This window comes from Demequina aurantiaca (assembly GCF_000975135.1).
Classification (GTDB): domain Bacteria; phylum Actinomycetota; class Actinomycetes; order Actinomycetales; family Demequinaceae; genus Demequina; species Demequina aurantiaca.
This window is the reverse complement of the sequence record NZ_BBRF01000001.1, coordinates 372,721-428,845: the sequence shown is the minus strand read 5'-3', so window position 1 is coordinate 428,845 and position 56,125 is coordinate 372,721. Positions and strand designations below refer to the sequence as shown.

General features: G+C 65.5%; 60 protein-coding genes and 2 tRNA genes (2 of these 62 running past the window's edge). 52 read left to right on the top strand and 10 right to left on the bottom strand.

Annotated features, from left to right (window positions below):
* From tilS to AOP73_RS01810, 19 genes are all read left to right on the top strand, one after another.
* On the top strand, positions 1-79 hold the 3' portion of the coding sequence (gene tilS / locus AOP73_RS01900; protein WP_061962951.1) for a tRNA lysidine(34) synthetase TilS. Its footprint begins 929 nt before the window's first position; 79 of the gene's 1,008 nt are visible here — the last part of the coding sequence; its start codon lies off the left edge, out of view; it ends in the stop codon at positions 77-79.
* 14 nt (positions 80-93) lie between these two features.
* Positions 94-633 carry a hypoxanthine phosphoribosyltransferase gene (gene hpt / locus AOP73_RS01895; RefSeq protein WP_061964748.1) on the top strand — a complete coding sequence of 180 codons (540 nt, stop codon included), beginning with the start codon at positions 94-96 and terminating at the stop codon, positions 631-633.
* A gap of 92 nt (positions 634-725) precedes the next feature.
* On the top strand, positions 726-2,822 hold the full coding sequence (gene ftsH / locus AOP73_RS01890) for an ATP-dependent zinc metalloprotease FtsH (protein WP_084626701.1): 2,097 nt from the start codon (positions 726-728) through the stop codon (positions 2,820-2,822).
* Positions 2,823-2,831: 9 nt separating this feature from the next.
* Positions 2,832-3,452, top strand: a complete 621-nt coding sequence (gene folE / locus AOP73_RS01885; RefSeq protein WP_061962950.1) for a GTP cyclohydrolase I FolE — start codon at positions 2,832-2,834, stop codon at positions 3,450-3,452.
* A 4-nt stretch (positions 3,453-3,456) separates the two neighbouring features.
* On the top strand, positions 3,457-4,296 hold the full coding sequence (gene folP, locus AOP73_RS01880; protein ID WP_201774484.1) for a dihydropteroate synthase: 840 nt from the start codon (positions 3,457-3,459) through the stop codon (positions 4,294-4,296).
* 4 nt (positions 4,297-4,300) lie between these two features.
* Positions 4,301-5,344 carry a 2-amino-4-hydroxy-6-hydroxymethyldihydropteridine diphosphokinase gene (gene folK, locus AOP73_RS01875; RefSeq protein WP_061962949.1) on the top strand — a complete coding sequence of 348 codons (1,044 nt, stop codon included), beginning with the start codon at positions 4,301-4,303 and terminating at the stop codon, positions 5,342-5,344.
* A gap of 3 nt (positions 5,345-5,347) precedes the next feature.
* Positions 5,348-5,854 carry a DUF3180 family protein gene (locus AOP73_RS01870; protein ID WP_061962948.1) on the top strand — a complete coding sequence of 169 codons (507 nt, stop codon included), beginning with the start codon at positions 5,348-5,350 and terminating at the stop codon, positions 5,852-5,854.
* A gap of 39 nt (positions 5,855-5,893) precedes the next feature.
* Positions 5,894-6,373 (top strand): PH domain-containing protein, encoded by a 480-nt coding sequence (locus tag AOP73_RS01865; protein WP_061962947.1) that lies wholly within the window; start codon positions 5,894-5,896, stop codon positions 6,371-6,373.
* Positions 6,374-6,450: 77 nt separating this feature from the next.
* Positions 6,451-8,040 carry a PH domain-containing protein gene (locus AOP73_RS01860; protein WP_061962946.1) on the top strand — a complete coding sequence of 530 codons (1,590 nt, stop codon included), beginning with the start codon at positions 6,451-6,453 and terminating at the stop codon, positions 8,038-8,040.
* Positions 8,030-8,992 (top strand): Rossmann-like and DUF2520 domain-containing protein, encoded by a 963-nt coding sequence (locus AOP73_RS01855; protein ID WP_061962945.1) that lies wholly within the window; start codon positions 8,030-8,032, stop codon positions 8,990-8,992. Before AOP73_RS01860 ends, AOP73_RS01855 begins: the two co-directional genes overlap by 11 nt.
* Positions 8,989-9,834 (top strand): pantoate--beta-alanine ligase, encoded by an 846-nt coding sequence (gene panC, locus AOP73_RS01850; RefSeq protein ID WP_061962944.1) that lies wholly within the window; start codon positions 8,989-8,991, stop codon positions 9,832-9,834. Before AOP73_RS01855 ends, panC begins: the two co-directional genes overlap by 4 nt.
* Before the next feature lie 84 nt (positions 9,835-9,918).
* A complete protein-coding gene (panD, locus tag AOP73_RS01845) occupies positions 9,919-10,407 on the top strand; it encodes an aspartate 1-decarboxylase (RefSeq protein WP_084626484.1) in 489 nt (162 codons plus the stop codon).
* A 113-nt stretch (positions 10,408-10,520) separates the two neighbouring features.
* Entirely contained in the window at positions 10,521-12,221 is a 1,701-nt protein-coding gene (locus AOP73_RS01840) for an L-aspartate oxidase (RefSeq protein WP_061962942.1), read from the top strand.
* Between the two features lie 163 nt (positions 12,222-12,384).
* Positions 12,385-13,284, top strand: a complete 900-nt coding sequence (nadC, locus tag AOP73_RS01835) for a carboxylating nicotinate-nucleotide diphosphorylase (RefSeq protein ID WP_061962941.1) — start codon at positions 12,385-12,387, stop codon at positions 13,282-13,284.
* A 49-nt stretch (positions 13,285-13,333) separates the two neighbouring features.
* Positions 13,334-14,797 carry a lysine--tRNA ligase gene (gene lysS, locus AOP73_RS01830; RefSeq protein ID WP_084626699.1) on the top strand — a complete coding sequence of 488 codons (1,464 nt, stop codon included), beginning with the start codon at positions 13,334-13,336 and terminating at the stop codon, positions 14,795-14,797.
* Complete coding sequence (locus tag AOP73_RS01825) at positions 14,797-15,021, top strand: hypothetical protein (RefSeq protein ID WP_061962939.1); 225 nt, start codon at positions 14,797-14,799, stop codon at positions 15,019-15,021. The genes lysS and AOP73_RS01825 overlap by 1 nt, the downstream gene beginning before the upstream one ends.
* Positions 15,022-15,154: 133 nt before the next feature.
* Positions 15,155-15,469: a histone-like nucleoid-structuring protein Lsr2 gene (locus AOP73_RS01820; protein ID WP_061962938.1), complete on the top strand. Its 315-nt coding sequence runs from the start codon at positions 15,155-15,157 to the stop codon at positions 15,467-15,469.
* Positions 15,470-15,484: 15 nt separating this feature from the next.
* Positions 15,485-16,576, top strand: coding sequence for a lactonase family protein (locus AOP73_RS01815; RefSeq protein ID WP_061962937.1), 1,092 nt, complete (start codon positions 15,485-15,487; stop codon positions 16,574-16,576).
* Positions 16,577-16,649: 73 nt separating this feature from the next.
* Complete coding sequence (locus AOP73_RS01810; RefSeq protein ID WP_061962936.1) at positions 16,650-17,390, top strand: phosphoglyceromutase; 741 nt, start codon at positions 16,650-16,652, stop codon at positions 17,388-17,390.
* A 160-nt stretch (positions 17,391-17,550) separates the two neighbouring features.
* On the opposite strand, the gene phoU is transcribed toward AOP73_RS01810, so the two are convergent.
* Complete coding sequence (gene phoU, locus AOP73_RS01805; RefSeq protein ID WP_061962935.1) at positions 17,551-18,210, bottom strand: phosphate signaling complex protein PhoU; 660 nt, start codon at positions 18,208-18,210, stop codon at positions 17,551-17,553.
* A 142-nt stretch (positions 18,211-18,352) separates the two neighbouring features.
* Here phoU and AOP73_RS01800 point away from each other — a divergent pair, with 142 nt between their 5' ends.
* From AOP73_RS01800 to pstB, 6 genes are all read left to right on the top strand, one after another.
* Complete coding sequence (locus tag AOP73_RS01800; protein ID WP_061962934.1) at positions 18,353-19,483, top strand: sensor histidine kinase; 1,131 nt, start codon at positions 18,353-18,355, stop codon at positions 19,481-19,483.
* Positions 19,480-20,175, top strand: coding sequence for a response regulator transcription factor (locus AOP73_RS01795; protein WP_061962933.1), 696 nt, complete (start codon positions 19,480-19,482; stop codon positions 20,173-20,175). The genes AOP73_RS01800 and AOP73_RS01795 overlap by 4 nt, the downstream gene beginning before the upstream one ends.
* Before the next feature lie 135 nt (positions 20,176-20,310).
* Entirely contained in the window at positions 20,311-21,456 is a 1,146-nt protein-coding gene (locus tag AOP73_RS01790; protein ID WP_061962932.1) for a phosphate ABC transporter substrate-binding protein PstS, read from the top strand.
* An 83-nt stretch (positions 21,457-21,539) separates the two neighbouring features.
* Positions 21,540-22,547 (top strand): phosphate ABC transporter permease subunit PstC, encoded by a 1,008-nt coding sequence (gene pstC, locus AOP73_RS01785; protein WP_201774483.1) that lies wholly within the window; start codon positions 21,540-21,542, stop codon positions 22,545-22,547.
* Positions 22,547-23,512 carry a phosphate ABC transporter permease PstA gene (gene pstA, locus AOP73_RS01780; RefSeq protein WP_061962931.1) on the top strand — a complete coding sequence of 322 codons (966 nt, stop codon included), beginning with the start codon at positions 22,547-22,549 and terminating at the stop codon, positions 23,510-23,512. The genes pstC and pstA overlap by 1 nt, the downstream gene beginning before the upstream one ends.
* An 18-nt stretch (positions 23,513-23,530) precedes the next feature.
* Complete coding sequence (gene pstB, locus AOP73_RS01775; protein WP_061962930.1) at positions 23,531-24,310, top strand: phosphate ABC transporter ATP-binding protein PstB; 780 nt, start codon at positions 23,531-23,533, stop codon at positions 24,308-24,310.
* Between the two features lie 138 nt (positions 24,311-24,448).
* On the opposite strand, the gene AOP73_RS01770 is transcribed toward pstB, so the two are convergent.
* On the bottom strand, positions 24,449-24,946 hold the full coding sequence (locus tag AOP73_RS01770; protein ID WP_061962929.1) for a hypothetical protein: 498 nt from the start codon (positions 24,944-24,946) through the stop codon (positions 24,449-24,451).
* 161 nt (positions 24,947-25,107) lie between these two features.
* On the opposite strand from AOP73_RS01770, the gene AOP73_RS01765 reads away from it, so the two are divergent.
* From AOP73_RS01765 to rlmB, 5 genes are all read left to right on the top strand, one after another.
* Positions 25,108-25,590: a CarD family transcriptional regulator gene (locus AOP73_RS01765; protein ID WP_061962928.1), complete on the top strand. Its 483-nt coding sequence runs from the start codon at positions 25,108-25,110 to the stop codon at positions 25,588-25,590.
* Complete coding sequence (gene ispD, locus AOP73_RS01760) at positions 25,587-26,330, top strand: 2-C-methyl-D-erythritol 4-phosphate cytidylyltransferase (protein ID WP_061962927.1); 744 nt, start codon at positions 25,587-25,589, stop codon at positions 26,328-26,330. Before AOP73_RS01765 ends, ispD begins: the two co-directional genes overlap by 4 nt.
* A complete protein-coding gene (gene ispF, locus AOP73_RS01755) occupies positions 26,327-26,800 on the top strand; it encodes a 2-C-methyl-D-erythritol 2,4-cyclodiphosphate synthase (RefSeq protein ID WP_061962926.1) in 474 nt (157 codons plus the stop codon). The genes ispD and ispF overlap by 4 nt, the downstream gene beginning before the upstream one ends.
* An 80-nt stretch (positions 26,801-26,880) precedes the next feature.
* Positions 26,881-28,299, top strand: coding sequence for a cysteine--tRNA ligase (gene cysS / locus AOP73_RS01750; protein ID WP_061964742.1), 1,419 nt, complete (start codon positions 26,881-26,883; stop codon positions 28,297-28,299).
* A 26-nt stretch (positions 28,300-28,325) separates the two neighbouring features.
* Positions 28,326-29,294, top strand: coding sequence for a 23S rRNA (guanosine(2251)-2'-O)-methyltransferase RlmB (rlmB, locus tag AOP73_RS01745; protein ID WP_061962925.1), 969 nt, complete (start codon positions 28,326-28,328; stop codon positions 29,292-29,294).
* Here rlmB and AOP73_RS01740 read toward each other — a convergent pair.
* On the bottom strand, positions 29,291-30,742 hold the full coding sequence (locus AOP73_RS01740) for a DUF4032 domain-containing protein (RefSeq protein ID WP_084626482.1): 1,452 nt from the start codon (positions 30,740-30,742) through the stop codon (positions 29,291-29,293). The two genes, rlmB and AOP73_RS01740, sit on opposite strands and share 4 nt — an antisense overlap.
* 211 nt (positions 30,743-30,953) lie before the next feature.
* The gene (locus AOP73_RS01735; protein ID WP_061962924.1) at positions 30,954-32,111 is read right to left on the bottom strand and encodes an ABC transporter ATP-binding protein; all 1,158 of its coding nucleotides are present in this window, start codon (positions 32,109-32,111) and stop codon (positions 30,954-30,956) included.
* Positions 32,112-32,278: 167 nt separating this feature from the next.
* Between AOP73_RS01735 and AOP73_RS01730 the strand changes: the two genes are divergently transcribed.
* The 7 genes from AOP73_RS01730 to AOP73_RS01700 all read left to right on the top strand — a co-directional run bounded on the left by AOP73_RS01730 (position 32,279) and on the right by AOP73_RS01700 (position 37,760).
* Positions 32,279-33,889 (top strand): serine/threonine-protein kinase, encoded by a 1,611-nt coding sequence (locus AOP73_RS01730; protein ID WP_084626481.1) that lies wholly within the window; start codon positions 32,279-32,281, stop codon positions 33,887-33,889.
* 144 nt (positions 33,890-34,033) lie between these two features.
* Positions 34,034-34,591: a DoxX family protein gene (locus AOP73_RS01725; protein WP_201774482.1), complete on the top strand. Its 558-nt coding sequence runs from the start codon at positions 34,034-34,036 to the stop codon at positions 34,589-34,591.
* Between the two features lie 3 nt (positions 34,592-34,594).
* Positions 34,595-35,371: a DsbA family protein gene (locus AOP73_RS01720; RefSeq protein WP_061962922.1), complete on the top strand. Its 777-nt coding sequence runs from the start codon at positions 34,595-34,597 to the stop codon at positions 35,369-35,371.
* A gap of 163 nt (positions 35,372-35,534) precedes the next feature.
* Positions 35,535-35,607 (top strand) — tRNA-Thr (locus AOP73_RS01715).
* Positions 35,608-35,912: 305 nt separating this feature from the next.
* Complete coding sequence (locus AOP73_RS01710) at positions 35,913-36,323, top strand: hypothetical protein (RefSeq protein WP_061962921.1); 411 nt, start codon at positions 35,913-35,915, stop codon at positions 36,321-36,323.
* A gap of 28 nt (positions 36,324-36,351) precedes the next feature.
* Positions 36,352-36,978: a signal peptidase I gene (locus AOP73_RS01705; RefSeq protein WP_061962920.1), complete on the top strand. Its 627-nt coding sequence runs from the start codon at positions 36,352-36,354 to the stop codon at positions 36,976-36,978.
* On the top strand, positions 36,975-37,760 hold the full coding sequence (locus tag AOP73_RS01700; RefSeq protein ID WP_061962919.1) for a hypothetical protein: 786 nt from the start codon (positions 36,975-36,977) through the stop codon (positions 37,758-37,760). The genes AOP73_RS01705 and AOP73_RS01700 overlap by 4 nt, the downstream gene beginning before the upstream one ends.
* A gap of 16 nt (positions 37,761-37,776) precedes the next feature.
* On the opposite strand, the gene AOP73_RS01695 is transcribed toward AOP73_RS01700, so the two are convergent.
* A complete protein-coding gene (locus tag AOP73_RS01695) occupies positions 37,777-38,442 on the bottom strand; it encodes a uracil-DNA glycosylase (protein ID WP_061962918.1) in 666 nt (221 codons plus the stop codon).
* A gap of 238 nt (positions 38,443-38,680) precedes the next feature.
* On the opposite strand from AOP73_RS01695, the gene AOP73_RS01690 reads away from it, so the two are divergent.
* The 3 genes from AOP73_RS01690 to groL all read left to right on the top strand — a co-directional run bounded on the left by AOP73_RS01690 (position 38,681) and on the right by groL (position 41,485).
* The gene (locus tag AOP73_RS01690) at positions 38,681-38,986 is read left to right on the top strand and encodes a DUF3263 domain-containing protein (protein ID WP_061962917.1); all 306 of its coding nucleotides are present in this window, start codon (positions 38,681-38,683) and stop codon (positions 38,984-38,986) included.
* A 9-nt stretch (positions 38,987-38,995) separates the two neighbouring features.
* Positions 38,996-39,613 (top strand): LytR C-terminal domain-containing protein, encoded by a 618-nt coding sequence (locus AOP73_RS01685; RefSeq protein WP_061962916.1) that lies wholly within the window; start codon positions 38,996-38,998, stop codon positions 39,611-39,613.
* Positions 39,614-39,856: 243 nt separating this feature from the next.
* Positions 39,857-41,485, top strand: coding sequence for a chaperonin GroEL (gene groL, locus AOP73_RS01680; RefSeq protein WP_061962915.1), 1,629 nt, complete (start codon positions 39,857-39,859; stop codon positions 41,483-41,485).
* A 111-nt stretch (positions 41,486-41,596) separates the two neighbouring features.
* Here groL and AOP73_RS01675 read toward each other — a convergent pair whose 3' ends face one another.
* The 3 genes from AOP73_RS01675 to AOP73_RS01665 form a co-directional block, all read right to left on the bottom strand.
* Positions 41,597-41,872 (bottom strand): DUF4031 domain-containing protein, encoded by a 276-nt coding sequence (locus AOP73_RS01675; protein WP_061962914.1) that lies wholly within the window; start codon positions 41,870-41,872, stop codon positions 41,597-41,599.
* A gap of 34 nt (positions 41,873-41,906) precedes the next feature.
* Complete coding sequence (locus tag AOP73_RS01670) at positions 41,907-42,197, bottom strand: WXG100 family type VII secretion target (protein WP_061962913.1); 291 nt, start codon at positions 42,195-42,197, stop codon at positions 41,907-41,909.
* 124 nt (positions 42,198-42,321) lie between these two features.
* Positions 42,322-43,029: an HD domain-containing protein gene (locus AOP73_RS01665; RefSeq protein WP_061964740.1), complete on the bottom strand. Its 708-nt coding sequence runs from the start codon at positions 43,027-43,029 to the stop codon at positions 42,322-42,324.
* A 195-nt stretch (positions 43,030-43,224) separates the two neighbouring features.
* Between AOP73_RS01665 and AOP73_RS01660 the strand changes: the two genes are divergently transcribed.
* From AOP73_RS01660 to AOP73_RS01650, 3 genes are read left to right on the top strand one after another with little or no spacing between them, the layout of a single operon-like run.
* Positions 43,225-43,608 (top strand): cold-shock protein, encoded by a 384-nt coding sequence (locus tag AOP73_RS01660; protein WP_061962912.1) that lies wholly within the window; start codon positions 43,225-43,227, stop codon positions 43,606-43,608.
* A gap of 6 nt (positions 43,609-43,614) precedes the next feature.
* Positions 43,615-44,589 carry a DUF3027 domain-containing protein gene (locus AOP73_RS01655; protein ID WP_084626479.1) on the top strand — a complete coding sequence of 325 codons (975 nt, stop codon included), beginning with the start codon at positions 43,615-43,617 and terminating at the stop codon, positions 44,587-44,589.
* An 8-nt stretch (positions 44,590-44,597) separates the two neighbouring features.
* Entirely contained in the window at positions 44,598-45,815 is a 1,218-nt protein-coding gene (locus AOP73_RS01650; RefSeq protein WP_061962911.1) for an MFS transporter, read from the top strand.
* Here the strand turns inward: AOP73_RS01650 and AOP73_RS01645 are convergent.
* Both AOP73_RS01645 and serC read right to left on the bottom strand, forming a co-directional pair.
* On the bottom strand, positions 45,812-46,645 hold the full coding sequence (locus AOP73_RS01645; protein WP_061962910.1) for a CAP domain-containing protein: 834 nt from the start codon (positions 46,643-46,645) through the stop codon (positions 45,812-45,814). The genes AOP73_RS01650 and AOP73_RS01645 overlap by 4 nt on opposite strands.
* Positions 46,642-47,766, bottom strand: coding sequence for a phosphoserine transaminase (gene serC, locus AOP73_RS01640; protein ID WP_061962909.1), 1,125 nt, complete (start codon positions 47,764-47,766; stop codon positions 46,642-46,644). The genes AOP73_RS01645 and serC overlap by 4 nt, the downstream gene beginning before the upstream one ends.
* Between serC and manA the strand changes: the two genes are divergently transcribed.
* The 9 genes from manA to AOP73_RS01595 all read left to right on the top strand — a co-directional run.
* A complete protein-coding gene (gene manA, locus AOP73_RS01635) occupies positions 47,765-49,006 on the top strand; it encodes a mannose-6-phosphate isomerase, class I (protein ID WP_084626478.1) in 1,242 nt (413 codons plus the stop codon). The genes serC and manA overlap by 2 nt on opposite strands.
* A 10-nt stretch (positions 49,007-49,016) precedes the next feature.
* The gene (locus tag AOP73_RS01630; protein ID WP_061962907.1) at positions 49,017-50,351 is read left to right on the top strand and encodes a UDP-glucose dehydrogenase family protein; all 1,335 of its coding nucleotides are present in this window, start codon (positions 49,017-49,019) and stop codon (positions 50,349-50,351) included.
* Positions 50,348-51,031, top strand: a complete 684-nt coding sequence (locus AOP73_RS01625; RefSeq protein WP_061962906.1) for a metal-dependent transcriptional regulator — start codon at positions 50,348-50,350, stop codon at positions 51,029-51,031. Before AOP73_RS01630 ends, AOP73_RS01625 begins: the two co-directional genes overlap by 4 nt.
* Before the next feature lie 166 nt (positions 51,032-51,197).
* Positions 51,198-51,941, top strand: a complete 744-nt coding sequence (locus tag AOP73_RS12245) for a C40 family peptidase (protein WP_061962905.1) — start codon at positions 51,198-51,200, stop codon at positions 51,939-51,941.
* Positions 51,942-52,064: 123 nt separating this feature from the next.
* Positions 52,065-53,051, top strand: a complete 987-nt coding sequence (locus AOP73_RS01615; protein WP_061962904.1) for an aldo/keto reductase — start codon at positions 52,065-52,067, stop codon at positions 53,049-53,051.
* A gap of 25 nt (positions 53,052-53,076) precedes the next feature.
* Positions 53,077-53,149: transfer RNA gene (locus AOP73_RS01610), tRNA-Arg, on the top strand.
* 63 nt (positions 53,150-53,212) lie between these two features.
* Positions 53,213-54,526: an MFS transporter gene (locus tag AOP73_RS01605; protein ID WP_061964738.1), complete on the top strand. Its 1,314-nt coding sequence runs from the start codon at positions 53,213-53,215 to the stop codon at positions 54,524-54,526.
* A 95-nt stretch (positions 54,527-54,621) separates the two neighbouring features.
* The gene (arsB, locus tag AOP73_RS01600; protein ID WP_061962903.1) at positions 54,622-55,740 is read left to right on the top strand and encodes an ACR3 family arsenite efflux transporter; all 1,119 of its coding nucleotides are present in this window, start codon (positions 54,622-54,624) and stop codon (positions 55,738-55,740) included.
* On the top strand, positions 55,737-56,125 hold the 5' portion of the coding sequence (locus AOP73_RS01595) for an ArsR/SmtB family transcription factor (RefSeq protein WP_084626477.1). The gene runs 52 nt beyond the window's last position; the window shows 389 of its 441 coding nt (coding positions 1-389); its start codon is at positions 55,737-55,739; its stop codon lies beyond the right edge, outside the window. Before arsB ends, AOP73_RS01595 begins: the two co-directional genes overlap by 4 nt.

Here is a 56,125-nt window from a genome sequence, read left to right as displayed (position 1 = left end):
GCCAGGTGGCTACGAGGCGCGGCGCGAGTATGGCAGGCTAATCATTTCCGGCACCGTCGACCTTGGGAGCAACGAGTGAACGCGCAATACAACATGGACGACTTCACCCGCATTGCGGTCAGTGAGAACCAGATTTCCACCAAGCTCGACGAGATCGCCGCGCAGATTCGCGAGGACTACGCGGGCAAGGACCTGCTCCTCGTGGGTGTGCTCAAGGGTGCGGTGATGGTGATGGCCGACCTGGCACGCCGCCTGCCCCCGCATGTTCAGATGGACTGGATGGCGGTGTCGTCCTACGGGTCGGGCACCAAGAGCTCCGGCGTGGTGCGCATCCTCAAGGATCTCGACGCTGACCTCGACGGCCGCCACGTGCTGATTGTGGAAGACATCATCGACTCCGGCGTGACGTTGTCATGGTTGCTGGGCAACCTGCGTTCGCGTGGCGCCGAGTCCGTCGAGGTCGCGGCATTGCTTCGCAAGCCCGATGCCGCCACCGTCGACATTGACGTGAAGTACTCGGGCTTCGATATCCCCAACGACTTCGTGGTGGGCTACGGCCTGGACTTCGCTGAGAAGTACCGCACGCTTCCGTTCGTGGCCGTCCTCAGCCCCAGCGTCTACGGCGAGGCATAGCCACCCGTTGCGCGGCGCCTCGCGGACTCGTTTCCCGCTGATGGCGAAACCTGTACACGGCGTCAGCGGGCTCGCGTAGAGTGCTGTTCACCATGAAGAAAGTCTTTAGCCTGCGCCGTCTCATTCCGCTGATCCTCATCGCCGTCATCATCGGCTGGCTGGTATCCGGTCTGTTCGCCCCCAAGGTCGACTCGATCGACACCTCTGAGGGGCTCGCTCTCCTGTCCGCGGGAGCGGTGGAGCAGGTCAAGATCGTGGACGGTGACCAGCGCGTCGAGATGACGCTACTCGAGGACCTCCCAGCGGACTCACCGGAGGAGTGGGCGGACCTCTCCGACAAGGTGCAGTTCTTCTATGTCGCTCCTCAGGGCGACACCGTGGTCACGGACGTCGCGCAGGCGGACCCGCCCATGGGTTACAACTCCGAGGTCCCGAAGACCAGCTTCCTGTCGTCTTTACTGTTCACACTGCTCCCGATTCTGCTACTGGTCGGACTGTTCTGGTTCATCATGAGCGCGATGCAGGGCGGTGGCGGCGGCCAGGTCATGAAGTTCGGCAAGTCCAAGGCCAAGATGGTCACTCCTGACACCCCCACCGTGAAGTTCGAAGACGTCGCTGGTGTGGACGAAGCCGTCGAGGAGTTGCGCGAGATCGAGGAGTTCCTCGAGACGCCCGACAAGTTCATGGCCGTGGGCGCCAAGATCCCCAAGGGAGTGCTGCTGTACGGCCCTCCCGGAACTGGTAAGACGCTGCTGGCGCGCGCCGTCGCTGGCGAGGCCGGCGTGCCGTTCTTCCACATCTCCGGATCCGATTTTGTCGAGATGTTCGTGGGTGTGGGAGCGAGCCGCGTGCGCGACCTCTTCGAGCAGGCAAAGAAGAACTCTCCGGCCATCATCTTCATCGACGAGATCGACGCTGTTGGACGCCACCGCGGCGCCGGTATGGGTGGCGGTCACGACGAGCGTGAGCAGACCCTCAACCAGATGCTGGTCGAGATGGACGGCTTTGGCGCGACCACCAACGTCATCATGATTGCGGCGACCAACCGTCCCGACATTCTCGACCCCGCGCTGCTGCGACCCGGTCGATTCGACCGTCAGGTGGGCGTGGACGCTCCGGACCTGAAGGGCCGCCAGAAGGTCCTTGAGGTGCACGGCAAGGGCAAGCCGCTCGGACCCGACGTCAACCTCGACCTCATCGCTCGCCGCACCCCCGGATTCACCGGTGCGGACCTCGCAAACGTCCTGAACGAAGCGGCACTGCTGACTGCCCGCAGCGACCTCACGATTATCGGTGCGGAGCAGCTCGACGAGGCGATTGACCGCGTCATTGCCGGACCGCAGAAGCGTACGCGCATCATGAACGACCACGACAAGCGAGTGACCGCGTACCACGAGGGTGGACACGCGCTCGTGGCGGCTGCCATGAACGACACGGATCCAGTCACCAAGGTGACCATCCTGCCGCGCGGCCGCGCCCTCGGCTACACGATGGTCATGCCCCAGGAGGATCGCTACTCCAAGACCCGCAATCAGTTGCTCGACAACCTTGCGTACGCCATGGGTGGACGTATTGCTGAGGAACTCGTGTTCGGCGACCCGTCCACGGGTGCGTCCAACGACATTCAGCAGGCCACCGACATCGCTCGCAAAATGGTCACCGAGTACGGGCTCAGTTCCAAGGTGGGCTCCGTTCGCCTCGCGGGCAGCTCCGGCGAAGTGTTCATGGGGCGCGATATGGGCCACGGCCGCGACTACTCGGAGCAACTTGCCTCGGTGGTCGACAGCGAGGTGCGCGACCTACTCGACAACGCGATGGCCGAGGCTGTCCTGGCGCTTAGCACCAACCGCAAGTTGCTCGACACGCTTGCCGAGGAGCTCCTCGAGAAGGAAACGCTCACCGAGGATGCCCTCGCGGAAATCTTCGCGAAGGTGAAGCGCATTCCCGTGCGCGACGAATGGGTCAGCGGCGACTGGTCGCCCGCGGTCTCTCCCGCGCTCAAGCGGGCCCGCGCCACCAGCGCCAAGGCCGGTACGGCCGATGCCAAGAAGGCTCCCGCCAAGAAGGCGCCAGCAAAGAAGGCCGCACCCAAGAAGCCGGTGGAGAAGCCCGCCAAGAAGCCGGTCGAGCCCAAGTCAGAGCCGACGGATGCGGACACCCCACCGCCGCCCGCAACCGACGCCGACTAGGGTCGAATCATGACGACATCCTCCGATCCCAGCGTGACCGAGCCTCGCGGAACGGCGCCCACGAGCGGCGTTGACCGCCCGCGAGTCGAGGCCGCCGTGCGTGAGATCCTCGCGGCGGTGGGGGAGGACCCGGATCGGGATGGATTGCTGGACACCCCAGCGCGCGTGGCCCGCGCCTACGAGGAGTTCTTTGCTGGGCTGAGCCAGGACCCCGCGGATGTGCTGAGCGCCGTCTTCGAACTCGGTCACGAGGAAATGATCCTGGTCAAGGACATCGAGCTGTACTCGATGTGTGAACACCACCTGGTGCCCTTCCACGGAGTCGCGCACGTTGCGTACATCCCTGGCGAGGACGGCCGCATCACGGGGCTGTCCAAGCTGGCCCGTTTGGTCGACGTCTACGCGCGTCGCCCACAAGTGCAGGAGCGGCTCACCACGCAAATCGCCGACGCGCTGGTCGAGCATCTGGGGGCACGCGGAGTGCTCGTCGTGGTCGAGGCCGAGCACCTGTGCATGTCGATGCGTGGCATCCGCAAGGCCGGTGCACGTACCGTGACCTCCGCCGTGCGTGGCGTCATGCGGGACGGCGCCACGCGCGCCGAGGCCATGAGCCTAATCGCCGGGCACTAACGCCATGGGCACCCCGGGTTCCCCCGCCACCCTGGTCATGGGTGTGCTGAACGTCACCCCGGATTCTTTCTCCGACGGCGGCCGATTCGAGGCGACGGACGCCGCAATCTCGCACGCGCATCGGCTGGTGTCGAGAGGCGCCGACATCGTCGACATCGGCGGCGAATCCACCCGGCCCGGCGCCGAACGTGTGGATCCCGCGGAGGAGATGGAGCGCGTGCTCCCCGTGATCCGGGCGCTGGCCCAGGAGGGCGTCGTGGTGAGCATCGACACGATGCGGGCTGCGACGGCCGAGGCGAGCGTGGCCGCAGGCGCGAGCATCGTCAACGACGTATCCGGTGGGCTCGCGGATCCCCGAATGGCGGCCGTGGTGGCGGCGGCGGACGTCGACTTTGTGGTGATGCACTGGCGTGCGCACTCGGCCACCATGGACGCGCACGACCAGTATGTCGATGTGGTGCGGGAGGTGCGCGACGAGCTCGCCGCTCGCGTGGACGCGCTGACTGCCGCGGGTGTGCGCGACGAGCGCATCATTCTCGATCCGGGTCTCGGGTTCGCCAAGGTCGCGGACACCAACTGGCCGCTGCTGGCCACCATGGCCGAGTGGAGCGGAGGCAGGCGCGTCCTGATCGGCGCCTCGCGCAAGCGTTTCCTGGGCACGGTGATTGCGCGCCCCGGCGTGGATGCAGGTGATCCCGCGCGCCGCGATCACGCGACCACTGCGGTCACGGCGCTGGCGGCGCAGGCCGGGGCATGGGCGGTGCGTGTTCACGACGCGCGGGCATCAAGTGACGCGGTTCGGGTCGTGTCCGCTTGGCAGAATGCCCTGGACACGACACGATGAACCCATGACGCTCTCAGTGACGCCCTATGTCAAAGACGGAATTGAACTTGACCAGATCATGGTCGAGGGAATTCGGGTCACCGGCTACCACGGCGTGCTCGCCACCGAGCGCGAGACGGGCCAGGTATTCATGGCCGACGTCGTGGCTCACGTCAGCACGCGCGCGGCCGCCGGCAACGACATCCTTGCGTACACCGTGAATTACTCAGACATCGCTGATCGCGTGGCGGAGGTGCTCGCCGGCGACCCGGCGGACCTCCTTGAGACCGTGGCTGCGTCCGTGGCCCGCGTGGTGTTGGAGATGGAGGGCGTGCAGTGCGTCGACGTCGCCATTCACAAGCCGCAGGCGCCACTGCATGTCGAGTTCAGGGACGTGGTGCTGCGCATCCGCCGCGACCTGCGCAACGGCGACTTGTACGCCGACCGCCGCATCGGCTCGTCCGCGAACATTCCCAACGACCCTTTGGGCGTCCCGCTACTTGCGGACCCCGCCGATCAGCAGCCCGAGTCTGCCACCGTCGCGTACCTTGCGCTCGGCGGCAACGTGGGTGACGTTGAGCCCACTCTGCGCGCGGCAGTGAATGACCTGAACCGCATCGCCGACATCGACGTGGTTGGCACGTCGCCGCTGGTGCGTACCGACCCCGTGGGTGGTCCCGAGCAGCCCGACTTCCTCAACGCGGTCATCGAGGTGAGCACCACGCTCTCCCCGCGCGGACTGCTCGCCGCGTGCCAGGGAATCGAGATGGTGCACGGGCGGGAGCGCGGCGTTGCCAACGGCCCGCGGACGCTCGACATCGACGTGATCTCCTACGGTGACGAATTCTTCGAGGCGGACGATCTTACGGTGCCGCACCCCCGCGCTCATGAGCGCGGCTTTGTATTGATTCCGTGGGCCTACCTCGCCCCGGACGCGACTCTGGCCGGTCCCCACGGCGGCCGCATCGGCGACCTGGCGAACGCCGTCGGTCATGATGGCGTGGACGTCGTCACGAACCCGTGGCCCGCCGCGGACGCCGCCTCGTCAGACACCCCTGCGGGTCCCTGACCCGTGACCCACCTCACCTGGCGGCGCCTCGTCCTGGTCCTGCTGGTGGCCGGCGCCGCGGGCTGGATCGTAACGCGCGTCGCGTTGTCGCGCGGCTCGACCCCGTTGTCGGTCCCCTGGACCGTCGCGGTGGTGTGTGTCGTGGTGGCCGGGACCGCGCTCGCGCTCGCGTGGGCCGTGCGGCAGTACAAGCGGGGCAACAAACCGGACCTGAGTGGGATTCGCGCGGCCAGGACGGTGGCGTTCGCGCAGGCCAGCGCGTATGCGGGTGCGGCCGTTGCCGGTGTGTATGGCGGCTACGCCATCGCGCTGCTCGACTTCTGGGAGCACGCCCCTAGGCGAGAGACGGCCATCTCGGCAATGATTGCCGTGCTCGGCGGGTTGATCCTGCTGGGCGCAGGCGTCGTCTCCGAGCACTGGTGCAAGACCGACAGGCACGACGACGAATCGGGGCGCGGCGAGCCCAGACGCGGAGATCCGAGCCGCGGCACGGCCGCCGGAGCGAACTAGCCGCGCCTGGCGTGCGCGTGTGGGTGGCAGACTAGCCACATGAGTTGGTTGAACCCGGACGATGCCCAGTGGACATACGTTTCGCGGCGCCTGATCCCCGCCCGCCTGATCTCCGTGTGGCTTGCGGTGCTGATCTTCGCCGTGGTGTTGCTGGCGCTGCAGGCGTACGCAGGCGGCTGGTGGTACATCGGCGCTGCCGTGGTGCTCGTGGCGGGGCTATGGTCCACCTGGGTGGCTGTGCGCCAAGTCACCGCACATGCGTGGGCCGAGCGCGATGACGACCTCGTCGTCAAGAGCGGGCGTATGTTCCGCCGCGTCGTCGTAGTTCCCTACGGTCGCATGCAGTACGTCGAGGTTCAGGCGGGGCCCATGGCACGCATGTTCGGCATCGCACGCGTGCAACTGCACACCGCCTCGCCGGGCACCGACGCTCACATCTCAGGAGTCCCCGTGGCTCAGGCGGCGCGGCTGCGCGACCGGCTGACCACCCGTGGCGAGGCACAGCTGGCGGGCCTGTGAGTCAACTGCCCCCGCCTGGGCCGGCCGAATCCCCGCGTCCCGGCCACCTTTACCGCGCCCCGCGCGAGTGGACGCGCGTGCATCCCGTGTCACCGTTCCTGGGCATCTGGCCCCTGCTGGGCGCAATCCTGTTCTACATGGTGGTCTCCCGGGCGCCGGACTGGGTGGGCGGCGGAAGCGACGACGGTGTCACCGACGCCATCAACGCGACGCACTTGTCGTACTTCGTCATCGGCGCGATTCTGTTGGGCATCATCGCGCTCGTCGCCCTCTTCGGCTACCTGGGCTGGCGCTTCAACCAATACAGAATCGGCGACGACGCGGTTTACCAACGCAAGGGCGTGCTTTTCCGTCAGCAGCGCCAGGCCCGCCTGGACCGCCTCCAGGCCGTGGACGTGGTGCAGCCGTTCCTCGCACGGCTGGTGGGCTTCGGGGTGATTCGTATCGAGGTCGCCGGGGGCGAGAACTCGGGCATTGCGCTCGAATACCTGCGCATCGGTGACGCGGAGGCACTGCGCAACGAGATTTTGGAACTCGCCGCGGGGTACAAGCGGCGACGTGACCCCTCGCAGGGCACCGACGCTGCCGATGGTCCACGTGCGGCCGATGCCGTGGCGAGTGACGCGGGCTCGTCCACCTCGGCGCATGGCTCGCTAGGGGCGCTGCAAGGGGACAACCTCGTGCTCGGCGGCCTGCACGGCGCAACCGCGAACGACCGCACCGACCGCCCCGCGGCGGCGGAACGGCCCGTCTACGCGGTGCCCAACGGCCGGCTGATCGGCTCGATTGCACTGTCCTGGCCCACGTTCTGGCTGCTACTCACGCCCGTATGGATCGTGTTGCTGATCGTGATTTTTCGCATCGACATCGAGCGGATCTTCCTGGCGATCGTTGGAACGTCGTTAGTGACGGCGGTGCCGGTGGTGGTCGGCCTGCTGGGATTCTTCTGGACACAGCTCAATCGGGGCTTCGGGTTCAAGGCCGGCATCTCGCAGGACGGCATTAGGCTGCGTCATGGGCTGCTCGAGACCCGGCGCCAGACCGTGCCCCCCGGTCGCGTGCAGGCCGTGCGGCTGCGCCAATCCTGGTGGTGGCGCAAGCCGGGCTGGTGGGACGTCAGCATCAACGTCGCCGGCTATCAGAACGACCAGGACGCGGTGTCTACCCTGCTGCCGGTGGGAAGCAGGGCGGAGGCGCTCGAGGCGGTGTGGCTGGTGCTGCCTGACCTTGGACTCGTGGGCGAGGACGGCACGGACCCCAGCGCCCCGATCACGGAGGCCATGGAGAGCCCCAGGGCCGAGGACGGCTTCACCACCTCTCCGCGCCGAGCGCGTGCCCTGGACCTGTTCCAGTGGCGACAACGCGGCGTGCGGGCCACGGACTCAGCTCTGGTCATTCGAAGTGGCAGGTTCGTCAGGGAAGTGAGCATCACGCCTCACGCCCGCACCCAGTCGCTCGAGCTTCGCCAGGGTCCGCTGCAGCGCGCCTTGGGACTCGCCTCGGTGGAGGTGCATTCCACCAATGGTCCCGTCAAGCCCGTCGCCAAACACCTTGCCCTGGTTGACGCGGTCGCTCTCCTGGACGCGCAGGCGGCACGGGCGCGTGAGGGCCGCAAACACCAGACTCCCGAACAATGGATGAAAGCAGTTGGTCTCGATGCCCGATGAGTTTCAGCCCGATGCAGTCAATGTCGACGACGCGAACGCGCGACCCAAGCCTGGCCGGTTGCGGGTCGGCGTGGTGGGTGCGGGACGGGTAGGGGCCGTTCTCGGCGCCGCGCTACGCCAGGCCGGCCACACAGTGATTGGCGCATCAGGGGTGTCCGAGGAATCCGTGAGCCGTATCGACACGTTGCTGCCGGGCGTTCCAAACTTGGATCCTGAGGCGATCGTCCGCGCCGCCGATCTGGTGCTCGTGACAGTGCCGGATGACTCCCTCGAGGAGATCGTCACCGGCCTCGCTGCGGTCGATGCATGGCGCCCTGGTCAGATCGCCGTCCACGCGTGCGGGCGCTACGGCACGGAGGTGCTCGCTGCTGCCGCCGGAAAAGGCGTGCTGACCCTGGCCATTCATCCCGCGATGACCTTCACGGGCACCTCGCTCGACCACACCCGCCTGGTCAACGCCACCTTCGCGGTGAGCGCGCCCGCCGGGGTGTTGCCCATCGCCCTCGCACTCGCCGTAGAGATGGGCGGCGAGCCCATCGTGATCGCGGACGAGGACCGCCCGGCCTATCACGCGGCCATCTGCCACGCCGCGAACCACGTCGTCACCGCGGTGACGCAGTCGAGTGCGGTGCTGGCTCGCATGGGGGTGGCGGAGCCGGGCAAGCTGCTCGGACCGGTGGTTCACGCCTCGGTCGAGGGCGCCGTGAGCGAGGCGCCGGGGGCCGTCACGATGCTGACTGGGCCCGTGGTGCGCGGAGACGCGCGCACCGTGGCGGCCCACGTCGAGGCGCTGTCGTCTGACCCGGACATCATGCAGGCGTACATCGCCATGGCGCGCGCGACGGCTGACCTAGCGCTCGCTGGCGGCCGCATCGGGCCGGCGCAGTACGCAGACCTCATCGCGGCGCTTGGATCCGCGGGTGCGCCGCCGATGAGTGGTGACGCCCCATGAGGACCGTGACAGTCGCGAGCGAACTCGGCGCCCCCAGGGGTACGCGTGCCGTCGTGATGACCATGGGCGCCCTCCACGAGGGCCACCTCACGTTGGTGCGCCACGCTCGGTCAATCGCCGATGAGGTGCTGGTGACGGTGTTCGTGAACCCACTGCAGTTCGACGACCCAGCCGATCTGGAGCGCTATCCGCGCACACTTGGGGCCGATGCCGCGCTGCTCGAGGCCGAAGGCGTCGACGTGCTCTATGCGCCGGCCCTCGACGACGTCTACCCGGGCGGGGTGCCAATCGTCACGGTGGCCGCGGGTGCCATCAATGAGGTGTTCGAGGGTGCCGCGCGCCCGGGCCACTTTGACGGCGTCCTGACCGTAGTCCTCAAGCTCATGAACCTCACTCGTCCCGACGTCGCCGTGTTTGGCGCCAAGGATGCGCAGCAGGTGATTGCGGTGCGCACGATGGTGCGGGATCTCAACGTGCCCGTCGAGATCGCTGTGGCCCCCACGGTGCGCGACGACGACGGCCTCGCGCGCAGTTCACGCAACGTCTTCCTGTCCGCGAGTGAGCGTGACGACGCACTCGTGCTTGCGCGCGCGCTCCGAGCGGCCGATGCCGCGGCCGGCTCCGGCGCGGCCGTCGCCGAGGTGATTCGCGCCGGCGAGCAGGTGCTCGCGGACACGCCCGCTGTCGTCGTCGAATACTTCGCGGCGCTTGACCCCGCGTCTGCGCAGCCAGTAGCGGACGACTATCGTGGCGACGCCGTGATCGCCGTCGCCGCCCGCGTCGGGAAGACGCGGCTGATCGACAACGTTGCCACCCACCTGGGCCAAGGCTCCTCGGCGTAAGCCCGAGCGCTGGGCGAACCTAGCCCCAGCATCGGCGATGGCAATCGCGAACCAACCAATCCTGAGCTACCAGGAAGGACCCTTATGACTTTCAAAACCCTTCAGCGGCCGATGATGATCTCCAAGATTCATCGCGCCACCGTGACCCAGGCGGATCTGCACTACGTGGGCTCGATCACCATCGACGCCACCTTGATGGAGGCCGCGGACCTCATGCCCGGCCAGCAGGTGGACGTCGTGGACGTCACCAACGGAGCGCGGCTGACCACCTACGCGATTCCTGGCGAGCCGGACAGCGGCCAGATCTGCATCAATGGCGCCGCCGCACACCTGATCAACCCGGACGACATGGTGATCATCATTAGCTACGGCATGATCGGTGACGAGGAGGCGCATCACTACGAGCCCGCAGTGGTGTTCGTGGATGCGGACAACCGGATCGTGCAGAAGTGCGACGAACCTGGTGACGTCCCGGACGGTTCGGATCTCGAGCGTTCGGGTCTACCGGTGCACGACTTCAGGACGCAGGGGTGGGATGCCTTCAAGGCAACCCCGGGAACGCCCACACCCTAAATCGCCCTCGCTGAGCTGCGCACGGGCGCGGTGACGGTTCGCATCTGTCGATTTAAGGTGCGGACGTTGCGGAGAGAGGTGATGGGCGGGCGCTGGGACGGTAGCGTTCACCCATGACCGACGTGCGATTCGTGCAGCGCCTTGCCGCGCCGCAGCCAGGGTGGACCACGTCCGCCGACGTGATCGTGGTGGGCTCCGGCATCGCCGGGCTCACCACCGCGCTGGAGCTGCGCTCCAAGGTGGACCGCGTGCTCGTGGTGACCAAGGGCCAACTCAGCTCCGGGTCGACCGTCTGGGCGCAGGGTGGCATCGCGGCCGCCCTCGACCCGGAAGACACGGCCGAGGAGCACCTGCAGGACACCCTTGTCGCTGGCGCTGGCCTGTGCAGCGAGGAGGCCGTGCGGGCGCTCGTCACCGAGGGCCCCGACCGGGTGCGCGAACTCATGGCTCGCGGCGCAGTCTTTGACATGCAGGACGACGGCCAGATCACCTTGACGCGCGAGGGAGGCCACCACCGCGACCGCATCGCCCACGCCGGTGGGGACGCGACCGGCGCAGAGATCAGCCGGGCGCTTGTCGCTCAGCTCGACGCCGTGAAGAGCGACCCCGGCATCGAAGTCATCGAGAACGCGATGGTGGTCGACCTCCTCACCGCGGCACCCGACGCCGACGGCAACCCCGGCGCGGTGTGCGGAGTCACGCTGCACATCAAGGGCGAGGGCACGCGCGACGGAGTCGGCGCCGCCTTGGCGAAAGCCGTGATCATGGCGACCGGCGGCATCGGCCAGGTGTTCCGCTCGTCCACCAACCCGCCCAGTGCCACTGCCGATGGTTTGGCTGCGGGCCTGCGTGCAGGCGCCGCCATTGCGGACATCGAATTCGTCCAGTTCCACCCCACCGTGCTCTGGCAGGGCTCGGGAGCGACGGGCCAGCAGCCGCTGATCTCCGAGGCTGTCCGAGGCGAGGGCGCCTACCTCCTCAACGCCGCCGGCGAGCGCTTCATGGTGGGCCGCCACGAGATGGCCGAGTTGGCGCCTCGCGACGTGGTGTCGAAGGGAATCGTCGCGATGATGGACGAGGAGGGCTCGGACAGCGTCTTCCTCGACTGCCGCCACCTGGGAAGTGAGTTTCTGCGCGAGCGGTTCCCCACCATCCACGCGCGCCTGGCCGAGCGCGGACTCGACATGGGGCACGCGCTCATCCCCGTGGCCCCCGCCCAGCACTATCACTCCGGCGGAATCCTCACGGACCTGCGCGGACGCTCCACCAAGGCGGGACTGTATGCCATCGGCGAAGCCGCTTGTACGGGTGTCCAGGGTGCGAACAGGCTGGCCTCGAACTCGCTGCTGGAGGGACTGGTCTTCGCCAAGCGCGCCGCCCAGGACGCGGCCGAGGCCGTGGCCGGCGGGCTGGTGAAGCAGCACGAGCCCGTGGACAGGGGCGGTCCCACCACGCTGGTGCCCGCGACAATGCGTCCTCGGATCCAGGCCATCACACATGCGGGCGCTGGCCCTGTGCGTACCGCCGAGGGTCTGTCCTCCGCCTCGCTCAAGCTCGACCGCCTGCGCGAGCGCTTCCAGACCGAAGAGGAGGCCCCGGCCGTCCCTCAGCTCGCCGAGTGGGAGACCTCAAACATCCTCGCGACCGGCGCGGTCCTCGTGGGTGCGGCGCTCACGCGCCAAGAAACTCGTGGGGGTCACGTGCGTGAGGACTTCCCCGAGCGGGACGACCAGCACTGGCAGGTGCGGCTCGCCTCGGTCCTCGGCCCCGGCGGAACGCTGGGCCGCGTCCAGGCGCCCCTCGAACTGGGCTGACGGGGCCTCGCGCCCAGTCATCGTGCACCCCTGCAGTACGTGAGTGCGGAAAGCGGCTACCTTTCGACACTCATGTACTGCTAGGACGCAGAGAATCGCGGGCGAGACGAGATGGCCCATTACCTGGAGGCATCGCGCTGGGCGGTAGCCTGGCGGTGTGGACATGCCAGAGCACCGGAAACAACGTGAACCCCTCGATACCGAGTGGCTGTCGGCCGCCGTCGCACGCGCGCTCGACGAGGACTTGGGAGGAGACCCAGGTCGCGACGTCACCACGCAGTCGACCATCGCCGCCACCACCCAGGTCGAGGGCTCGCTAGTGATGCGCGAGGCCGGCGTTGTCGCAGGCACTGCGGTGGCCCGCGAGGTGCTGACCCAGGTGGCCAAGCGGCTCGACCTTCCCGTCCCGCGACTCAACATCCTGGTGCACGACGGCGACGTCGTTCCCGCTGCGACGGCCGTGGCCCACTTCGAGGGCGCCGGCCACGTGGTGCTGATCGCCGAGCGCACGCTGCTGAACTTCATGTCGCGGGCATGCGGAGTTGCTACTCACACGCGCCGCTGGGTAGACGCGCTCGCGGACACTGGGGCGAAGGTGCTCGACACGCGTAAGACCACGCCCGGTCTGCGAGAACTTGAGAAATACGCCGTCCGATGCGGCGGTGGGATCAACAAGCGCATGGGGCTTTTTGACTGCGCCATGGTCAAGGACAATCACATCGTCGCCACTGGCTCGGTGAGCGCGGCCTTCGATGCCATTCAAGAAGCATTCCCGCGCACCCCCATCCAAGTCGAGGTCGAGAGCTGGGAGCAGGCGCACGAGGCCCTTGCCGCGGGCGCGACGTTCCTGATGCTCGACAACATGGATCGGCATCAGATGGCATCGGTCGTCGCCTCCGTCCGTGCACTGGAGCATGACATCGGCAAGGTGTGGCTTGAGGCGACTGGCGGACTTACTCTGGAGAACGCCGCCGACGTCGCGCGCACCGGAGTGGACTACATGTCCGTCGGTGCCCTCACGCATTCGTCTCCCATCATCGACCTCGCGCTTGACCTGAGTTGAGCGCAGGTACCCTAAGAGGGTGACTGACGAGCTAGACCTACCCGAACAGATGCGCGTACGGCGCGAAAAGCGCGACCGCATCATCGCCTCCGGCGGACAGGCCTACCCGGTCTCCGTCCCCCGGACCCACGAGATTGCCGACGTTAAAGCTGCCTATGCGCACCTTGATGATGGTGAGGAAACTGCCGACGAGGTGGGCGTTGCGGGCCGCGTCGTGTTCGTGCGCAATACCGGCAAGCTGTGCTTTGCCACCGTGCAGGACGGCGCCGGTGAGCGGTTGCAGATCATGCTCTCTCTTGCTGAGGTGGGGGAGGAGTCCCTCGCCGCCTTCAAGACTGACGTCGACCTGGGCGATCACCTTTTCGCTCACGGCCGCGCCATCAAGTCGCGGCGCGGCGAGGTGTCGGTCTTCGCTGACTCTTGGGCCCTCGCAGCCAAGGCGCTGCGCCCATTGCCCGTGTTGCACAAGGAGATGTCCGAGGAGGGTCGCGTCCGCCAGCGCTACGTCGACCTCATCGCGCGTCCCCTCGCCCGCGACACCGTGCGCCAGCGCGCAAATGTGATGCGTTCGCTACGCGAAAGCCTGCACCAGCGTGGATTCATCGAGATTGAGACGCCGATGCTGCAAACCCAGCACGGCGGCGCGGCAGCTCGCCCCTTTGTTACGCATATGAACGCGTTCGATCTTGACCTCTATCTCCGCATCGCCCCAGAGCTATTCCTCAAGCGCGCCGTCGTGGGTGGAATTGACCGCGTATTCGAGATCAACCGCAATTTCCGTAATGAGGGCGCGGATTCATCGCATTCCCCCGAATTCTCGATGCTTGAGGCATACGAGGCTTATGGGGATTACGACACCATGGCCGCACTCACGCAGTCCCTTATTCAGGGCGCGGCCACGGATGTATTTGGCTCGACCCTCGTCACACTTGCGGATGACACCGAATACGACCTGGGAGGCGAGTGGGCTGACCTGACCATGTACGGGTCGCTCTCCGACGCCCTCGGCCATGACGTCACTCCCCAGACCGAGGTCGCCCAGCTACTTGAGTGGTGCGACGCTGTCGACATCTCCGTCAACCCCGCGCGAGTCAACCACGGCAAGCTGGTCGAGGAGCTGTGGGAGCACTACGTGGGAAACGCGCTCACCGCACCGACGTTCGTTCGCGACTTCCCGGTAGAGACGTCGCCGCTCACGCGAGATCACCGCACTCAGGACGGCATCGTCGAGAAGTGGGACCTCTACGTGCGGGGCTTCGAACTCGCCACGGCGTACTCGGAGCTGGTGGACCCAGTCATCCAGCGCCAGCGCTTTGAGCAGCAGGCGCGCATGGCGGCCGCGGGGGACGACGAGGCGATGCGTCTCGATGAGGACTTCCTGACCGCCATGGAGTTCGCGATGCCACCCGCGGGCGGCATGGGCATGGGCATGGACCGCCTGCTCATGGCGCTGACTGGGCTGGGCATCAGGGATACCATCACGTTCCCGCTCGTGAAGCCCGGGGAGGAATAATGAACTGGACCCCAGTCGTCGCGGGCATCGTTCCGTCTATCGGTGTCGGGCTCGTCTTCTGGTACGCGATGCGAGGCGTGCTACGCGCAGACCGTAACGAGCGCGCCGCACTCGCGGCAGCCGACGCTGAGTACGATGCCGAGCAGGCAAGGGTGGCCAAGGAGATTCTTGCCAAGCGCGCCGAATCCGAGGATTCCAGCGAATCCACAAAGGGCGGAAGTTGATTACACGTTCCGTTTAATTGGCGCAATCGCCTTATGTGTGGAATTGCCATTATTTGCCCTGCGCATTTGTTGTCAGACTGGCCGTAGTATGTGAAACACGTATTCACGCGACATCTACGGATTGGCATTCTTCATGGCTCAGAAGATTCAGGTAGTTCTTGTTGATGACTTTGATGGCGGCGACGCGACGGAAACCATTGGTTTCGCGCTCGACGGCGTTGCGTACGAGATTGACCTCAATGCGACCCACGCTTCTGAATTGCGTGCCGCCTTCTCGACCTACGTTGAGGCCGGTCGCCGCACGGCCGGGAAAAAGAGCGCCGCGCGCCCCCGCACCAAGGGTGACGTCGCGAAGATTCGCGCCTGGGCACAGGCCAACGGCCACGAGGTCTCCTCTCGCGGGCGCATCCCCGCGAAAGTCCGCGAGGCCTACTACGCGGCCCAGTAGGTGGAAGCTCAGTACGTGAATACCCCGCACGTTGTTGGCTCAACTGCGCGCGCGCTGTGGTGGGGCACGTACCCCGCCGCGGGCCTCGGAACGCAGGAGGGCTTGGGGGAGGGCATCTGGTTAGGGGTCGACGGGGCCCCGACGCAGGTGCTTGAACTTCCCGCGCCCAGTTTTGTTCTCGCCCACCCCGACATGCCGCTCGTGTATGCGGTCACCGAGGCGGACCCGAGCATCGTCCACGCGATCGATGTGAGCGACCCAACGGCGCCCGTGGTCGCGGCGTCACTCGTGACCGGCGGCCATGCGGGCTGCCACCTCCTCCTCTCGCCGGACGCCCTCACGCTGTACGTGAGTCACTACATGAGCGGTGACGTAGGCGTGGTGGAGCTGCTTCCGAACGGCCTTTTTGCGGCCGATGCGCCGGCTCAGATGCTCGGGCACGAGGGCTCGGGCGCGCGCCCAGACCGGCAAGAGGCGCCACACGCGCACTCGGCTGGCTTCGCTCCCGGCGGCGAGCACCTGCTGGTGGCCGACCTAGGCACCGACGAGCTGCGCCGGTACGTCGTCCAGCCCAACGGATCATTGGTCGCGGACGGCATCGCCGCGACACTCGCTCCTGGCGCCGGTCCGCGGCACTTCGCCGTCCGGGGGAATCTCATCTACGTGGTGTGCGAACTGGACCACCAGCTCAGGACGTTGCGCTGGGACTCTGCCACCGCATCGGCGGACGTGATTGCGGAGGTGGCGTCGACGACCGCCCCGCACCGTACCGGCGACGAAGTCAACGACGGCCACCTTCAACTCGTCGGTGACGTGCTGCTTGTCAGTGTTCGCGGAGCTGACGTGATCTCCGTGTTTGACCTGAGTCCCGAGGGCGAGGCCCGCTACCGCGGCTGCTTCGACGCCGGATTCTGGCCGCGCTACTTTGCCGTGATCGACGAGAATTTGTGGGTGGGGGAGGAACGCGGCCACCACGTGCGTCGCTTCGATCTCGCGGACGTGCTGGCGCTGGCGCCGGAGGCGGCCGTGGGCGAGGTGTCCCACGTCGCGCATCGGAGCTATCCCGTCACTAGTCCGGCGTGCGTCGTGGCAACCAGCAGGAAGTAGCCGCGACCTGAGCAGTACTCGCCCGGGACCAACGTCATTCGCGCTCGCGCGCCTAATGCGGAAGAATGAAGACATGACCTACACACTGATCCTGCTCCGCCACGGCGAGAGCGAATGGAATGCCAAGAACCTGTTTACCGGCTGGGTGGATGTCTCACTCAACGAGAAGGGTTGGGGCGAAGCGATTCGCGGCGGCGAGCTGCTCAAGCAGGAGGGAATTCTACCGGACGTGGTGCACACCTCACTGCTGCGCCGCGCGATCATGACCGCCAACTTGGCGCTCGACTCCGCCGACCGTCACTGGATTCCCGTCAAGCGCGACTGGCGCCTCAACGAGCGTCACTATGGTGACTTGCAGGGCAAGAACAAGGCCGAGACCCTCGAGCAGTTTGGCGAGGAGAAGTTTATGACGTGGCGCCGCAGTTACGACGTGCCGCCGCCCGAGATCACGGACGACAACGAATTCTCGCAGGCCGGAGACCCCCGTTACGCGGGAGAGCCCACGCCCAAGACCGAGTGCCTCAAGGACGTCCTCGAGCGTGCACTGCCCTATTGGGATGGCGCGATCGTGCCCGACCTCAAGGCAGGCAAGACCGTCCTCGTGGTTGCGCACGGCAACTCGATCCGAGCGCTGCTGAAGCACCTCGACAAGATCGCGGACGAGGACATCGTGGGCGTCAACGTTCCTACCGGCATCCCGCTCGTGTTCGAACTCGACGAGGACCTCAACCCCATCAAGGTGGGTGGCACGTACCTCGACCCGAGCGCCGCGGAGGCTGCGATCGCGGCCGTAGCGAACCAGGGCAAGAAGTAGATTTACGGCAGACAGCGCGAAGGCCCCGGGTTCCCATTCCTACTGGATGGGAACCCGGGGCCTTCGTCGCTACGGATCAGTTCTCGGTGCGCCCTGGCAGTCGTTCGGTGCCAAGAAGCGCGAGCGTTCGGCACTCAGTGACTGCTGAGCCGTGAGGAGCCTAGATTGAGGCGCGGTCACCTGTGTGGTCGCCGGTCACCAAGTAGACGATGCGGCGCGAGACGTTCACGGCGTGGTCGCCAAAGCGCTCGAAATAACGCGACATGAGCGCGATGTCCAGGGTCTCCTGAGTGTTGCCGGTGTAGCCCTCGGCGAGGAGCGATCCGTAGGCCTGCGAGTGCAGGTCATCCAGCAAGTCGTCGTCGCTCACGATGCGCGCTGCGACGTTCAGGTCGCGAGTCTGCATCAGCTCGACGACCTCGGATGCCGTCTGCTTGGCTGCCGCGGTCATGCCTTCGAAGATCTCGCGGTGCGAGGCCGGAATGGCCGACTCGGGGTACGAACGGCGTGCGGCCTCGGCGATGTGCTGGGCAAGGTCGCCCATGCGCTCCAGACCAGCGGAGATGCGCAGGCTCGCGACGAGCGTGCGCAGGTCAAGCCCCACGGGCTGCTGCTGCGCGATGAGCAGGACGCAGCGTTCGTCGACGTTCTGCTCCAGGTCGTCAAGCTTCGCGTCATCGGCGATGACTTTCTGCGCGAGTTCCACGTTCTCCGTCAGCAGTGCCTCGGACGCGCGTGAGATGGCGGACTCCACGTGCTGACTCATGGCAATGAGGTCGTCGGCGAGTTCCGACAGTTCGGCGGTAAACAGCGTGCGCATAGTTCTCCTAGAAGGTTGTGTCCCCAATAGTGTCGCACCGGTCGCCAGGTGAACAAAGGAATTCCGGTACCGAGCTAGGTAAACATTTGGTGAGACGCGTGAACATTGGGTAAACACGCTATCGGCTCGTTACTGTGACCACATGAACCCAGACGTGTGGCTCGCCGCCGTGCTTGGTGCCGCCTTAGGTGCCTCGATCGTAGCGATCGCCCTGCGCCGCAAGCAGCGCAAAGAGATCATCGCCAGCACCCTGGTTCCCCACCGGACCAGGCAGTTGCTGTCGGTGTTGCAGTCTGGGGCGGTGATTGTGCGCCGGGATCGGCGTGCGGCTTTCGTCAACAATCCAGCAGCGGCCATTGGGGTGGCGCGGCCCGACGGCGCCCTCCTGCCGGCCATCGCGGACCTCGCAGAACTGGCCTGGAAGCACAGTGAGGCTGTCGAGGAGGAAATCACGGTCAAGCGTGGAGTTCTCGGGGTGACGTCTCAAGTTCACGTGCGTGCCGTGCCCTTGGACAGCGACCTTGTCCTTGCGGTGGTTAACGACCACACCGAGGCACGCATTGCCGAGCAGTCACGTCGCGAATTCGCGGTCAACGTCTCCCACGAACTCAAGACTCCTGTGGGCGCGTTGTCGCTACTCGCCGAGAGCATCGAGGAAGGTGCCGACGATGAGCACATGGTGCGGTCTTTCGCCGGCAAGATGCGCAAGGAGGCTCGGCGCCTTACCAAACTGATCCAAGAGATCATCGAGATCTCGCGGCTGCAAGGAGGCGAGTCGGTCCTCGACTACGAGGACGTGCACATCGCAGATGTGATTGCAGAAGCGCTCGACGGCGCGTCGCTCACCGCCGAGTCAAAGAACATCACCCTGACTGCCGACGTGAAGACGGACCCCATGGTCATGGGCGACCGCGATCTCCTGCTGATGGCGCTGCGTAACCTCGTGGACAACGCAGTGCACTACTCGGATCCGGGCAAGCGCGTCACGGTGTCGTGTAAGACGGAAGACGGCACCGTCTCGATAGCCGTGGTCGATCAGGGCATTGGCATCGACCCCAAGGACCAGGAACGCATCTTCGAGCGCTTCTTCCGCACGGACCCCGCCCGCTCACGGGACAGTGGTGGCACTGGGCTGGGCCTCAGCATCGTCAAGCACGTGGCATTGCAGCACGCGGGAACCGTCGACGTCTGGTCGCAGCGAGGCGTGGGCTCAACATTCACACTCAGGCTTCAAGAACACGGGGTCGACCCGGAAATCCAGGGAGAAAAATGACCGAGGCACGCATTCTTGTGGTGGAAGACGAGGAGTCGTATCGCGACTCTCTGAACTTCCTGTTGCGACGCGAGGGGTTCGAGGTCATGCTCGCGGAGACCGGGCCGCAGGGCGTCGCGGCATTCGCCCGCGATGGCGCAGACGTGGTCCTACTGGACCTGATGCTGCCGGGGATGTCAGGTACCGAGGTCTTCCATGCCATCCGGGAGCGCTCGGATGTGCCCATTTTGATGGTGACCGCCAAGGACGACCAGGTGGACAAGATCATCGGACTCGAGTTGGGCGCCGACGACTACGTGACCAAGCCGTACTCAGGACGCGAGCTCGTTGCGCGCATCCGTGCCGTGCTACGCCGGCACGCCACCGGACTCGAGGGGATCCCGGATGAGCCCGAGCGCCTCACGGTGGCGGGCATGACGCTCGACCCGGAGCGCCTCACTCTCACCCGCAACGGTGAGTCCGAATCCGTGCCGCCCAAGGAGTTTGCCCTGTTGTTCCTCCTGGCACAGAATGCCGGCCGAGTGCTTCCGCGCCAGGTCATCATCGACCGCGTGTGGGGTGCGGACTACTTTGGCGACACCAAGACCCTGGACGTCCACATCAAGCGCATTCGCAGCCGAATTGAGGCCGTGCCTGCGGAGCCCGTCATCATCCAAACCGTGCGGGGAGTGGGCTACACGCTGGAGCCGTGATCGACGCTCCCGTGTGCGTTCACCCAACGTTTACCCAGAGTTCAGATTTGCCCAGGTGTCTCGTTACCTTCGCTCCCTACGTTGGATGTTGTCCGGCAAGGAGCCGGGTGTCCCAAGTAAGTTAGGAATTCGACTGTGAAGATTGCAACTCGCACCGGCGTCATCGCCACCGCGACCGTGCTGACGTTCGCACTGGCCGCGTGCTCGCCCTCGAACGAGGAGCCCACCGCAGCCACCGACGCAGCCACCACCACGGCGGCGACCGACGCAGCCACCGAGCCCGCCGAGGCAATGACGCTGAGCGGCTCGCTCAACGGCGCCGGCGCCTCGTCGCAGGAGTCCGCCATGGAGGCATGGCGCGCAGGTTTTCAGCAGGTCAACCCTGACGTCACCGTGAACTACGACCCCGTTGGTTCCGGCGGTGGCCGTACGCAGTTCCTCGACGGCGGCACGCTGTTCGCCGGCTCGGACTCGCTCATGGATTCAGACGAGTACGCCCAGGCCGTCACCCGTTGTGACGGTGAGTCGGGTGCCATCCACCTGCCGATGTATATCTCGCCTATTGCGGTCATCTTCAACCTCGACGGCATCACGTCTCTGAACATGGACGCTGACACCATCGCGCAGATCTTCGACGGCAAGATCACCGAGTGGAACGACCCTGCCATCGTCAGCCAGAACGAGGGCGTCGAGCTTCCTGACCTCGCCATCACGATGGTTCACCGCGCGGACGAGTCCGGTACCACCAAGAACTTCACCGACTACCTCGAGAAGGCGTCGACCTCGTGGCCGTATGAGGCATCGGGTGAGTGGGCAAACTCGCTCGGCGAGTCGGGCCCCGGCACCTCGGCAGTCGTTCAGATCGTGACGGACACGCAGGGCACCATCGGCTACGCCGACGCTTCGCGCGCCGGATCGCTCGGAAGCGTTGCGCTCAAGGTTGGTGACGAGAACGTGCCGTTCTCGGCCGAGGCGGCCGCGGAAGTTGTTGACGCCTCGCCCCTCGCTGAGGGTGCGAACGGTGAGAACGACCTCGCCTACGAGCTCGACCGCACCACGACGGCTGCGGGCGCGTACCCGCTCGTCCTCGTTTCGTACCACATCCTCTGCCAGCAGTACGATGATGCAGCCGACCGCGACCTCGTGACCGGCTTCCTCAAGTACGTGGCGTCGGCTGATGGTCAGCAGATTGCCGCATCAGCGGCGGGCTCCTCGCCCATCTCGGCCGACCTGTCGTCGAAGATCACGTCGATCCTCGACACCATCGACGCGACCAAGTAGTTCATCTCAACTGGACTGGTGGTGGGCTCGTCCGCAAGGATGAGTCCACCACCGCCCATGTCAGCCTCTAATGGAGATCACGCGTGACAACGACTGAAGAGCACAAGCCCTTCGAGGCAGCAGCGGTGCCGTTGACCGCCCACAAGGAATCCGTCGCCAACAAGGTGTTTGGCGGCGTTTCGCTTGTCTCGGCCTCTCTGATTCTGGCGACGCTCGCGGCGGTCGCGACCTTCCTCCTGGTCGAGGCCTGGCCCGCGCTTACTGACACCAGTGGTGAACTGGCCGCCAAGGTGGACTGGATTCGCCCCGATATGGGGCAGGACCTCATCCAGATCGTGGGCTACCTGGTATTTGGCACGGTGCTCATCTCGACCATAGCGCTACTCATCGCCACTCCGCTGTCCATCGGCATCGCGCTCTTCATTTCTCACTACGCGCCGCGCAAGCTTGCTGCGGGGCTCGGATACGTGATCGACCTACTCGCTGCGATTCCCTCGGTGGTCTACGGGCTCTGGGGCGCGATCGTGGTGTTGCCAGTACTGCAGCCATTCTATAACTGGCTAGGGGAGAACCTCGGCTGGATTCCGCTCTTCGCACCCGACCCGCTGACCGGAACCGTGTCGAACACGGGTCGCGTGGCATTGTCTGCTGGCATCGTGCTGGCCATCATGATCATCCCGATCATCACTGCGGTCACCCGCGAGGTTTTCCTGCAGACCCCCACCCTTCACGAAGAGGCTGCACTCGCCATGGGCGCCACTCGCTGGGAGATGGTCCGCATGGCGGTCTTCCCCTTCGGGCGTTCCGGAATGATTGGCGCGACGATGCTGGGACTTGGACGCGCGCTCGGGGAGACGATGGCGGTCTACATGATCCTGTCGCCCGGGCTGTCCTACTCCTTCGCAATCCTGCAGGGCGGACTCCACAACACCATCGCCGCCAACATTGCGTTGAAGTTCCCCGAGGCCAACTCCGAGGGCGTCTCCGCCCTCATCGCGATGGGTCTCGCGCTGTTCGTCATCACCTTGCTCGTCAACATGCTCGCGCGGTGGATAGTCTCGCGCCGGTCAGAATTCTCGGGAGCTAACTGATGGCTACGACCATGGAAAAGTCCGTGAGTACCCTCGGACAATTGAGCGCGCGCCGACGGTTCGCCAACAACGGAATGTCGGTAGTCATCTACCTGTCATTCGCTATTGCCGTCATCCCGCTGGTATGGCTGTCCGTCACCGTGGTGACCCGAGGAATGCAGCGTTTCTTTGTGGATGCCGACGGCAACCACAACTTCAACCTTGACTTCCTCGAGCAGTCCATGCGTGGAGTCTTTGGCGGCATGCCTGAGGGCGGGATTATTCACGCCGTTTGGGGCACGCTCCTGATCACACTCGCGGCGACCATCATCTCGGTGCCTATCGGCCTACTGACCTCGATTTACCTGGTCGAGTACGGACAGGGTCGCCTCAAGAAGATGGTGACGTTCTTCGTGGACGTCATGACGGGCATCCCGTCCATCGTCGCCGGTCTCTTCGCCTACGCAGTCTTCGCGATCGTTGTCGGTCCCGGTACCAAGCTCGGCATCGTCGGTGCGGTCGCGTTGTCCGTGCTGATGATCCCCGTCGTGGTGCGCGCCACGGAGGAGATGCTGCGTCTGGTACCAAACGAGCTGCGCGAGGCCTCGTACGCACTCGGCGTTCCCAAATGGCTCACCATCGTCAAGGTCGTCATGCGCACCGCGATGGCGGGAATCACCACTGGTGTGACGCTGGCCATCGCGCGCGTCATTGGCGAGACGGCCCCCCTACTCATCGCCGTGGGTGCCGCCGACTCGATGAACCTGAACTTGTTCGAGGGCCGCATGATGACCCTGCCCGTCTACATCGTGGCCGAGTGGCGTAAGGGCGAGCAGCCCTGCAACGACCCGGGCATCCCCTGTGTCCCAGAGATCACCGAGATGCGCGCGTGGGCGGCCGCACTCGTTCTCATCCTCATAGTCATGGCGCTCAACCTCATTGCGCGCCTCATATCCAAGTACTTCTCGCCCAAGACTGGCCGTTAGAAGAGATCCGGAGCACACGTGTCTAAGCGCATTGACGTCAACAACCTCAACGTCTACTACAGCAAGTTCCTTGCCGTAGAGGATGTCTCGCTGGCGGTCGAACCGAACTCCGTCACGGCCCTGATTGGTCCGTCCGGCTGCGGCAAGTCCACGTTTTTGCGGACGCTGAACCGCATGCACGAGGTCATCCCCGGAGCTCGCGTCGAGGGCGAGGTGCTCATGGATGGCGAGAACCTCTACGCCAAGAACATCGACCCCGTGGCCGTGCGCAAGCACGTCGGCATGGTGTTCCAGCGCCCCAACCCTTTCCCGACCATGTCGATCGCGGAGAACGTGCTTGCTGGCGTCAAGCTCAACAACGGCCGTATCTCCAAGAGCGACGCGGAAGAGCTGGTCGAGGGGTCGCTACGAGGCGCCAACCTGTGGAATGAGGTCAAGGACCGACTCGACAAGCCCGGCTCCTCGCTTTCCGGTGGGCAGCAGCAGCGGCTATGCATCGCACGTGCGATCGCGATCAAGCCTGACGTCATGCTGATGGACGAGCCGTGCTCGGCGCTGGACCCCATCTCTACGCTGGCCATCGAGGACCTCATGCAGGAACTCAAGAACGAGTACACGATCGTGATCGTGACGCACAACATGCAGCAGGCGGCGCGCGTCGCGGACCGAACGGCATTCTTCAACATCGCGGGCACCGGACAGCCGGGCAAGCTCATCGAGATGAATGACACGGCCACGATGTTCTCGACGCCCTCTGAGAAGGCCACTGAGGACTACATCTCGGGTCGCTTCGGCTGATCCGCTGTCTTACGGCGGGGGCGAGAAGTCCCTGCCGCGCCCGTCCACTGCCACGCGCGTGGCTGGGGTATGGGAATGACGAAGGGCCCGGGTTTCCCCGGGCCCTTCGTCATTCGTTCGTCAGCTGTGTTCGAGTCGCTACGCGTCGTAGGCGGGCACGTCAGCCTCAGCGAGGGCTTCGAGCTCCGGCTGGAACTCCTCCTGGTCACCGTTCACGACCGGCACGGGGGTGGTGATCACGCCTGTGACCTCCGACTGAATCGCGACATCGGCGATGAGGCCGGGAGCGACTGGGGCGTAGGCGAGGACCGGCACGTCGCCGTCGACCGCCATGGAGACCTGGGTCTTTGCGGGGACCAATACGTCTACGCCGTGCGCGCCGTCGAGCGCGAAGACAATGGTGGCGTCCTCGTCACCCGCGTTGTATAGGCTCCCGGTAAGCGACGCCGGCTCATCCACTGCCGTCGTGACGATCAGTAGATTGCTCGCGTGCACGTCGCCAATTTGCGCCTGCAGGCCGTCGGCTGCCGCATAGGGCTTCTGCGTGATGATGGGGTTGACGTATGAGCAGCCGGCAAGGGCTACGGCGCCAGCGATGGCGATGACCGCGACGCGGGCGGGCGCAATGAACTTCACGAGGGGAGTCCTTTCCAGGGCTTGAGTGCGTCACCAGAATAGTCGCTTTAGAGGATGCGATGCCACCGGCGCGTCGCTACCGTCAGTGAAATCACACACCTGTTATTGCAAATTATTACGGTGGTAGAATAGGTATCCGCAACGAAGGGGAACCTTTCACCATGAACTTTGTCGTCGGAGAAACCGTCGTCTACCCGCACCACGGTGCCGCCAAGATTCAAGACATCAAGAAGCGCACGGTCAGGGGCGAAGAGAAGATCTATCTCAAGCTCAAGGTCGCACAGGGTGACTTGACTATTGAGGTTCCCGCGGAGAACGTCGACCTTGTCGGCGTCCGCGATGTTGTGGACCAGGCAGGCCTCGAGAAGGTGTTTGACGTACTGCGTGAGCCGTACATCGAGGAGCCCACCAACTGGTCGCGCCGCTACAAGGCCAACGTCGAGAAGCTCGCCTCCGGCGATGTCATCCGCGTGGCCGAGGTTGTCCGCGACCTTTCGCGTCGTGACACCGACAAGGGTCTCAGTGCCGGTGAGAAGCGCATGCTTCACAAGGCACGCCAGATTCTAGTCAGCGAACTGGCTCTTGCCGAGAAGTGCGACGAGCCGACCGCGGAGTCCCGCCTGGACGTGGTTCTCGCGTCGTGAGCACTGCGGCGGTCGTCACCGCCGCCGGCTCGGGCTCACGCCTGGGTGCTGACGTACCTAAGGCACTGTTTCCGCTCGCCGGGCGAGCCCTCGTCGCGTGGGCCGTTTTGCGCGTCGCCGACGCGTGCGACGAGATTGTCGTCACCGCGCCCGCCACGCATGTGGCAGACATTGAGGTGGCACTCGCCGCAGTGCCGGAACTTGCAGGCCGGCCGATGCTGGTGATCCCCGGCGGCGCCGAGCGCCAGCAGTCCGTGGCTGTGGCCATCGAAGCGCTCTTCGCGGCCGACCGCACGCCACCGGACATCGTCCTGGTGCACGATGCGGCCCGGGCTTTCCAAGACCCACACGTCACACATGCTGCCATCGCGGCGGTCCGTGCGGGGGCGGACGGGGCAATCCCGGTGCTTGAGGTGGTCGATACCCTGGTCGAGGCAGCCGGTGCGACCGGCGAACTCGGGGCAACCGTGGACCGGGACGGGCTGCGTGCAGTCCAGACCCCGCAGGTCTTTAGGGCAGAAGCACTGCGCGCCGCCCATAGGGACCATTCCACCGCGCAGGCAACGGACGATGCCCAACTAGTGCGAGCATCGGGCTGCAGAGTGGTGGCCGTCGACGGCCACGAGTCCGGCTTCAAGGTCACGCGCCCCAGCGACCTTCCGCTCGCAGAGCATTACGCTAACGAACTGCGCGCGACCGAACTGCTTGCGTCTGAACTATCGGTAGAGGAGAAGCCATGACCATTCCCCGCACGGGCATCGGCGTCGACGTTCACGCCTATGGTGACCAGCAGGGCCTCTCGCTCGCGGGACTGGAGTTTCCGGACGAGCGCGCTCTCGAGGGCCACAGCGACGCCGACGTCGCCGCTCATGCCGCATGTGACGCGCTGCTCAGTGCTGCGGGCCTAGGCGACCTTGGCTCCACGTTCGGTACCGACCGTCCCGAGTGGGCGGGCGCCAAGGGCATCGCGTTGCTGGAGGAGTGCGCCCGACTAGTGCGCGAGTCCGGCCTCGAGATTGGCAACGTGGCCATCCAGGTCATTGGCAACCGACCCAAGCTCTCGCCGCGTCGTGACGAGGCCCAGCGTGTCCTCAGCGACTGCATCGGCGCGCCCGTATCCGTCGCCGGCACGACCACCGACGGCCTTGGGCTGACCGGCCGAGGCGAGGGGCTCGCGGCCTTCGCGACCGCACTCGTCTTCCCACGCTAGGCCCGAACGGCTAGCGCGACGCGTCGTAGCATCGGCTGCGGGTCTTTGCCCGGCGGGGCATGACCGGTAGCCTGAACCCCGTGACCTTGCATCTGTATGACACCGCGACGCGTTCCGAGCGCGCCTTTACGCCCCTGGTTGACGGCAAGGTGGGCATCTACCTCTGTGGTGCGACGGTGCAGAGTTCCCCTCACGTGGGGCACATGCGCTCCGCGGTGGCGCTCGACGTACTTCAGCGCTGGCTCGAGCGCAGTGGAAACGACGTGACCCTCGTGCGCAACGTCACCGACATCGACGACAAGATCCTTGCCAAGGCGGCGGAGAATAACGAGGAATGGTGGGCGCGCGCACTGCGGTACGAGCGCGAGTTTTCCCACGCCTACACGGCCCTCGGGGTCAAGTATCCGGCTGCCGAGCCGCGTGCGACAGGCCACATTCAGCAGATGGTGCAGCTGATTCAGCGCATCGTCGACAACGGACACGGCTACGAGCACGAGGGCTCCGTCTATTTCGACGTGCGCTCGCTGCCAGATTACGGCTCGCTGACTAACCAGGCGCTCGATGACCTGACCCCCGCGACGGACTCGCCCGCCGAGCACAAGCGCGACCCGCGGGACTTCGCGCTGTGGAAGGCGCGCAAGGATTCCGAGCCCCAGACGGCGTCCTGGGATTCGCCCTGGGGCCCCGGACGTCCCGCGTGGCACATCGAGTGCTCGGCCATGGCCAAGCGCTACCTGGGAGACGAGTTCGACATCCACGGCGGCGGACTCGACCTGCGCTTCCCGCACCACGAGAATGAGCTCGCACAGTCGCGCGCGGCCGGAGATCGCTTTGCACGGCTGTGGATGCACTCCGCGTGGGTGACCCAGTCCGGGGCAAAAATGTCCAAGTCGCTCGGCAACGGCCTACTGGTATCCGAGGTGCTCGACCAGTACCACCCTGCCGCGCTGCGGTTGGCGCTGGCGAGCGTTCACTACCGGTCGATGCTCGAGTACGCGGACTCCACCCTCGACGACGCGACGGCCACCTGGGCGCGGTTGTCCGGTTTTGTGGTGCGCGCCAGCGACCGGGTGGGCGCGCTCACCGCGGAACAGGTCTGGGCCGCGGAGCTCCCTGAAGCCTTCGTGACCGCGATGGACGATGACCTCTCGGTGCCGCGCGCGTTTGCGCACATTCACGAGACGGTGCGGGCCGGAAACGCGGCGCTGACGTCCGGGGATGACGATGCCGCGCGTGCGGCTCTGCTGTCGGTGCGCGCGATGCTGGACGTGCTGGGGCTCGACCCCGCGTCCGACCAATGGCGCGACGGTTCGTCGACCTCCGGAGCCCTGATTGCGCTGGACTCCCTGGTACGCGCGGACATCGAGGCACGATCCGAGGCGCGCGCGAACAAGGACTGGGCCGCGGCTGACGCCATTCGCGATCGCCTCGCCGCCGCGAATATCGTCATTGAGGACAGCGCCGATGGTGCGCGCTGGTCGCTCGCGGCAGACGACTAGCCTTTTGGCTAGGTAGGCTTCGCACTATGGCAGGTAACTCACAGCGCAAGGGCGCAGTTCGTAAGTCGGGCTCCAAGAAGGGCCAGCAGGTCGGCACCGGTGGCCACCAGCGGCGCGCCCTCGAGGGCAAGGGCCCCACTCCTAAGGCATCCGATCGCCCCAACCACAAGGCCTACAAGGCCAAGGTACGGGCGGAGAAGGAGGAGGCCAAGCGCCCTCAGAACCGTGCTCCCAAGGCGGCACCGCGCGACCGCACCTCCGGGTCGCTCGAGCTCGTGATCGGGCGCAACAGCACGCTCGAGGCATTGCGCATGGGAATGCCCGCGCACGTCCTGCACGTGTTCAACCGCATCGACGCCGATGACCGCGTCACCGAGATCGTATCTCTCGCGGTCGAGCAGGGTGTGGAGGTGCGCGAGGTCACCAAGGGCTCGCTCGACCTTCTCTCCGATGGCACGCGTCACCAGGGCATCGCACTCGAGGTGCCCACCTACGAGTACCTGCAATACCAGGACCTGCTTGACAATTCTGATGGTCCGGCGCGCATCGTCGCCCTGGACTCGATCCAGGACCCGCGCAACCTCGGCGCCATCATGCGTTCAGCCGCGGCCTTTGGTGCGACCGGAGTCGTCATCCCGGAGCGCCGCGCCGCTGGCGTGACTGTCGCGGCGTGGAAGGTGTCCGCCGGAGCGGCCGCACGCCTACCCGTGGCTCGCGCGGTCAACCTGGTGCGCGCCCTTGAGGAGTACAAGAAGGCCGGACTCTTTGTGGTGGGCCTCGATGCCGGGGGAGAGGTCGACCTGCACGAGTCCCAACTCCTCGACGGGCCCCTCGTCATAGTGGTGGGCTCCGAGGGCGCCGGGTTGTCGCGCCTCGTGCGTGAGACCTGCGACCAGATCGTCTCCATCCCCATCGTGGCGACCACGGAGAGCCTCAACGCCTCCGTCGCCGCATCGATCGCACTCTACGAGGCGAAGCGCGCACTGCAGGCCTAGTCTCTCTCGCTGCCCGGCACCTTGTGTGCCGGGGGCTCGCGCTTGGTGGACTGGCGGGTGACCGTTGGCGGGGGTGCCGGCTCGTCGTCAGGGGCCGTGGCATCGGCCTCATCCTCCGTGGCCCTGCCCCAGGCGCCGGTGTTGTCGCCCTCAAAGACGGGCGTCTCTTGTGACCGCGCCTCAACCTCGGCGGTGAGCGCGGGAAGGTCGGCGGTCATCTCCGCGGCATTGAGTTCGGATGCCGGGGTGCCCAGCACCGACTGCTCGTCGGGACGATTAGGCAGCACGTTCTTGACATACGACGCGACGGCCACGGGCATTGCCACGTCATGGTCCGCGGCCTCGGCGAGGAACCAGCGGTGGTCGAGCACCTCGTGAAACACCTGCGCAGGCTCGAGCTTTTTGCGGAATTCGCGCGGCACGGCACGCACCGTGGGCTCGAACACCTTCATGAGCCACTGGTGGGCGGAATAGCCCTCGTCCTCCGAGGGGTGCGAGACCAGCACGCGGTACTCGTCCAAGTCATTGAGCAGGCGCCGGGCCTGATTTTCCTGGACGTCGAGGCCGGTGAGGCGCATGAGCCGGCGAGCGTGGTGGCCGGCGTCGACCACCTTGGCGCGCATGACGAGAGCGTCGCCGTTCTCGGTCTCGCGCATGTCCATCTCACTGACGTCGAAGCCCAGATCGTTGAGCTCCTTGACTCGGGTCGCAATGCGCAGCGGGATGTTTGAAGTGTAGGTGGCGGTCTGCGTGAGGGCCTCCCAGAGTTCGTCGTAGCGCTCCTGGAGACGGTCGGCAATCGCCATGGGGTCCACGGTGTCCTCGAGGTGACCCTGCGCCTCGAGGTCCATGAGCTCGCCGATGATGTTCATGCGCGCGATCTCGGTGTCGTACGACCGCTGCCCATCGCTCAGCGACGCGTGGAGGTCGCCGGTCTCCGCGTCGACCAGGTAGGCCGTGAACTCGGCGGCGTCACGCCTAAACAGCGCATTGGACAGCGACACGTCGCCCCAATAGAAGCCCAGCAGGTGCAGGCGAACTAGCAGCACGGCGAGGGCGTCCACAAAGCGGGTGGTGGTCTCCTCGCGCAGCGCCTGAGAGAACAGCGAGCGGTACGGCAACGAGAACTGCAGATGCTCGGTGATGAGGGCGGCCTCGAGTGGTTCGCCCAGTGCGTTGGTGCGTCCAGAGACGACGGCCAGCGGCACCACGCCCGGCGCGCCCAGGCGCTGCAACTCGCGCAGCATGACGAATTCGCGTTCGGCGATGCTCGCATTGGTCTCCTTGATGGCGACCACTCTGTCTGCCAACTTCACAAAGCGCACCACGTGGCGCGAGATGCCGCGGGGCAGAGCCGCGATCTGGTCGGTGGGCCACTGCTCGAGTGGCAAGGACCAGGGCAGGGTCATGAACTCGGGGTGACCGGCTCCGTTGATGTGTAGCGGCATACTGTCAGCGTAGCGAAGGCGGCCCTGTCGACCTCACCGGTCACGCCTCGCCTCCGCGTGCTGGCGGTACGTGGGTGCCGATTTCGACTCGATAGCGACACTCAGGTACCGCCAGGACGCACCGAGCAGCGGCCACCGGGCATAAAAAAACCTTGGGGCGGACAGCGAATGACTGTCCGCCCCAAGGCGTCGCTTCGGAGAAGCGGAAGTGCTACTTGACGATGCCGTCCTGGTGGATGGTCGCCGCGTTCAGGCGGTCACCCGTTGCTGCGGAGAACACGTGCTGCTCGCCGCCACGGATGGTGACCCAGATGGTGTCGCCCTTGCCGGGAACATCGCGCGGGTCGATGCGGACAACAACCTGCGAGTCGCCGGCTGCAAAGTGGAGGTCCTTGCTCTCGCCAAACTCGTTGGGGATGGAGCCGTAGACGAACGCGTCGGAGCCGAGCTCCTCAACGATGTCGACCTCGATCGGGATGGCACCCTCGGCGTTCGGGGCGGCACGGTCGAGCGACTCGGGGCGGAAGCCCAGCACGACGTGGTTCTTGTCGTCGGCCTTGAGCTGTGCGATGGCGTCACGCGACAGGGTGACCTTCGCGCGGCCCACCTGAGCCTGGCCGTCGAACACCTGGTAGGTGCCGAGGTTCATGGCGGGGGAGCCGATGAAGCCTGCAACGAACACATTCTTGGGGGTGTCGTACATGTCGCGCGGGGTGCCGACCTGCTGAAGCACGCCGTCCTTGAGGACCGCGATGCGGTCGCCCATGGTGAGTGCCTCGGTCTGGTCGTGCGTGACGTAGACCGTGGTGGTACCAAGACGGCGCTGAAGAGCGGCAATCTGAGTACGCGTCTGGACACGAAGCTTGGCGTCAAGGTTGGACAGCGGCTCGTCCATGAGGAACACCTGCGGCTGGCGGACGATGGCACGGCCCATGGCCACGCGCTGGCGCTGACCACCCGAGAGTGCCTTGGGCTTGCGGTCTAGGTACTCGGTGAGGTCCAGGATCTTGGCGGCGTCTTCAACGCGGCTGCGGATCTCGGCCTTGTCGACCTTGGCGATCTTGAGGGCGAAGCCCATGTTGTCGGCCACCGACATGTGGGGGTAAAGCGCGTAGGACTGGAACACCATCGCGATGTCGCGGTCCTTGGGCTGCACGTGGGTGACGTCGCGGTCGCCAACCCAGATGGCGCCGTCGTCGATGTCCTCGAGGCCGGCAAGCATGCGCAGCGACGTTGACTTTCCGCAACCGGACGGGCCGACCATGACGAGGAATTCCCCGTCAGCGATCTCGATGTTGAGCTTGTCTACGGCGGGACGCTCGGTTCCGGGGTAGATGCGCGAGGCGCCGTCATAAGTGACTGTAGCCATGATTGATAAATCCCTTCACTGGCAGGTACGTGCCAGACGATCCGTGGTGAAGAGTGTCGAGGTGGTGTCCACTGTGACACTTGCTTACGGTCGCATCGGTGCGGCCGTGGAACCATCTTGCCACAGGGATGGGTTCCGGCAAAGCGTGTGAACGGTAGCGTAAGTGCATGGCAAGCGTGGATCGACGAGTCGGCGACAGCATCGGCGGCTACCGAGTGACGGGTGTTTTGGGCCGTGGTGGCTCGGGAGCTGTCTACCGGGTGACGGACGATGCCGGCACGCCCGCAGCCCTCAAACTCGTCGATGCCAGGGCCGATGCCGTGGCCGCCACCCGCCTGGAGCGGGAGGTCGCGGCGCTGCAGTCGATGCGTCACGAGGCGGTGCCACGCGTGATCGACGCTGAGCTGGACGCGGATGAAACTTTCGTCGTGTTCGAGCTGGTCCCCGGCGAATCTCTCTTCCATTTCGTGCAGGAACACGGACCGCTGCAGGGTGAGCAGTTGGCGTCCTTCGCTGAGCGCATGGCGAGTGCCCTGGAGGCCGCGCACGCGGCGGGCGTGGTGCACCGCGACGTCACCCCGTCGAACGTCATGATGAGCCCCGACGGTCCGGTGCTTATCGACTTTGGGCTCTCGCACCGTCAGGACGACGAGCGGCTGACCCGCGACGGTCTCGTCAGCGGTACCGCCGGCTACGTCGCACCGGAGGTCATTGACGGTGCGGACCCTGGCCCCATCGCCGACATCTGGTCGTGGGCCGCCACTGTTGCCTTTGCGATGAGTGGGACGGCTCCCTTTGGCTCGGGTTCCAAGTCCATTGGCCGCACGCTCGATGGTGACCTGACTGTTGCGCAGGTGCCCGGCGCGGAGGCGGTCGCAGCAGCGTTGGGCCGAGACATTGGCGCCCGCCCCGGAATGCGGGACGTTGTCGCGGCCTTGCGCGGTGCCACCACCGTCATGGAGAGAGGCGGGGGCGAGCACGCGCTAGCGGCCACCTCAGTCATGGCTGCCGCCGCGCCCAGCGGCACCCAGTTCATTGACGTCAGCGGTACCGCCGATGCGGCCGATGCTCCCGGTAGTTGGGAGACCGCCACCAGCGGGTCGCTGACGGTTGGGGAGGGCGACGACTACCCGCGCGATGCCGACGACGACGTGGACGATAACTCAGCAGATGCATCGGCCGGCGTCGCTCCGCGGCGGCGCACGATGCTGCTCGCCTGGGCAGGAGCGCTCGCGGCAGGGGCGGCCGTGGCGCCGGTGGTCGCTTTTGGGGCGATGGCGGTGCTCGCGATCTTTGCGAGGGCGGCGTTCCGTCGTCACCAGGCGCTGAGTGCCACCCGGTCGCGCAAGGGGGTGCGCCGGGGAGACACGGTGGTCCACACCATCGGCCTGCCGTGGTACTTGCTGCGCTCTGCCGCGGAATTGGTGCCGTCACTCCTGCTGTCCGCGGCCGCGGGAGCCGGTACGGCCGCCGCGGGGTGGTGGCTGGTGAGCGAGGAGCACGTCGCGACCGGCACCGGCGCGGGACAGTCCTGGGGCCACGCGATCGCACTCGCCCTGGGTGCTGTGGTCGCGATGATTGTGCTCGCCTGGGGTCCGCTGACGGGCGGAACCCGCGAGGGCGCGCATCGGATCGCGTATGCGGTCGCGCCGACCCGGGGGATCGCGACACTGTGGGTCGTGGTCGCCTTAGCGGCGGTGGGAATAGTCGTCGTGACGACCTATTTGCAGGCCGACATTTGGTGGTGGCCGCTGCCGCCGGTTCCCGATTCCGCGTAACTGGAGGACCTCGTTTCGCGCCCGAGGGAACTTGCGCGCAATACTGTACGTTGAGCCGACAACCGAGATGCCACACCATAGTTGTTCGGCGCGCAGCCGTTTACCTGGCGCGTTGACTGTTAGACATCGCTGAGAGGACCGCACGTGACTGGCAAGCAAGGATGGTTGACTGCCCAGCCGTGGTTGAGTCTGGTGGTGCGCCTCTCGATGGCGGGAATCCTGATCTTCGCCGCCATTCCCAAGCTCGAGGACCTACCGGCTTCCGTGCGTGCCGTACGCGCGTACCGCCTGCTACCCGAGGCCGTCGTGCCGACGGTCGGCAATCTACTCCCGTTCTTTGAACTGCTCCTCGCGGTCTTTCTGATCCTTGGGCTTTTCACGCGCCTCGCCTCGATCGTGTGGTTGCTCATGATGGTGGGCTTCACTATTGGGGTGATCTGGGTATGGATCAAGGGCTATTCGATTGATTGCGGCTGCTTTGGTGGTGGTGGCGACGTGCCGGAGGGCACCACCAACTACCCGTTCCATTTAGCGGAGAGACTTGGCTTTAGCGCACTAGGCGCGTTCCTGTTGATCTTCCCCCGCAGCAAATTCTCGCTCGACGGCTGGATGAACTCCACCCCATACAATTTTGACCAAGAAAACGGCGACCACGACAGCGTCGCTCAAAGTGATGTGGCTCAGACCCCGGAAGGATCCTGAAACATGGCAAGCAAGAACGAAAAGGCAGCCCAGGCGCGTGCCCTCGCGCAGGCGCAGGTGCACCAGAAGGAACGCAAGTCCACGATGATCATCATTGCCGCCTCCGTGGTGGGCCTGCTGATCTTTGGCGGGATTGTGTTCTTCATCGTTAACAGCTCCAAGATTCCCGCGCTGACCGATGCGGGAGCAGTCCTTCCCGCTGGTTCAGACGAGACCGGCGGGATCCCCGTGGGATCGACCGGAACCGTGGGAGTCGACGTGCCTGGAGACGACGTGCCTCGCGTCGACATCTATGAAGACTTCATGTGCCCCATCTGCAACCAGTTCGAGCAGACCAATGCTGCGGATCTCGATGCGTTGCGTGAAGCGGGGGAGATCTCGGTTTACTACCACCCGGTATCGATTCTCGACCGCGTGTCACTCGGCACCGACTACTCGACGCGGGCCGCCAACGCGGCGGCGACGATCGCCGACCAGTCGCCGGAACACTTCCACGAGTTTGCCGAGGCGCTCTACGCCAACCAGCCCGAGGAAAACACCGAGGGCTTGAGTGACGCCACCATGGCGGACATCGCGGTGTCCGTCGGAGTCTCGCAGGACGTCGCGAACTCGATCGCCGACGGTAACTTCCGCAAGTGGGTTGCCGCAGCGACGGATCAGGCCTCGCAGGACGGCATGTCCGGCACGCCGACCGTCATGGTCAACCGCGAGATTCTGGAGCAGACCGAGGTGAGCTACTTCAACCCGGGCACGCTCAAGGCATACCTCGAGTCGCTCTAGCCTTCACCTCAGCTACGTCCGCACCCTAGATCGCTGTGATGCCGAGCCTTCCACGCTCCGCAACGCTCCACGATTGCTCATTCAGGGTGCGGACGTTTCTGTGTTTTGGTTGAAGCGTCGCAAATGAGAGAATGGGCGCGCGATCCTCGCGATCGTGCACACCGCTGGCATGGCGCAATTGGTAGCGCACCCGACTTGTAATCGGGAGGTTGTGGGTTCAAGTCCCACTGCCAGCTCTAACTTTTCAAAAAATTTGTTCGCGGAGGCCAACGTCCGATTTGACCGGAATGCCTGGTAATTGGCGCAGTGTGCCAACGGAATGGCGCATCCTACACAGGTTTGGACCACGGTTGGGAACAAAGTCCCTGTGACATGCGTCATAACTGTGGATCTCACCGGTCTCATGTAGCGGAAGTGCCTCCCATGATGGGTGCACGACCTTGCGTAGTACCTCACTACGCAACCTTCACCCACGGGGGCACGCGCGGCTAGCAACGGCCGCGTGCCACAAACTCATCACACTCAAAGGACAGAAACAGTCATGGCTAAGAACAACAAGCGCAAGTACGCGGCAATCGCACTCGGCATCGTCGGCATCGCCGGCCTGGGCCTCGCCTCCGCTGCGCAGCTCACCGTCAACCAGAGCTCGCCGCTCGTGGGTATCGGCACCGACAACGGTTGCGACACCAACGGTGTCGACGTGAGCTACACCAGCTCCTTCGCGAACAACGCTTTCAAGGTCGACTCGGTCAAGGTCAGCGGAATCGACGCAAGCTGCTCCGGCAAGACGGTCACCGTCTACGTGCAGAACAACGCAGCTACCCCCGTGACGCTCGGCACCGCCGCCGGCAACATCACCGGTGCGTCCGTCACGTTGACCCCCACGCCCACGTCGCCCGCGACCAAGATTGACCCCGCGAACGTTTACGGCGCCGCTGTCTCGATCAACTAGTCGCACTTAGGCAAGCGAGAGGCCCCCATTGACCGCCACCCTTGAGACTCGGGAGACCGACGGCTTTACTAGCCGCCGGTGGTTCCGCGTACTCAAGTCGGTGCTGGCGTGGGGGCTTCTCCTTGTCGTGGCGTTCTTCATCTGGCCGTCTAGCCTCGGCGGCGGCACCACTGCCATCGTGGTCAATGGCCACTCGATGGAGCCCACGTACTACACGGGCGACATCGTGGTGGCCCGCGAGGGCGACCCGCAGATCGGCGACATCGTGGTGTACTCCACCGTCGATCTCGGTGGCGGCAAGATCGTGCACCGCATCATCGGTGGTGACGGCGAGTCTGGCTGGGATCTCCAAGGCGACAACAACGACTTTGTTGACCCATTCCACCCCACCAACGATGAGATACTGGGCATCGCCAAGTTTCACATCCCCAAGTTGGGATTGGTAGTCGGCATTCTCGGTAGCCCGCTCGTCTGGGGCAGCATGCTGCTCATCGCGTTCGGCCTGGTCATTTGGCCGTCCAAGGAATGCCCCGAGCTGCCCGAGCGCGAGTCCGAGGCAGGGGCCCAGGATTCAGACTTCTCGGATGACGAAGCCGATGCCGCGGCGGACTTCACGCTCCCTCCCGCCCCAGAACAAGGTCAGGTACGCGAGTGACCCGGCGTCTGGGCTGCTCGCTCGCCGCTGGCGCCGCCGCGCTCGTCATTTTTCTCTTGGCCCTCGCGGTCGCGACGCCCGCATCGGCCGCACAACTCACCGTGAAATCCAACCGTATCGTGACCGATACCGCGGCACGTTGCACGACTGCCTCGGTGGCGACCACTGCGCCAACGTCGTCTGCGACGAACAATAAGTTGGCTGTTAACCACATCCCTGCTGCGTGCGCTGGCCTCACGTTGGAAGTAGTCGCTATCGGAACGGCCGGCAACGTGCTCGCGCGAGGCACATCGTCTGCAGCCACTGGGACTGTGGTGGTGACAACGACGGGCAATCACAACACCGCCAACGTGGCACGAGTCGCCGTCTTCATCGGAACCTGGTGGATCGACGCAACGTGGACCCCGCCAGCGGCATCCACCCCACTGTCGTGCAATGCACTGAACAGCAACGGTTCGCCCTCCTCAGCCAGTTGCACCGTGACGTACTCGTGGAACGTCGTCAGCTACGACCCGTATCCCACCATCTCCGCGTACGGGATCAACTTTGAGGTGCAGACCACGGCGGCAAACTGGGCCCTCACCGTCGACTTTTCGAACACCTCAGACGGATCGCCTGGTTGGACGCCCAACTATGTCGGTACCAACGGAAACCCCATTTCAGGATCATGTACTGGTTCGACCTTCACAGGACTCAAGAATCCGACCTGGAGCAGCAACAACGGGTACATCCAGGCCCGGATGTCCGGGACGTACGGCACTCAACTGTGCCCGGCCCCGTAGCGCGGCAGCGCGGGGCCTAGATTCGCCAGGCAACGGAGTCGCTCGACTGCGCGACCAAGGCGGAATTGGCGCGCGAGAACGGCCGGGATTCAAAAAACCCGCGCCTCGCGCTGAGCGGACTCGGGTGGGCGCTCGCGATCATCGGCACGCCCTCTAAGAGCGGAGCGACAGCCTGGGCGTCCCGGCCCCACAGCACCGCTACCAGCGGACCGCCCCTGGCCACAAGCGCTCGGATGGCCTGATCGGTCACGGCCTCCCAGCCGATGCGCCGATGCGACCCTGCCCCACCCGCGCGCACGCTCAGCACGCGGTTGAGTAGCAACACGCCCTGGTCCGCCCAGCCAGACAGATCGCCGTCGCTCAGGAACTCTCCGGTGTCCGCTGCCAACTCGGTCGCGATGTTTTTCAGCGACCGCGGCATCGGCCGTCCGGGGGCGACGGAGAAGCTGAGCCCCACCGCGTCACCCGGGGTGGGATAGGGATCCTGGCCGATGACGAGCACGCGGACGTCGGCCATCGGCTGCCGGAAGGCGCGCATGATTTGTGGAGCTGGAGGCAAGATCGAGGCCCCGGCGGCGCGCTCGTCGTCCAACTGCCGGCCAATCTCGGCGAGTTGCTCCGCGACGGGTTCCAGCGCCGCCTCCCAATCGAGCGCCATACCGTCGCGCCACCACTCAGTCATAGTGCCCCACGCTAGCGGTAAGGCAGTTGTCCGGACCCTGACGCTCTCGAGCAGTCATAGCGTGCTGGCAGTCGGCCTGTTCGGGCGCTCATTGACTGCGGGGGAGCCTCCGCGGGGCGTTGGGTGCGACACGGAAATATAGCCGCGCCTGAATGACATGTGTGTAGTTCGCCGCTAGGGTGGGGACGATATCGCTATGCGAACACGCGGCGATCTGAGTCTGGAGAGAGGAAGCGTCGTGACCGACAACGTCGTCAGGATTTCCGACGCCCAACCCAATCCCGCCCCCCGGCTGAGCGAACGCGACGCCGATATTCTGTCCTTCGAGCGCCAGTGGTGGAAGTACGCGGGCGCGAAGGAAGACGCCATCCGGGCGCTCTTTTCTATGTCTGGAACCCAGTACTACCAGGTACTCAACGCACTCATCGACACTGAGGCCGCACTGGCCCACGACCCCATGTTGGTGAAGCGGCTGCGAAGGATGCGCGCGGCGCGTCAACGCGGTCGTGTCACGCGTACATGGGGCGCAGAGACTCACGGGTAAGGTTTTCACGTGCCAGAAACTTACGAGCCTGACGAATTCGACAAGATCGCCCAAGCCGGTGGACCCGTGGGCGTGCATCGCGCACCCCGCAAGTGGTACGTGCGCCTGCTGCCGGCACTCGTCGTCTTCATCGTTGCCGGGCTCATCGCGTACCTATTCGCGACCTTCCTCTGGAACCAGGACAACAACCCCCAGTCTGGTGCGTCGGCTTCACCTAGCGTGACGGCAACCGAGAGCGTCGCGCCCAGCCCCACGGCGTCATCCTCACCCGAGCCGTCAGTGACACCGAGCGAGACGACCGAGCCTTCCCCGTCTGAGACAGCCGAACCCGAACCCGTCATCATCTACAACGCACAGATCCACGTACGCAATGGTTCTGGCATCTCGGGCCTGGCTGGCAAGCAGGAGCAGAAGCTCGAGGCCGCCGACTACACGGAAGTTGCCGCCAATAACATCAACGCGTCTCTCATCCCAGATGGCACGAACACGGTGACGTACACCGAGGACCGCCTCAAGGACACCGCCGAGGACGTCGCGACGACGCTCGGTATCGACGCGGTCCAGGGTGGTGGCACCCCCGGTGGCGCCGAGATTGAAGTCCTGCTGGCCTCGGACCCCGACGCCTAACACCGGTCACTCACGCCGATGCTGAGGCGGGCAGGTATCCGCCGTGGGCGGAACGCGCGCTCGTGGCTTGCACTCGGCGGTCCAGAGTGCCAAAATCAGACTTAGCACTCTCGACCCGAGAGTGCTAATAGACCTCGGTTGTGTCGTTGAGGTGCCTGTGTCCGCGAGTGACGTGAACTCGTGGGTCAGCATCGTCCGTCGCGGGCAGCGCACGACCAAAACCCATCGGAAGAGGATTTACCCATGGCAAAGATCATTGCCTTCGATGAAGAGGCCCGCCGCGGCATGGAGCGGGGCATGAATGCCCTCGCTGATGCTGTCAAGGTCACCCTCGGCCCCAAGGGCCGCAACGTAGTACTCGAGAAGAGCTGGGGCGCACCCACCATCACGAACGATGGTGTGTCGATTGCCAAGGAAATCGAGCTCGAAGAGCCTTTCGAGAAGATTGGCGCCGAGCTCGTCAAGGAAGTTGCCAAGAAGACCGACGATGTTGCCGGTGACGGCACCACCACGGCAACTGTGCTTGCACAGGCATTGGTGACGCAGGGTCTGCGCAACGTCGCTGCCGGAGCCAACCCGATCGCCCTCAAGAAGGGCATCGAGAAGGCCGTCGAGGCGGTCACGGTTGAGCTGCTCAAGGCAGCCAAGGAAGTTGAGACCAAGGAAGAGATCGCAGCGACCGCTGGCATCTCCGCTGGCGACCCCGCCATCGGTGAGCTCATCGCCGAGGCGATGGACAAGGTCGGCAAGGAAGGCGTCATCACCGTCGAGGAGTCCAGCGCGCTGGGCCTCGAGCTGGAGCTGACCGAGGGCATGCGCTTCGACAAGGGCTTCCTGTCCGCCTACTTCGTCACCGACCCCGAGCGTCAGGAAGTTGTCCTTGAGGACGCTTACGTGCTCTTGGTCGAGTCGAAGATTGCGAACATCAAGGACGTCCTGCCCCTGCTTGAGAAGGTCATGCAGGCAGGCAAGCCGCTGTTCATCATTGCTGAGGACATCGAGGGTGAAGCCCTCGCGACCCTGGTCGTGAACAAGATCCGCGGCACGTTCAAGGCTGCAGCAGTCAAGGCTCCCGGCTTTGGCGACCGTCGCAAGGCGATGCTGCAGGACATGGCCGTTCTTACGGGCGGTACCGTCATCTCCGAGTCGGTGGGCCTGTCGCTCGACACCGCGGGCCTCGAGCTCCTGGGTCAGGCACGCAAGGTTGTGGTGACCAAGGACGAGACCACGATTGTCGAGGGCGCCGGCGAGGCCGAGCTCATCGAGGGTCGCGTGCGTCAGATCCGTGCCGAGATCGAGAACTCGGACTCCGACTACGACCGCGAGAAGCTGCAGGAGCGCCTGGCCAAGCTGGCCGGTGGCGTGGCAGTCATCAAGGCCGGAGCCGCGACCGAGGTTGAGCTCAAGGAGCGCAAGCACCGCATCGAAGACGCCGTGCGTAACGCCAAGGCAGCTGTTGAAGAGGGAATCGTCGCCGGTGGTGGCGTGGCCCTGATTCAGGCCGGTGCGATTGCTTTCAAGGACCTGAACCTTGAAGGTGACGAGGCTACTGGTGCTCGCATCGTCGAGCTGTCGGTTGGTGCTCCTCTGCGCCAGATCGCCATCAACGCCGGCCTCGAAGGCGGAGTTGTTGTCGAGAAGGTCAAGACCCTTCCCGTCGGACACGGCCTCAACGCCGCGACCGGTGAGTACGAGGACCTCCTCGCTGCTGGTGTCAACGACCCGGTTAAGGTGACGCGCTCTGCTCTGCAGAATGCTGCCTCCATCGCGGCACTGTTCCTCACCACCGAAGCGGTCGTGGCGAACAAGCCCGAGCCGGAGTCGGCAATGCCCGGCGGCGGCGCACCCGACATGGGTGGCATGGGCTTCTAGTCCACACGTAGTTCGGCGGGCGGCTGGTGCCGCAGCTCGGGGCGATCAAGCTTGATCCCCTCGCAGCGGCACCAGCCGCCCGCCTTTTCTATGTCCGGAACCTTCGAGGGCCTAAGTGCGGCCGTGTCGGGCGGCGGATGTGACTCGCAGTCCGGAGGCACGCAGGCGCTTCACGAGTTCGCGTCCGTCCACTAGCTGCGCGCCCTGGGCCTGAAGCTGTGCGTAGCGTTCCGCGGGAACGTCGTAGTGATCCAGGTCAAAGCCTCGCAAAGGAATGCCGGCGGCGCGAGCGAACGCGTGCAACTCGTCGAGTGAGCTGTCCGAGACCAGGTGTCCCCAGACGGTGCCATGGTTTGGCCACAGCGGGGGATCGATCAGCACGCTCACGCGATGAGCCTACGTCACGCGCCCACCGGCCACGCTACCGGGCGAACAGCCTCGAGGCCTGAGCCTCCGCGGTCTCATATTCGGTTGCCGCCTGCCCCAGCGCAGCGCCCATGGAGTCCAAGGCCGACTCCACCTGCGCTTGTGCCGCGCGCCACTGCTCGAGCACGCCGTTGAAGGCCGTCGCAGCCCCACCCTGCCAGGTGCCCTCGAGGGCATTGAGGGTGCTCATCAGCCCCGCGACCTCCACTCGGATGTTCTCCCCGGACTGCGTTGCACGCTGCGCCCCGCGCGAGATCTCTCCCGCGTCCACGTTGTATTGCGTCATTGCTCCTCCTCTAGGTACCGAACCCGGTTCCGGGCTCTCCCTTGAGGCTAGAAGTGGAGCCGGCCCACACATCGGCCTCCAGAACAATCTGTGGATAAGAAGGCCCATAGGTGCAGAGTCGTCGCTAGGTCGCGTCGGACGCGCCGATGCGAGCGAGGGCCTTCTCGATGCGCGACGCCTCGCCGGCAAGGTTCTGGCGTGCGCGTTGCTCCCAGGTCCCGCCGAGCGGGGAGACGTACAGCTGCTGACGCGCGAGCAACTTCTTGACGATGGACTGACGCGCCTCGAGGAACTTGCGGTCGGGGATATGTGAATACTCCGCGCGCACGTCGCGCAGGTACTCCTTGTATCGCTGGGGGTCGGAGGCAAGCACGGCGAGGTCGGCGTCGCACAGCACGGCGCAGTCCGAACTCGAAGGATCGAGCGTGTGGCGGGCGAGCGCCTTGACCATGGTGGTGACGTCATTGATCGACTCGGGTGGCACGCCAAGCGCGGAAAGTTCCTCGCGCGCGAACTCGGCACTCGCGTCCTCATCCTCGCCGCCGCGGTGCGCGTATGCATCCTCCTCGTCGGAGGAGAAGATCGCTCCGTGATACCAGGCCGCCAGGCGGACGGCGTGTGGCTTGTGCGTCTCCTGCTGGAGCTCGTCGACGTGCTGGAGAAGGTCGACCAGGTGGCGCACATTGTGGAAGTGCCGGCTGGGCTCCTCCCAGCGCGCGAGGAGACGGTTGGCCGCCGCCAGGATCTCGTCTTCCGATGCGGTGGCCCCTGCCCCTGTCGCCGCACGGGCGTAAACGGGTAGCAACCACGTGGGTGTTGCGGTCGGGGCCATGATCTCCTCAGACGTCATCAAGGGCGTTGCGTACTCCTTCAGTGTGCCGCCGCAGACAGTGCGGCACCAAATGCAACGCCGCAGGGCACACTACCCGGTTGGCGCGCGCATCGGGAACGTGGCCCGTCTCGGAACGTCCGGCTAGACTGGGGCACGGCGTCGAACAAGCGGCGCGCTGATTGACGCGAGGTTAATGTGCCCACGGGAAAAGTGAAGTTCTACGACGCCGACAAGGGGTTTGGCTTCATCCAGAGCGACGCAGGTGAAGAAGTGTTTCTGCACGCCTCCGCGCTTCCTGGCGATGTCACCAACCCGCGCAAGGGCGCCAAGGTCGAATACAGCGTCGCTGATGGCCGTCGCGGCCCACAGGCGCTATCCGTCACGATGCTCGAGCCCGTGCAGTCGACTGCACAGAACCTTCGTAAGCCCGCCGATGACATGACCGTCATTGTCGAGGACCTCATCAAAATGCTCGACGGCGTCTCTAATACGCTGCGCAAGGGCCGCTACCCGGAGCCCGCCAAGGGCAAGCAGGTCGCCGCCGTATTGCGCGCCGTCGCCGAGCAGCTAGACGCTTAGGACTCCATGGATACCGTTCTTGACCAAGCAATCGACATCGCCCGCGAGGCGGCCGTCGAGACCGCGAACGACGACGCCGCAGTGGGCGTTCACGTAGGCTCCGCCAAGGCGGGCGAGCGGTTGGTCACTCACCTCTTCGCGTGCACCCTGCAGGGGTACCACGGCTGGGTGTGGTCGGTCACGCTGGCGCGCGCCCCGCGCGCCAAGACGGTCACCGTGTGCGAGTCCGAACTGATTCCCACCGACGACGCGCTACTGGCGCCCGCGTGGATCCCGTGGGCCGACCGCGTGCAGCCCGGCGACCTCGACGCGAGCATGATGCTTCCCTTCGTCAAGGAGGACCCGCGACTAGTCCCCGGTTACGAAGCGACGGGCGACGTCGACGCCGACGCACTGGCCATCTTTGAGTTTGGCCTGGGCCGCGAGCGTGTGCTTGGCCCCGAGGGCCGCGAGGACGTCGCGCAGCGCTGGGCCCGTGGCTCGCATGGCAAGACGGCCCCCTCCGCCATCGCCTCCGCCGCCCCATGCTCGACCTGCGCCTTCTTTGTGCCGCTGACCGGCTCGCTCCGGATGGCGTTTGGCGCCTGCACCAACGAGTGGTCCCAGTCCGACGGCCGCGTCGTCGCGGTCGATCACGGCTGTGGCGCGCACTCGCAGACCGACGTTGAGCGCCAGCAGTCTCAGTGGCCCGAGACGGACCCTGTTTTCGAGAATGACGTGCCTGTGGCATTTGACCTGACGACGCCGGACCCTGAGCCCAAGGCTGACGCCACCGACGCGCCATCGGCCGATGCCGTGGCTGAGCCGGCCGCGGAGGCCACCCAGGATGCCGCCGAGTCGGCAACGGAGACAGTTGCCGTCACGGGAACTGAGCCAGTCGCAGAGACGGTCGCCGACGCTGCCACAGAGACTCCCGCGGACGCGACACCTGCCATCTCCGAGGTCGCACCAGAGACCAGCGCCGAACCCGACGCGAGGTAAGTCCGCCGATGGCGAGAAGCGAGCCGCGCCGCGAGGTGGTGCGTGACCTCGCAACGTCGACGTACATCCCCACGTTCCTTGCCGAGATCGGCATTGGCGCGGTCTTGCCCGTACTCGCGCTGTCGGTGCTGTCGTTCGACTACGACTCGGTCGTTGCCTCGCTGGCGGTGGCCGCGTATTCGATAGGTCGCATCGTCGGCTCGGCCCTCGGTGGTCGACTGTCGGCCGGGCTTGGCCCTGCGCGCGCAGCGATGGTCATGCTGGCCGTCCTGGCGGCCGGGGCGGCGATCTGCGCTGCTTCACCGATGATCATGCCGTTCGCGGTGGGCGCGCTGACCGTAGGGGTCGGCCATGCCGGCTATCACATCGCACGTCAGGGACAGGTGAATGCTGCCGTCAGCGCCCAGTATCGGGCTCGTGCGCTCACCACTCTCGCCGGCGTGTGGCGCATCGCCAACTTTGTGGGGCCACTCATGGGCGCTGCGATCATCGGGATCTGGGGCATCCACTACGTCTACGTCGCCGCCGTGATCGCCGCCGTCGCCGCGATGGTCGCGCTGCGCCTGTCTCCCGCGTGGCACCTCCGCCTCGGAGCCGAACCGGAGCAGAAGGTGTCGCCGTTCACGGTGGTCAAGGACAACGCCAAGGTGTTCCGTACTCTAGGTATCGCTGTCGTCTTCACGGGAGCAGTGCGCGCCGCCCGCCTCGTGGTGCTGCCGCTGTGGGCCACGCACGTGGGCCTCAGCCCACAGGTCGCGACCCTCATCTTTGGGATCAACGCCGCAGTCGACATGGTGCTGTTTTACCCGGCGGGCGTCGTGATGGATCGCTTTGGTCGCGTGTGGACCGCGGTCCCGTCGTCTCTGATGCTGGGCCTCGGCACCATCGCCCTGACCTGGACGTCGGGTGCGCTCGGCGTGACGCTGGCCGCCATCGTGCTCGGAATCGGAAACGGTTGGGGCTCCGGCCTGATCATGACCCTTGCCGCAGACGTCGCACCGCGCGCCACCCGCTCGGTTTTCACTGGGGTGTGGAGCATCGCGCAGGATGCGGGTGGCTTCGTTGGGCCGATGGCGGTGTCCGTGGGCGCTGCCATCGCACTTCCGGTGGGATTCTGGCTGGTGGGCGGTGTTGGCATCGCCACGGCCTACGGCATGTATCGCTGGATTCCGCCGTGGCGAGGCAACCCTTCGCACCCGCAGCCGGCGACGCCCCTCGATCTCTAGCGGAAGTTCTGCGTGGTGTACCAGGTGGTGCCGTCCGACGTCTGAGCAGTGCCGGCACCCATGGTCGAGTACGACGGGTTCATCAGATTCAAGCAGTGCCCGTTGGAATACATCCAGTTCTTGTGGGCGCGGGCGATCGCGTTGCCTTCGCCCATGCCGTTGCTGGAGTACGCCACCGCGACGTTCTCGGCGCCCGGACGGTTGGGGTTGTGGGCCAGCGCGTCGTAGGGGGCGTCGGTCGTGGAGTCCTTGGCCGCCATCGCCTTTGACCACTTGGTTGCCGCAGAGGCGAGTGAGGACGACCAGCTCAGCTTGCCCAAGCCTAGGCGTGCGCGTTCCTGATTGGCTGCAGCGAGCAGTGCTTGGGGTCCACCGGACGCCGTATAGGGAGCCTTGGGGTTGGCGCAGTAGGAGGTGAAGTCAGACGCGGAGGCCTTCTTCGTGGCAGGCGCCTGCTGGGCCGCGCTCGTCCTCGCCGCGGTAGTGGTTCTGGTCGACGTCGATTTCTGCGCGGCCAATGCCACGGCGGGCTGAGGTGCCGCCACGGGCTTGGGCGGAGGAGGCGGGGGCAGCGTGACGGTGACGTCGTGGAACGTGACCTTCGCATCGGCGAGCGTTCCGGGAGCGACGATCTCGGGCATCGGCGCGGGGGCGGTGATTGGTGCGGTGGTGGGGCTATCAGCGAGGTCGGTGGCGACGGACCCTGGTGCCCACGTGCCCGCGGTCAGCAGCGAGGTGATGGCCACCGCGACGGGGATCGAACCTAGCAGGATGGTGTTGCCGTGGCGTCGGGGACGCTTGGGGCTAAGGACATCCTGCTGTTCGGTCATGTCAGTAATCGCTCCACTAAGTAGTCAATGCTGCGGGTGAGAGCTGAGACGTCCTCTGGATCCACCGCGGGATACATCCCAATGCGGATCTGATTGCGGCCCAACTTCCGGTAAGGATCGACATCCACGACGCCATTTGCACGGAGGTGCTGGCGCAAAAGGGACGAATCCACCTTGTCGGCGAGCCCGATGGTAGCCACGACGGTCGAACGGTTTGAAGGTTCTGTGACAAAAGCCTCAGCCCACGCACGCGACTCGGCCCATTCGTACACGGAGCGCGCTGATTGTGATGTGCGGTATGTCACAAAGTCCATCCCGCCGCCGGCCAGCATCCACTCCAATTGCGCCCTCATGAGCACCAGCGTGGCGACGGCGGGGGTGTTGAGAGTTTGGTTCACGCGTGAGTTGGTCAGCGCCGTGGCCAGCGACAGTGACTCAGGGATATAGCGCCCGGAGGCCGCGATGCGCTCGATGCGTTCGATAGCGGCGGGGGAGATCAGCGCAAACCAGATCCCGCCATCGGAGGCGAAGCTCTTCTGCGGCGCAAAGTAATAGACATCAGCTTGACGTGCCTCGAGGAACAGCCCGCCTGCCGCCGAGGTGCCGTCCACGACGGTGAGCGCGTCTCCGATCGCGGGTGGACGCACCACCTGAACCATCGCGCCGGTGGAGGTCTCGTTGTGGGGCCACGCGTAGGTGTCGATGCCGTCCTCGGCCTCGGGCAGGACGACCGTACCGGGCTCGGCCGTACGGACGGACGATGCTTCGAGGTGCGGCGCAGCCGTGGTTGCCTTGGCGAACTTCTGGCCGAACTCGCCGAATGCGGCGTGCTGCGCCTTGCGCTCGACCAGCGAGAACGCGGCAGCATCCCAGAACATGGTGGAACCGCCATTGCCGAGGATGACCTCGTAGCCGTCGGGCACGTTAAAGAACGTCGACAGCATGGAGCGCACGTCGCCCACGAGGTCCTTGACGGGGGCCTGGCGATGCGAGGTGCCGAGCACCAGGGGCTGCGCGGCAACGAGCGCGTCGAGCTGCTCGCCGCGAACCTTTGAGGGTCCTGAGCCGAAACGGCCATCTGTGGGCAGGAGATTGGCGGGGATCGTGATCGGTTCAAACATGGCAACAGCGTACTGGGCGCGGCGAGGGTGGCATGATGGCTGGGTGTACTCGCTGAATCCATCCCTGCAGAACTACGCCTGGGGTCGCACCGACTCCATCCCGGAGCTGCTCGGACGTGAGCCCAGCGACACCCCGGTAGCCGAGGCCTGGTGGGGCGCGCACCCCGCGTCCCCGGCGACAGTGGACTGCGACGGCGAGGCACTGGGGCTCGACGGTCTGATCGACCGCGACCCGGACCACACGCTGGGCGCAGATGTCGCTCACGAATTTGATGGACGGCTGCCGTTCCTCCTGAAGGTGCTCGCGATCGACGCCCCCCTATCGATCCAGGTTCACCCCAGCATGGAGCAGGCCGCCGAGGGATTCGACATCGAGGAGGCCGCGGGAATCCCGCCCACCTCACCTGCTCGCACCTTTCGCGATCGCTCGCACAAGCCCGAGATGATCGTGGCTCTGACTCCCATGACGGTGCTCGCCGGATTCCGCGATTTGCCCGGCCTGCGCGGTGATCTGCACCTGCTGGGTAAGGACGGCGCGGCCCTGCTGGAGCTCGTCGAGAACGCCGAATCGACCGCGTCTGCGGTGACTGCATATATAAGGAGTGTTTTGGCGCTTCCGAGGGGTGCCCACGTGGTGACCACCCTTGCATCGCTGAACTCCAGTGCGGAGCCTTCCGCCCAGGTGCGCGCGGCCTGTAGCGCCCTCGCGTCACACCCCGGCGACCCTGGCGCACTGGTGGCGCTCGCGATGAACGTCCTCTACCTGCGCCCTGGCTCAGCCTGCTTCGTAGGCGATGGCACAGTGCACAGCTATCAGTCGGGTGTGGGCGTGGAGATCATGGCCAACTCGGACAACGTGGTGCGTGCCGGCCTCACTCCTAAGCCCATCAACGTGCCACTGCTACTCGACCTCATGAATGCGGTACCGGCAACGGCTCATCGACCCGAGCGGGTGACCGAGGGTGCAGTCACTATATATAGAGCGCCCGTCGCGGAATTCGAACTGGCCTCGGTGAGCGGCGGCGACTGGACCGCCCCCGCGGGCCCGCGCATCGTGCTCTCTCTAGAAGGCTCCACCACCGTCACCAGTGCCGACGAGCAGCGCGAGCTCGCGTGCGGCGAGGCGGTGTTCGTTCCCTACGGCGACGGCGAGATTACTGTGCGCGCCCCCGGGCACGCAGTCATCGCTTCAGTTCCGCTCTCAGCGGCACGAGGAACCGGCGCCTCCACTGGCGACTAGGCTTGGCGGCATGCCAGAACGCATCTCCGTCTTCGGTACCGGATACCTCGGTGCCACCCATGCCGCAGGCATGGCCGAGCTCGGCCACGAGGTCATCGGCGTGGACATCGATCCCGCCAAGATTGACCTGCTCCGCCGCGGTGAGGTTCCCTTCTTCGAACCGGGACTGTCCGAGGTCCTTCGCCGCCATGTCGATTCAGGGCGTCTGCGCTTCACCACGGACGCCCAGGAGGCCGCCGACTTTGCCGACGTGCACTTCATCGGCGTGGGAACCCCGCAGAAGAAGGGGGAGAACGCGGCCGACATGACTTACGTCGACGCCGTGATCGAGACCCTCGGCCCGCTCCTGACGCGCCCTGCCGTCATCCTCGGCAAGTCGACCGTGCCGGTGGGTACCTCGGCGCGCCTGGCTGAGCGGCTGCGCGAGATCGCTCCCGTCGGCGACGAGGCTCAGTTGGGATGGAATCCCGAATTCCTGCGGGAGGGCTTCGCCGTACAGGACACGCTGTTCCCCGACCGCCTTGTGATTGGGGTAGACCCCGAGCGCCCCGGCAGGATCGAGGAGGCCGCACGGCGCGTCTACGCGACGATGCTGGAGCGCGACACCCCGTTTATTGTCACGGACCTGGCGACGGCCGAACTGGTCAAGGTGAGCGCCAACGCGTTCCTGGCCACCAAGATCTCCTTCATCAACGCGATCGCCGAGGTGTGTGAGGCCTCGGGCGGAGACGTGATTGCCCTGGCCGACGCGATTGGTTACGACGAGCGCATCGGCCGCAAGTTCCTGGGCGCCGGGCTGGGTTTTGGGGGCGGTTGCCTGCCTAAGGACATCCGCGCTTTCATGGCTCGCGCCGGGGAGCTCGGAGTTGACCGAGCCTTGACCTTCCTGCGTGAAGTCGACAACGTGAACATGCGTCGCCGCGAACACGCCGTGGAGCTGGCCACTCGGGTCGTGGGTGGATCTTTGTCGGGTATCCACGTAGCGGTTCTTGGTGCGGCCTTTAAGCCCCAGTCGGACGATGTCCGCGATTCGCCGGCCCTTGATGTCGCCGGCAGCCTGCATCTGCGTGGCGCGGACGTCCGGGTGTACGACCCGGAGGCCATGCGCAATGCGGCCGCCATCTGGCCGACATTGACGTTCGCGGACGGCATCGACGGTGCATGTCGAGGCGCGGACCTCGTGATCGTCGCGACCGAATGGGGCGAGTTCAAGACCATGGACCCCGTGGCACTCGCGTCGACGGTCGGACACGCACGCATCATCGATGGACGTAACTGTTTGCCCTCGCAAGAATGGATCGATGCGGGTTGGGATTACTACGGAATGGGTAGGCACAGCGGATGAGTGACCTGATTGACACGACGGAGATGTACCTCCGCACCATTTATGAATTGATCGAAGACGGTGTCACGCCAATGCGCGCGCGCATCGCGGAGCAGTTGGGCCACGCGGGCCCCACCGTGTCGCAAACCATCGCACGCATGGAGCGCGACGGGCTGGTGATCGTGTCTGGCGACCGGCACCTGGAACTGACCGCGGAAGGCGAGGCTATTGCGGTGCGGGTGATGCGCAAGCATCGGCTCGCAGAGCTGCTGCTGACCGACGTGGTGGGACTCGAACTGCCTTACGTGCACGAGGAGGCCTGCCGGTGGGAGCACGTGATGAGCGACCGCGTCGAGCGGCGCCTCCTCGAGATCCTCGGCAACCCCCAAGTGTCGCCATATGGGAACCCCATTCCCGGCCTCGCGGAGCTAGGAATGAGCGACGAAGCCGCCAAAAGTGCCCCTGGCGTGTCGCTAAATCAAATTATTTTGGATGGTGTGACGGATGTCACCCTGGTGCGCATCGGGGAGAACCCTCAGGCGGCACTTGGGTTCCTTGATGAGTCGGTCAAAGCAGGACTCGTACCTGGGGCGACGCTCCGGATCGAGGCCGTCGATGATGACGTTTTGGTTACGACTGATAACGGTACGGTAACGATCACGCACGAAGCTGCTCGGCACGTTTTCGTCAGCGCCCATTAGGCAGGACACGAAATTGTTATGTATGGTGAGTGACCGTAGGACCTGAGGAACTTCCTCCTGATGCCTGTTTTGACTGAGGGACCGCTTCACATCTGAGAAGCACGGGGCATCAAGATAAGAAAACGCGCACGTGGCGCGGAAGGACTGAAATTTGACGCACGGATACATGCGCGCAAGAGCGCGAGCGGTAGCTGCAGCAGCAGGCGCCGCCATCGTGGTGGTTCCCCTTACGGGAGCAGCGGCCGTCGCCCTCGTGGCCACCGAGCCCGACACCGCCACCGTTCAGGTGAGCGCGGACTCGTCACTGAGCTTTGCAGACGCGGTCGCCCCGGTTGAGGCCGGCGCAGCACCCCTTGCTGATGCGGCCTCCGCCGGCATCAACGTCACCGCTGAGGTTCCCGCCGTTGTCGCCGCTGAGGATGACGTTGAGCTCGACCTCGACACTCCTGACATCAAGGTCAAGGAAAACCCCAAGCCTGTAGTGGTCGCTCCGGCGCCCGTGGCCTCGACCAGCAACAGTTCGAGCTCGAGCACGTCCTCGGCCCGCCCGGTCTCTAACTCCAGCAACGTCAAGGCAGCGATCAGCGGAAGCGCTGTCATCGCCGAGGCCTCGAAGTACGTGGGCGTCCCCTACGTGGGCGGCGGAAGCAGCCCGAGCGGCTTCGACTGCTCCGGTTTCACGTCTTACGTCTACGGCAAGCTAGGCATCAGCCTCCCGCGTTCATCCGGCGCCTACTACGGCGTGGGCACGCGAGTGTCCTCGCCTCAGCCCGGCGACATCATCGTGTCCCCAGGTCACGTGGGCATCTACGCAGGCCCCAACCTGCAGATCGATGCTCCGCGTCCCGGCAAGACCATCCAGTTCCGCGGGATCTGGCAGCACAACCCGACGTACATTCGCGTTAACTAAGAACGCGTCGCACAAGAGCCGTCACCTAGGGGTGGCGGCTTTTGTCGTGTATGGGTAGTTCGCGCACGAGATCTGTGCCCCACGTGGTGGCGAGCACCGGCGAATGTGCTCTAGCGTGGAGGCATGAAGAGTAATCGTGTTCCCCGCCTTGGACGAGATCTCTCACAGGTGGGACTGGGCTGCTGGCAACTTGGTGCCGACTGGGGCGACGTGAGTGACGAGCAGTCGCACCAGATTCTGGCGGCCGCCGCAGAGTCCGGAACAACCTTCTTCGACACCGCGGACGTCTACGGCGACGGCCGCTCGGAGCGCGCCGTGGGTGCATTCGTGAACTCACATCCAGATAAGGCACTCTTTACCGTCGCGACCAAGATGGGCCGGCGAGCCGACCCGCACGTCGCTGCCGAGTACAACCTCGACAACTACCGTCGCTGGACCGACCGCTCGCGCGAAAACCTGGGTGTGGACCGCCTCGACCTCGTGCAGTTGCACTGCCCGCCGTCCGAGGTCATGCACGACCCGCAGACCTTCGACGACCTGCGCACGCTCGTCGACGAGGGACGCATCGACAAGTGGGGCGTGTCCGTCGAACTCGTGGACGACGCCATGCGCGTTCTTGGCGAGCCCGACCTTGCCACCATTCAGATCATCGTGAACGTGTTCCGCCGCAAGCCGCTCGAGCGAGTGCTGGGCGCGGCGGACGAGGCCGGCGTGGGAATCATCGCCCGCGTACCGCTCGCATCGGGCCTGCTGTCCGGCAAGTACGACGAGGCCACCACGTTCGCTGACAACGATCACCGCACGTACAACCGTGATGGTTCGGCGTTTGATGTGGGCGAGACCTTTGCCGGTGTGCCGTTCGATGTGGGTGTCAAGGCCGCACGCGAGGTGGCTGCGCTAACCCCTGAGGGCTGGACCACGTCGCAGCTCGCGCTGGCCTGGCTGGCGTCCCTCAACATTGCGACCATGATTCCCGGCGCGCGTACACCGGAGCAGGCGCGGCTCAACTCCGCCGTCGGTGACTTCCCGCAGCTTGACGATGCCACCATGGCCAAGCTCGCCGAGATCTACAACCGCGACATTCGCGAGCACGTTCACGCCAGGTGGTAACCCCGGGTAGGCTCTTTTCCGTAAAGCGCCTGTAGCTCAGGGGATAGAGCACCGCTCTCCTAAAGCGGGTGTCGGCAGTTCGAATCTGCCCAGGCGCACTCTTGGGGTCGCACGGCGGCGTACGCTGGCGAAATGAGCCTGGTAGCCAAGTGGTTGAACGCGTGAGTGCGCGGGCACCATCGGCTCGAGTCGCGTGGATAGTTTTTGCGGCCGGCGTCTTTGTCTACTTCACGGCCGTCGTGCACCGCACGGCTCTGGGAGTCGCGGGCGTCGAGGCAGTAGACCGCTTCGGTATTCAGGCCACTGGGCTCGCCTTGTTCACCGTCGTGCAGCTGGGTGCCTACGCAATGATGCAGGTACCTGCAGGTCACTTGCTGGACAGATTTGGTCCGCGCGCTGTGATGGTCGCGGGGTCGTTGGTGATGGCGTCCGGGCAGTTGCTCCTCGCGGTGACCGATCATGTGTCCCTCGCCCTGGTGGCGCGCGTTCTGATTGGCGCTGGGGATGCTCCCATTTTCATTGCCGCGGCCCGACTAGTGGCCGAGTGGTTCCCGCCCCGTCGGGTGCCCATCCTGGTGCAGGTCACTGGCTTGATCGGCCAGGCCGGACAGCTCGCCACGGCAGTGCCTGTCGCGCTCCTGCTCCACTCGCGTGGCTGGTCGGCGACGTTCTCCATCCTGGCCGGCTTTGGCGTCGTGGCGGCCATGGTGGCGTTCTTTGGGGTGCGCATGCCCCTCAGCGCCGCGGAGTCGCCTGTGATTGCGCAGCGAGAGAAGTTCTGGAGGTCGGTGCGCGCAGCCACCACCCCTGCGGGCACGCAATTGGGCTTCTGGAGCCACTTTCTCGCGCCATTTGGCTCCAACTCGTTCGCCTTGCTGTGGGGCGTGCCATTCCTGGTCATGGCGCAGGACCTCACGCCCGCGCAAGCGAGCAGCCTGCTCGTGGTGCTGACCGTGGCGGCAATGATCGCGGGACCCGCGGCGGGATTCTTTACCTCCCGGTTCCCGATGCGGCGGTCCTGGATCGTGCTTGGCTCCGCCACGGCATCGGCCGTCGCCTGGGCGGTTCTCCTGTCGTTCAACACGCCACGGCCGATGTGGCAGCTCGCCCTATTCTGCGTCGTCATCGGCGTGGGTGGTCCCATCTCGCTGGTCGGGATCGACTTTGCGCGTACCTTCTCCCCGGCCGAGCGGCTGGGCACAGCCACCGGGTTTGTGAACATCGGCGGGTTCCTGTCCACCATCGTCGCCGTCCTGCTCATCGGTCTGGTGCTGCAGCTCACCTCTCCACCGGGGGCGACCGAGTACACACTGAATGAGTTCCGGCTGGCGTTCGCGGCGCTGGTGATCCCGTGGGCGGTGGGCCTCGTGGGGGTGATCCGCAGCCGCAAGCGCACCCGGGCACACATGGCATCGACGGGAGTCCACGTGCCACGCGTGCGCGACACTCTGAGAAGGCAGTCGCGCGGGCAGTAGCAGCCAACGGTCGGTGAGGCGGGCCGTGGGCCTCCCCAGCTCAAGCATCGGCGGCGGGCCTTGCGATATGAATCGATGACCGTCAATATAGACACATGTCTAATCAAGCGATCGCTTCCCAGCCCACAGCAACCCCCGCGCGGCTGTCCACTCTCGATCGCTGGCTACCCCTGTGGATCGGTCTCGCCATGGTCGGTGGCATTCTGCTTGGCCGGTTCATTCCGGGTTTGTCGGACCTGCTGGTCTCGCTCGAGGTAGGCGGAATCTCGGTGCCGATCGGCATTGGCCTGCTGGTCATGATGTACCCCGTGCTCGCCAAGGTTCGCTACGACAAGATGACCGCGGTGACGGGGGACAAGCGCCTACTGGTGAGCTCGCTCGTGCTCAACTGGGTCGTGGGACCTGCGCTGATGTTCGCGCTCGCGTGGATCTTCCTCGCCGACCTGCCGGAATACCGCACCGGGTTGATCATCGTAGGCCTTGCCCGTTGCATCGCGATGGTGGTCATCTGGAATGACCTCGCGTGCGGTGACCGCGAGGCTGCGGCCGTCCTCGTCGCCGTCAACGCAGCCTTCCAGGTGGTGGCGTTTGCAGTGCTCGGCTACTTCTACCTGACGGTGCTGCCTGGCTGGCTGGGACTGGACACGCAGGGCCTCGAGGTGTCCATGGGGCAAATCGCGCTCAACGTACTGGTGTTCTTGGGTATCCCCCTCGCGGCCGGTTTCGCGTCGCGCTACGTGGGTGAGCGCACGAAGGGACGCGAGTGGTACGAGGGCACGTTCGTGCCGCGCATCGGCCCGTGGGCGCTCTACGGCCTGCTGTTCACCATCGTGCTGCTGTTCGCCCTGCAGGGGGAGGCAGTGACCTCGAACCCCTGGGATGTGGCCCGCATCGCGCTGCCGCTGTTGGTCTACTTTGCGCTTATGTGGGGAATTGGCATCGTCACGGGCCACCAGTTGCGACTCGGCTATGCGCGGTCCACGACGCTCGCCTTCACCGCCGCTGGCAATAACTTCGAGCTCGCTATCGCGGTAGCGATTGGCACCTTCGGCGCAACCTCCGGTCAGGCGCTCGCGGGGGTCGTTGGTCCCCTGATCGAGGTTCCCGTACTCGTCGCTCTCGTGTACGTCTCGCTGTGGCTCGCCCGGCGCTGGTGGCACATCAACCCGTCCACCGGTCTGCCGCTGGACGACCGTGCGAAGGTCACGACATGAGCGCCCCCACTCGCCAGTCGTTCCCGCTGACGGACGTGACCGCCGTGTCGGTAGCGGGCTCCGCCATCACAGCCGATGCTTGTGCGCCAGCCCCTGGCGTCGCGCCGCTGTCACCGGTCGCCGCCGCCGATGCTGCTGGATTGCTCAAGGCCATCGCGGACCCACTGCGGCTGCGGATGCTGTCATACCTGTCCCAGGCTGGCCAAGCGGAGGCCTGCGTGTGCGACCTAGCTGAACTCGCGGACGTGTCGCAGCCCACGGTCTCGCACCACCTCAAGGTGCTGCGCGAAGCCGGCATCCTTACCTCGGAGCGCCGCGGAACGTGGGTGTGGTACTCGCTCGAGCCCGCCCATCAGCCGGCCGTCGAGGCCCTCTTGGGCGCCAT

Bases quoted from the DNA above. Each gene is read 5' to 3' on its own strand.
- hpt (WP_061964748.1), top strand. From the start codon at position 94: ATGGACGACTTCACCCGCATTGCGGTCAGTGAGAACCAGATTTCCACC.
- ftsH (WP_084626701.1), top strand. From the start codon at position 726: ATGAAGAAAGTCTTTAGCCTGCGCCGTCTCATTCCGCTGATCCTCATC.
- folE (WP_061962950.1), top strand. From the start codon at position 2,832: ATGACGACATCCTCCGATCCCAGCGTGACCGAGCCTCGCGGAACGGCG.
- folP (WP_201774484.1), top strand. From the start codon at position 3,457: ATGGGCACCCCGGGTTCCCCCGCCACCCTGGTCATGGGTGTGCTGAAC.
- folK (WP_061962949.1), top strand. From the start codon at position 4,301: ATGACGCTCTCAGTGACGCCCTATGTCAAAGACGGAATTGAACTTGAC.
- AOP73_RS01865 (WP_061962947.1), top strand. From the start codon at position 5,894: ATGAGTTGGTTGAACCCGGACGATGCCCAGTGGACATACGTTTCGCGG.
- AOP73_RS01855 (WP_061962945.1), top strand. From the start codon at position 8,030: ATGCCCGATGAGTTTCAGCCCGATGCAGTCAATGTCGACGACGCGAAC.
- panC (WP_061962944.1), top strand. From the start codon at position 8,989: ATGAGGACCGTGACAGTCGCGAGCGAACTCGGCGCCCCCAGGGGTACG.
- panD (WP_084626484.1), top strand. From the start codon at position 9,919: ATGACTTTCAAAACCCTTCAGCGGCCGATGATGATCTCCAAGATTCAT.
- AOP73_RS01840 (WP_061962942.1), top strand. From the start codon at position 10,521: ATGACCGACGTGCGATTCGTGCAGCGCCTTGCCGCGCCGCAGCCAGGG.
- nadC (WP_061962941.1), top strand. From the start codon at position 12,385: ATGCCAGAGCACCGGAAACAACGTGAACCCCTCGATACCGAGTGGCTG.
- lysS (WP_084626699.1), top strand. From the start codon at position 13,334: ATGCGCGTACGGCGCGAAAAGCGCGACCGCATCATCGCCTCCGGCGGA.
- AOP73_RS01825 (WP_061962939.1), top strand. From the start codon at position 14,797: ATGAACTGGACCCCAGTCGTCGCGGGCATCGTTCCGTCTATCGGTGTC.
- AOP73_RS01820 (WP_061962938.1), top strand. From the start codon at position 15,155: ATGGCTCAGAAGATTCAGGTAGTTCTTGTTGATGACTTTGATGGCGGC.
- AOP73_RS01810 (WP_061962936.1), top strand. From the start codon at position 16,650: ATGACCTACACACTGATCCTGCTCCGCCACGGCGAGAGCGAATGGAAT.
- phoU (WP_061962935.1), bottom strand. From the start codon at position 18,210: ATGCGCACGCTGTTTACCGCCGAACTGTCGGAACTCGCCGACGACCTC.
- AOP73_RS01800 (WP_061962934.1), top strand. From the start codon at position 18,353: ATGAACCCAGACGTGTGGCTCGCCGCCGTGCTTGGTGCCGCCTTAGGT.
- AOP73_RS01795 (WP_061962933.1), top strand. From the start codon at position 19,480: ATGACCGAGGCACGCATTCTTGTGGTGGAAGACGAGGAGTCGTATCGC.
- pstA (WP_061962931.1), top strand. From the start codon at position 22,547: ATGGCTACGACCATGGAAAAGTCCGTGAGTACCCTCGGACAATTGAGC.
- AOP73_RS01765 (WP_061962928.1), top strand. From the start codon at position 25,108: ATGAACTTTGTCGTCGGAGAAACCGTCGTCTACCCGCACCACGGTGCC.
- ispF (WP_061962926.1), top strand. From the start codon at position 26,327: ATGACCATTCCCCGCACGGGCATCGGCGTCGACGTTCACGCCTATGGT.
- rlmB (WP_061962925.1), top strand. From the start codon at position 28,326: ATGGCAGGTAACTCACAGCGCAAGGGCGCAGTTCGTAAGTCGGGCTCC.
- AOP73_RS01740 (WP_084626482.1), bottom strand. From the start codon at position 30,742: ATGCCGCTACACATCAACGGAGCCGGTCACCCCGAGTTCATGACCCTG.
- AOP73_RS01735 (WP_061962924.1), bottom strand. From the start codon at position 32,111: ATGGCTACAGTCACTTATGACGGCGCCTCGCGCATCTACCCCGGAACC.
- AOP73_RS01730 (WP_084626481.1), top strand. From the start codon at position 32,279: ATGGCAAGCGTGGATCGACGAGTCGGCGACAGCATCGGCGGCTACCGA.
- AOP73_RS01720 (WP_061962922.1), top strand. From the start codon at position 34,595: ATGGCAAGCAAGAACGAAAAGGCAGCCCAGGCGCGTGCCCTCGCGCAG.
- AOP73_RS01710 (WP_061962921.1), top strand. From the start codon at position 35,913: ATGGCTAAGAACAACAAGCGCAAGTACGCGGCAATCGCACTCGGCATC.
- AOP73_RS01695 (WP_061962918.1), bottom strand. From the start codon at position 38,442: ATGACTGAGTGGTGGCGCGACGGTATGGCGCTCGATTGGGAGGCGGCG.
- groL (WP_061962915.1), top strand. From the start codon at position 39,857: ATGGCAAAGATCATTGCCTTCGATGAAGAGGCCCGCCGCGGCATGGAG.
- AOP73_RS01670 (WP_061962913.1), bottom strand. From the start codon at position 42,197: ATGACGCAATACAACGTGGACGCGGGAGAGATCTCGCGCGGGGCGCAG.
- AOP73_RS01665 (WP_061964740.1), bottom strand. From the start codon at position 43,029: ATGGCCCCGACCGCAACACCCACGTGGTTGCTACCCGTTTACGCCCGT.
- AOP73_RS01655 (WP_084626479.1), top strand. From the start codon at position 43,615: ATGGATACCGTTCTTGACCAAGCAATCGACATCGCCCGCGAGGCGGCC.
- AOP73_RS01650 (WP_061962911.1), top strand. From the start codon at position 44,598: ATGGCGAGAAGCGAGCCGCGCCGCGAGGTGGTGCGTGACCTCGCAACG.
- AOP73_RS01645 (WP_061962910.1), bottom strand. From the start codon at position 46,645: ATGACCGAACAGCAGGATGTCCTTAGCCCCAAGCGTCCCCGACGCCAC.
- manA (WP_084626478.1), top strand. From the start codon at position 47,765: ATGGCAACAGCGTACTGGGCGCGGCGAGGGTGGCATGATGGCTGGGTG.
- serC (WP_061962909.1), bottom strand. From the start codon at position 47,766: ATGTTTGAACCGATCACGATCCCCGCCAATCTCCTGCCCACAGATGGC.
- AOP73_RS01630 (WP_061962907.1), top strand. From the start codon at position 49,017: ATGCCAGAACGCATCTCCGTCTTCGGTACCGGATACCTCGGTGCCACC.
- AOP73_RS01625 (WP_061962906.1), top strand. From the start codon at position 50,348: ATGAGTGACCTGATTGACACGACGGAGATGTACCTCCGCACCATTTAT.
- AOP73_RS12245 (WP_061962905.1), top strand. From the start codon at position 51,198: ATGCGCGCAAGAGCGCGAGCGGTAGCTGCAGCAGCAGGCGCCGCCATC.
- AOP73_RS01615 (WP_061962904.1), top strand. From the start codon at position 52,065: ATGAAGAGTAATCGTGTTCCCCGCCTTGGACGAGATCTCTCACAGGTG.
- arsB (WP_061962903.1), top strand. From the start codon at position 54,622: ATGTCTAATCAAGCGATCGCTTCCCAGCCCACAGCAACCCCCGCGCGG.